The following is a 56,709-nucleotide window of genomic DNA, read 5'->3' on the forward strand; positions in this document are numbered from 1 at the left end:
CGACTTTTGGCACACTGTTGAGTTCTCAAGGATCAAGCGCACACCCAGCAGACGAGCCTCACGACCCCGCCAGGGACAACCTGACAAAACTTACCGGTCCGACCCCACCCAGTCAAACCCGGGTGTCGGGCTCCGACCCCGCCGATCCGGCCCGACCTGGTGGTCAGGAGCTCCGGCCCGGAAGGGCACTGAGGTGACCGCGTCGGATAATCGTGCGGGTGTCGCTCCCGGGGGCCGTCCGCCCGGCCTCTCGGCCTTGCGTCCCGCCGCACTCCCTGGCGACAGAGGAAACACTAGATCGGGCTCCGGGGCCGCTCCAAATCGGCCGTCCGTGGCCCCGGTCACAGCGCGATCTAACGCAGGTCAGGGCGCGCTGGCCCCCGTCGTGCGCACGCCCGCGAGCCGCTTCTTGCCGCGCCGCAGCACGAGCCACGACCCGCCGAGCAGCTCGTGCTCGCCGGGCACCAGGTCGGGGTCGGTCACCCGCTCGTTGTTGAGGTAGGCACCGCCCTCGGCGACCGTGCGCCTCGCCTCGCCCTTGCTGCCGGCGAGGCCGGACGCCACGAGGAGGTCGACGTACGACGTGCCGGGGGCGGCCTCGATCGAGCCCGCCTCCCCCAGCGCCGCCGCCAGCGTCGCGGCGGGCAGCTCGCGCAGGTCACCCCCGCCGAACAGCGCCTGCGCGGCGGCCTTCGCGTGGTCGGTCTCCTCGGCCCCGTGCACCAGGGTGGTGACCTCGTCGGCCAGGCGCCGCTGGCCGGCGCGCTTCCAAGGCTCTTCGGCGGTCTGCCGCTCGAGCTCCTCGATCTCCTCCCGGCCCAGGAAGGTGAACACGCGCAGCAGCTCGCCGACCTTCTCGTCCTCGACGTTGAGCCAGAACTGGTGGAAGCCGTACGGCGAGAGCATGTCGGGGTCGAGCCACAGCGCCCCGCCCTCGGTCTTGCCGTACTTGGTGCCGTCGGACTTGGTGAGCAGCGGCGTCGCGAACGCGTGCACGCGGCCGCCGTCGGCGCGGCGTACCAGCTCTGCGCCGGCGGTGAGGTTGCCCCACTGGTCGGAGCCACCGAACTGCAGCGTCACGCCGTGGTCACGGAAGAGGTTGAGGAAGTCCCACGACTGGAGCAGCACGTAGCTGAACTCGGTGTAGGAGATGCCCGACTCGAGGCGACGGCTGACGACGTCGCGGGCGAGCATCCGGTTGACCGGGAAGTGCTTGCCGACCTCACGCAGGAAGTCGATCGTCGACAGGCTCGCGGTCCAGTCGTAGTTGTTGACCATCGTGGCGCCGGTCGGGCCGTCGAAGTCGAGGAACGGCTCGATCTGCCCGCGCACGCGCTCGACCCACGCCTTGACGGTGTCGAGGCTGTTGAGGCTCCGCTCGCCGGAGTCGCGGGGGTCACCGATCATGCCGGTGGCACCGCCGACCAGGGCGTACGGCACGTGTCCGGCCTCCTGCAGCCGTCGGGCCGTCAGCACCTGGACGAGGTGGCCCATGTGCAGGCTCGGGGCGGTGGGGTCGAACCCGACGTAGAAGCGGACGCCGCCCTCGGCGAGCGCCTCGCGCAGGGCGTCGCGGTCGGTCGAGTGGGCGATGAGGCCGCGCCACTCCAGGTCGTCGAGCAGGTCGGGTCGGTCCGTGGTCACGGCTGCCAGTCTGCCGCAGGCGTCGCGCCGCCCGACCACGTGGCGGTCGGGTCGTCCGGGGGTGAACGCGGAGCGTGGCCGAAGCCACGGTGCACAGCCGCACACCGGTCCTTTACCGTCGGTTAGGCAAGCCTTACCTAATCCAATCCACTCATCTCGGGAGTGCCGACATGTCGCCGTCCACCAGTCCACCGCGCACCGGCCTGCTCGACCAGGCCGGGGCGGCCGACCTCCCGGCCGCGCTCGACCTCGTCCGCGACACCCTCGTCGACACGTTCGCAGGCGTCACCCGCCCGTACGCCGGCACCACCGTCGAGCAGGCGCGACGGATCGTCGACGGGGTCGACCTCGACTCCCCCGTCGGTGACCTGGCCGCGGCGCTGGACGAGCTGCGGACGACGTACCTCGACCACACCGTCTGGGTGCACCACCCCCGCTACCAGGCCCACCTCAACTGCCCGGTCGCGCTGCCCGCGGTCGTGGCCGACGTCGTCGCCTCGGTCGTCAACACCTCGATGGACACCTGGGACCAGAGCGGCGCCGCCACCCTGGTCGAGCAGCGGTTGGTCGGGTGGGTCGGCGAGCGGATCGGCTTCGGGCCGGGGTCCGGCGGCACCTTCACCAGCGGCGGCACGCAGTCGAACCTGCACGGCCTGCTGCTCGCCCGCGAGGCGGCCCGGGCGGCGGGCACGGACCCCCGCCGCTGGTGCGTCGTCGTCCCCGAGCACGCGCACTTCAGCGTGCGCCGCGCGGCCCACCTGCTCGGCATCAGCCCGACCACGGCCGCCGGCGCCACCACCGACGGCGTCGTGCCCGTCGCCTGCGACGAGCAGGGACGGGTCCAGCCCGGCGCGCTCGACCGGGCGCTGCGGGGGGCACGGCTGCGCGGGCTCGTCCCCGTCGCCGTCGTCGCCACGGCCGGCACCACCGACCTCGGCGCGGTCGACCCCCTCGACGCCGTCGCCGACGTCGCGGCCCGCCACGACACGTGGCTGCACGTCGACGCGGCGTACGGCGGCGGGCTGCTGCTCTCCCCCGCCCGGCGCCACCTGCTCGCCGGGATCGAGCGTGCCGACTCCGTGACCGTCGACCTGCACAAGACGTGGTTCCAGCCGGTCGCGTGCAGCATGCTCCTGGTGCGCGACGCCGCCACGCTGGTGCGCCACCACGCCGACTACCTCAACCCGGCTCCCGGCTCCCGGGCCGACGACGAGGACGCAGCACCCGACCTGGTCGACCACAGCCTGCAGACGACCCGTCGCTTCGACGCGCTCAAGCCCTGGCTCACGCTGCGCGTGCTCGGGGCCGACCACCTGGGCCGGCTCCTCGACCGGGTCTGCGACCTGGCCGCGGCCGCGCGGGAGGAGCTCGCGGCCGACCCCGCGCTCGAGGTGGTGACGGGCACCGACCTGTCGACGGTGGTGTTCCGCTTCGTCGCCTGCGCCGACGAGGTCGCCGACGAGGTCAACGACGCCGCCCGTGCCCGGCTGGTCGCAGACGGCGCGGCGAGCGTCGCCCGGACCCGCCGCCACGGCCGCACCTGGCTCAAGCTCACCCTGCTCGACCCCGCCACCACCCTCGACGACGTCCGTGACGTCGTCGGACTGGTCACCGGGCTGGCGCACGAGGAAGCGCGCGCCCGGGTGCTGGAGGTGGCCCGGTGACGGCCCCGACGAGCACCCACGACCTGGTCGGCATCGGCGTGGGCCCCTTCAACCTCGGGCTGGCCTGCCTGGCCGCGCCGCTCGAGCTCGACACCGTCTTCCTCGAACGGCGCGAGGAGATCCGCTGGCACGCCGGGATGATGCTCGACGACGCCGTGCTGCAGGTGCCGTTCCTCGCCGACCTCGTCACGCTGGCCGACCCGACGTCGGCGTACTCGTTCCTCGCCTGGCTCAAGGAGACCGGGCGGCTCTACCCGTTCTACGTGCGCGAGTCGTTCTACCCGCTGCGGCGCGAGTACGACGCCTACTGCCGCTGGGCGGCCGAGCGCGTGGGGAGCGTGCGCCTGGGCCAGGAGGTCGTCGCCGTACGACGCCGCGAGGACGAGGGCGGGGCGACGTACGAGGTGGACGCCGTCGACACCCGCGACGGCACCCCCGTCACGCGGCACGCCCGCCGGCTCGTGCTCGGGGTCGGCAGCACGCCACGGCGGCCAGCGGCGGCGGCCCGCCTGCGCGGCTCGGTGTGGCACAGCAGCGACTACCTGCACGTGCGCGAGCGACTGCTGACGGTCGACGACGTGACCGTGGTCGGCAGCGGCCAGAGCGCGGCGGAGGTCGTGCGCGACCTGCTGCTCGCTCCGGGCAACGAGCGGCGGCGGGTGCGGTGGCTGACCCGCTCGCCGCGCTTCTTCCCGCTGGAGTACACCAAGCTCACCCTCGAGCTGACCTCACCGGAGTACAGCGCGCACTTCCGCTCGCTGCCCGGCGACGACCGCGACGCGCTGCTGCGCTCGCAGGCCGGGCTCTACAAGGGCATCAGCGCCCCGCTGGTCGACGAGCTGCACGACCTGCTCTACCGCCGCGCGCTCGACGACGTGCCGAGACCGCAGCTCGTCGCCGACAGCGAGCTGCTCGACGGGCACAGCACCGAGCGCGCGCACGTGCTCCGGTTCCGCCAGGGCGGCACGGGCGAGGAGTTCGAGGTCACGACCGGAGCGGTGGTGCTGGCGACCGGCTACGACCAGCCGTTCCCGGGCTTCCTCGACGGCGTCCGCGACCACCTGCGCCTCGACGCCCGGGGGCGCCTCGACGCCCGCGGCGACTTCTCGGTCGACCAGCGGGGCGGCGAGGTCTTCGTGCAGAACGCCGAGGCCCACAGCCACGGCTTCGTCGCGCCCGACCTCGGCATGGGCGCCTGGCGCAACGCGGCCATCCTCGAGCGGGTGCTCGGGTGGGCGCCGTACGAGGTCGAGCGACGCACCACCTTCCAGGAGTTCGGCGTGCCGAGCGACGCGCGCCGGGTGGCGCCGCGGATGGGGGCGGTGTCGTGAGCGCGGCCGCCGTCCTGGGACGGCTCGCCCACCGACCGGTCGTGCCCCACGCCGACGCCGCGCTGCTGCACGCCTGGGTGACCCACCCCAAGGGGGCGTTCTGGGAGATGGCCGACGCCGACGTGGCCGCCGTGCGGGCGGCGTACGCCGACATCGACGCCGCACCGCACCACCGCGCCGACCTCGGCACCCACGACGGTGAGCCGGCCTTCCTCTTCGAGCGCTACGACCCCGCCCACGACCCCGTCGGCGAGCACCTCGCGACGGGGCCCGGCGACCTGGGGATGCACCTGCTGACCGCACCGACCGACCGGCCCGTCCCCGGCTTCACCCGCGCCGTCATGCGGCACGTGCTCGCCGCCTGCTTCGCCGACCCCCGGGTCGAGCGGGTCGTCGTGGAGCCCGACGTGCGCAACGCCGCCGTACGCCGCCTCAACGTCGCGGCCGGCTTCACCGAGCTGCGGGCGGTCGACCTCCCCGGCAAGCGGGCGCAGCTGTCGACCTGCACCCGCGCCGACTTCGACAGGAGCGACCGATGACCACGGCCCCACCCGACCTCTCCCCCAGGCTCCTCGACCACCTCACCGCCGAGCGCATGCAGCGGGCCCACCGGACGCAGTGCGCCAAGACGCTGGCCGAGCTCTCGCACGAGCGGCTGCTGCGACCGCGGCTCGCGGCGGGCGACCCGGCGTCGCCCGAGGGGGCCGACTGGGAGCTCGACGCCGACCACCCCCGGGTCGGCTACCGCTTCCGCGCCCGGGTGCTGACCGGCGAGCACTGGATCGTCCGGCCGGCGTCGGTGCGACGTGTGGTCGCCGGCGAGGTCGAGGCACCGGACGCCCTGCAGCTCGTGCTCGACCTGCGCGAGGCCCTCGGGCTCACCGACGCCGTGCTGCCGACGTACCTCGAGGAGGTCGCCAGCACGTTGGCCGGCCGGTGCCGCAAGGACGACCCCGCGGCACCGACCTCGGCCGCACTGGTGCGCGCGTCCTTCCAGGAGGTCGAGGCGGCGATGACCGAGGGGCACCCCTGCTTCGTCGCCAACAACGGCCGGGTCGGCTTCGACGTCGTCGACGTCGCGGCGTACGCCCCGGAGGCGGGGCCGCTGCTGCGGCTGCAGTGGCTGGCCGCCCACCGCGACCACACGCGGCTGACCCACGTGCCGGGCCACGACGAGGCGACGCTGTACGCCGACGAGCTCGACGCCGAGGTGCGCTCCGACTTCGACCGGCAGCTGCGCGACCGGGGGCTCGACCCCGCCGACTACCTGCTGCTCCCGTGCCACCCGTGGCAGTGGCGCCACAAGGTCGCGGTGACCTTCGCCCCCGAGGTGGCGGCGGGCCTGCTCGTGCCGCTCGGCGAGGGGCCCGACACCTACCAGCCGCAGCAGTCGATCCGGACGTACTTCAACCGCAGCCGCCCCGAGCGGCGCTACGTCAAGACCGCGCTGTCGGTGCTCAACATGGGCTTCATGCGCGGGCTGTCCGCGGCCTACATGGAGGCGACGCCGCTGATCAACGAGGTCGTCGACGGCATCGTCTCCGGCGACCCGACGCTGCGTGCCCACGGGTTCGCGGTGCTGCGCGAGGTCGCGGCGGTCGGGTTCCGGCCGCCCTCGCAGACGGCGGCGGGGCCGTCGCCGTACACCAAGATGCTGGCCGCGCTCTGGCGCGAGAGCCCGGTCGACCGGGTCGGCCCCGGAGAGCGGCTGGCGTCGATGACCTCGCTGCTGCACGTCGACCGCGACGGCGTGCCGCTCGCGGCCGAGCTGGTGCGTGCCTCGGGGCTGGACCCCGAGGAGTGGGTGCGGACCTACCTGCGGGCCTACCTCGTGCCGGTCGTCCACGCCCTGGTCGCCCACGGGCTGGTCTTCATGCCGCACGGCGAGAACGTCGTGATGGTGCTGCGCGACCACGTGCCGGTGCGCGTGCTGATGAAGGACATCGGCGAGGAGGTCGCGATCTGCTCCCCCACGACGCCGGTGCCTGCGGGTGCCGAGCGGATGCGCGCCGACGTGCCCGACGAGCAGCTGGTGCTGGCGGTCCACGGCGACGTCGTCGACGGGTTCCTGCGCCACCTCGCCGGCCTGCTCGACGACGCCGGGGTGCTCCCCGCGACCCGCTTCTGGGCGGTCGCGGTCGAGGTGCTGCAGGAGCACCGGGCCGGGCACCCGCACCTCGCGCCCCGGCTCGACGAGCTCGACCTGCACGCTCCCGAGGTGCCGCTGATGTGCCTCAACCGGCTGCAGCTGCGCGACAACCGCCAGATGGTCGACCTCGCCGACCCCGGCAGCGCGGTCGTGCTCGCGGGTGTGCTGGTCAACCCGCTCGCGGGGTGACCCGACTGGACCAGCTGACCGCCTCGTGAGGCACCGCTGCGGTCTGTCGGTGGGCGGGGTTACCGTCGGCCGTCCGCACCACCTCGGGAGTCGCCATGACCCGCACCGCCCGTCCCCGCACCGCCCGTCCCCGCCGCGGCGGCCCCGCCGCCGCGCTCGTGGGGCTGCTCACCGCCGCCCTGCTGCCGTGGGCCGCCCCCGCGGGCGCGGCCCCGGCGGGCTCCGCGGGCGTCGGTGACCCCTACTTCCCGCGGGCCGGCAACGGTGGCATCGACGTGCGGCGCTACGACCTGCGCCTCGACTACGCCCCACCCGCCCCGGGCGCGCGCCTCGTGGGCCGGCTCTCGGGCGACGCCAGGATCTCGCTGCGGGCGACCAAGGCCCTCGGCTCCTTCCACCTCGACCTGCGCCGGCTCCGCGCGTCGTCCGTGCGCGTCGACGGCACGCCGGCGCGCTTCCGCCAGTCGGCCGGCGAGCTGGTCGTGACGCCCGCCCGCGCGCTCGCCGCCGGCAAGCGGGTCGTGGTCCGCGTCCGCTACGCCGGCAGGACGGGTCGGCCCCAGGACAGCACCGGCTCGCTCTACGGCTGGGTGACCACCTCCGACGGCGCCGTCGTGGCCAACGAGCCCGACGGGGCCTCGACCTGGTTCCCGGCCAACGACCACCCGACCGACAAGGCGACGTACCGCTTCTCGGTGCGGGTGCCGCGCGGCACCACCGCCGTGGCCAACGGCCTGCTCGAGTCGCGTCGCAGCACGCGTGCCCACACCACCTGGGTCTGGGACGCGCCCGACCCGATGGCCTCCTACCTCGCCACCGCCACCATCGGCGACTTCGACCTGCGTCGGTCGACCGCCGACGGGGTGCCGGTCATCGACGCCGTCGACCGCGACCTCCCGGCCGGCGCCGACGACGGCCTCGAGCGCACGGGCGACATGCTGACGCTGTTCTCCGACCTGCTGGGTCCCTATCCGTTCGTGGCCTACGGCGGCATCGTCGACGACGACCCGCTCGGCTACGCCCTGGAGACGCAGACCCGCTCGCTGTTCACCGGCGGCGCCGACGAGTCCACCGCCGCCCACGAGCTCGCCCACCAGTGGCTGGGCAACGACGTCGGTCCGGCGCGCTGGTCCGACATCTGGCTCAACGAGGGCTGGGCGACCTACCTCGAGTGGACCTGGTCGGGGCACGTCGGCGAGACCACCCCGCAGGAGTCCTACGAGGCCGTGATGTCGCGCCCCGCCAACGACGACTTCTGGAGGACCGTCGTCGCCGACCCGGGCCGCGACGAGATGTTCTCCGAGCCCGTCTACCTCCGCGGCGGCGCGACGCTGCACGCCCTGCGACGGCGCGTCGGCGACGACACCTTCTGGCGGATCGCCCGCGCCTGGGTCTCGACGTACGCCGGACGTACCGGCTCGACCGCCGACTTCGTACGGCTCGCCTCGCGCGTCTCCGGCGAGGACCTCACCGGCTTCTTCGACACCTGGGTGCGCCGCGGGGTCAAGCCCGCGGGCTGAGTCAGTCGCTCTCGCCCGGGGCCGCCGCGCGCGGCGAGCGGACGTAGCGGCTGACGGTCGGGTCGCCCCCGGCCCACCACCGCCACGGCCGGTCGGCGGCGTACCGGAGTCCGACGCGGGGGCCCTGCTCCACCGTGCTCGGGGCGGCCCCGGGTTGCAGCAGGCCGGCGAGGTCGAGCCCGTCGTGGGGGCGCTGCAGCGCCAGCGCACGGCACAGGCACGCCGGACCACGGGCGAGGTCGCGGTCGCGCACCCCCGGGCGTCTCTCGCGGGCGAGGTCGAACCCGGCGACGACCTCTCCGGCGCGGAGCAGCACCGCACCCGGGACCCCTTCCGGGCCGGTGACGACGTTGGCGCAGAAGTGCATGCCGTAGGTGAAGTAGACGTAGAGCCGCCCGGGCGGGCCGTGCATCGTCGCGTTGCGCGGGGTCGGACCGCGGAAGGAGTGCGACCCGGGGTCGTCGGCGCCGCCGTACGCCTCGACCTCGGTCAGCCGCACGGTCACGCCGGCGTGGGTCAGCAGTGCGCCCAGCAGCCGGGGCGCGACCTCGGCCGGGTGCGGGTCACCCGGGTGCAGGCCTTGCCGGGTGGTGCTCAGCCCAGCCACGCCCGGTGGGCCGCGGCCGCCTCGCGCAGCTCGGCCAGCTGCTCGCGGACTCGTGCGGGGGCGGTGCCGCCGCGGGAGTCGCGCGAGGCCACGGAACCCTCGACGGTGAGCACCTCGCGCACGGCGGGCGTGAGCGCCGGGTCGATCGCGGCCAGGTCGTCGTCGGAGAGCTCGTCGAGCCCGCAGCCGAGCTCCTCGCAGCGGCGTACGCACGCCCCGGCGAGCTCGTGGGCGACCCGGAACGGCACGCTCTGGCGCACCAGCCACTCGGCGACGTCGGTGGCCAGGCTGAAGCCCTGCGGGGCCAGCGCCGCGAGCCGCTCGGTGTCGAAGGTCAGGGTCGCGGCCTGGCCGGTGACCGCAGGCAACAGCACCTCGAGGGTGTCGACCGCGTCGAAGACCGGCTCCTTGTCCTCCTGCAGGTCGCGGTTGTAGGCCAGCGGGAGCGCCTTGAGGGTGGCGAGGAGGCCGGTCAGGTCGCCGATCAGGCGACCCGCCTTGCCGCGGGCGAGCTCGGCGATGTCGGGGTTCTTCTTCTGCGGCATGATGCTCGACCCCGTCGAGAACGAGTCGTGCAACCGCACGAAGCCGAACTCGTGGGTCGCCCAGACGATGACCTCCTCGGCGTGCCGGCTGACGTCGACGCCGACCATCGCCAGCACGAACGCGAGCTCGGCGACGAAGTCGCGAGAGGCGGTGCCGTCGATCGAGTTGGCCACCGAGCCGGTGAAGCCGAGGTCGCGGGCGACCGCCTCGGGGTCGAGGCCGAGGCTCGACCCGGCGAGCGCGCCGGCGCCGTACGGCGACTCGGCGGCGACGCGGTCGTCCCAGTCGCGCAGCCGGTCGACGTCGCGCAGCAGCGGCCACGCGTGCGCCATCAGGTGGTGCGAGAGCAGCACCGGCTGCGCGTGCTGCAGGTGGGTGCGACCCGGCATGACCGCGCCGAGGTGCGCCTCGGCCTGCCCGGCGAGCGCGTCGACCAGGTCGAGCACCATCGCGGCGACGATGCGGGCGTGGTCGCGCAGGAACACCTTGAACAGGGTGGCGATCTGGTCGTTGCGGCTGCGGCCGGCGCGGAGCCGCCCGCCCAGCTCGGGCCCGACCTTCTCGAGCAGCGCCGCCTCGAGGGCGCCGTGGACGTCCTCGTCCTCGGGCCGGGGCCGCAACGTGCCGTCGGCGACCTCGGCGTCGAGCGCGTCGAGCCCGTCAAGCAGGCCCTGCAGGTCGGCCTCGGTCAGCAGGCCCGCGGCGTGCAGCACACGGGCGTGGGCGCGGGACCCGGCGAGGTCGTAGGAGGCGAGCCGCCAGTCGAAGTGGGTGCTCCTCGACAGCGCCTCGAGCTCGGGACTCGGCCCGCTCGCGAACCGCCCGCCCCACAGGCTGCCCTCGTTGGTTCCCCGCTGCTCGCTCACGCGGGCCATCCTCCCAGGGGTGAGCCGTGGTCGTGGGCCCCGCCCCTTCGTGGCTCGCTCCGCTCGCACCTCAGGGACCGGAGCCCGCTCGCTCCGCTCGCACCTCAGGGACCGGAGCCCGACTCGCTCCGCTCGCACCTCAGGGACCGGGTGTCCAGGTGGTCGAGGTGCCCGAGCCCCTGGGCGAGGGCCTCGAGACCCGGTGACACGGCTGCTGTGGTCTCGACAGGCTCGACCGACGACGGAGGTGAGCGGGTAGGTCACCGGGTCTCGCGGCTCGGGCCTGGCGGCCCTCACACCTCGACCAGCCCGGGCAGGGCGAGGGCCTCGAGATCCGGTGACACGCCTGCCGTGGTCTCGACGGGCTCGACCGGCAAGCAGGGGCTAGTTGAGGGCGCGGCCGACAGCGCGGGCGCGGATGTCGGGGGCGGCGAGGCGCTCGGCGTTGGCGGCGAGGTCGTCGGACTCGGTCTGGGACTCCACCTCCGCGGCGACACGGGTGCGGTAGGCCTCGACCTCGTCGTTGATGCGCTGCTCGTCCCAGCCCAGCACCGGCGCGACGATCGCGGCGGCGTCGTCGGCGCACGCGACACCGCGGTCGTCGGCCTCGATCGAGATCCGGGTGCGGCGCGAGAGCAGGTCGTCGAGGTGGAGCGCGCCCTCGTGGCTGGCGGCGTAGCGCAGCTCGACCTTGAGGTACTCCTCGGCGCCCGGCAGCGGCTCGAGCAGCGAGCGGTCCTCGCTCGCGCAGTCGAGCACCTCGCGGATGAGCGAGCCGTAGCGCTCGAGCAGGTGGGTGACGCGCCACGTCGGCAGGTCGAGCTCGCGGGAGAGCCGGTCGACCTGGTTCGTCATCGCCTGGTAGCCCTCGGCGCCGACGAGCGGGATGTGGTCGGTCACCGAGTCGGGCACGCCGCTGGGCAGGTCGACGCGCGCGGCGTCGACGGCGTCCTCGGCCATCACGCGGTACGTCGTGTACTTGCCGCCGGCGATCGAGATCAGTCCCGGCTGCGGGCGGGCGACCGCGTGCTCGCGCGAGAGGTTGGAGGTCGCCTCGCTCTCACCGGCCAGCAGCGGCCGCAGCCCGGCGTAGACGCCCTCGATGTCGTCGTGCGTCAGCGGCGTCACCAGGACCCGGTTGACGTGCTCGAGGATGTAGTCGATGTCGGCGCGGCTCGCGGCAGGGTGGGCGAGGTCGAGCTCCCAGTCGGTGTCGGTGGTGCCGATGATCCAGTGGGTGCCCCACGGGATCACGAAGAGCACCGACTTCTCGGTGCGCAGGATGACCCCGGTCTCGGCGTTGACCCGGTCGCGCGGCACCACGATGTGGACGCCCTTCGAGGCACGCACGTTGAACTGGCCGCGGCCCCCGGCCAGGGTCTGGATCTGGTCGGTCCACACGCCGGTGCAGTTGACGACGACGCGGGCGGACACGTCGGCCTCCTCCCCCGTCTCGACGTCGGTGACGGTGGCGCCGACGATGCGCTCGCCGGCACGGGTCAGGCCGGTGACGCGGGCGCTGGCCAGCACGGTCGCGCCGTACGTCGCCGCGGTGCGGGCGACCGCCATCGTGTGGCGCGCGTCGTCGGCCTGGGCGTCGTAGTAGAGCAGCGCACCGACGAGGGCGTCCTTGCGCATGCCGGGGAAGAGCTTGAGCGCCTTGGTGCGGCTCAGCTGCTTGTGGCCCGGCACCGAGCGGGCGCCGCCCATGGTGTCGTAGAGGGTGAGGCCGGCGGTGACGTAGGGGCGCTCCCAGACGCGGTGCGTCAGCGGGTAGAGGAACGACACCGGGCGCACCAGGTGGGGCGCCAGGCGGGTGAGCATCAGCTCGCGCTCGCGCAGCGCCTCGCGCACCAGCGAGAAGTTGAGCTGCTCGAGGTAGCGCAGCCCGCCGTGGAAGAGCTTGGAGCTGCGCGACGACGTGCCGGAGGCGAGGTCACGCTGCTCGACCAGGGCGACCTTGAGCCCCCGGGTGGCCGCGTCGAGCGCCACACCGGCGCCCGTCACCCCGCCGCCGATGACGAGCACGTCGTAGTCGCTCTCGCTCAGCGAGCGCCAGCCCTCGGCTCGCTCGTCGGGTCCGAGGCGTGCGGGCTTGAGCATGAGGGAGTCCTCTCGAGGGGGTGCGCGCGATGGCCACTCCTTGTTACCCCATCGCGCGTCCCCTCCCAACCCGCTCGACTCCCCGATCCGGGGCAGGCGGCCGGGCGGCCCGGTGTGCGAAGATGCGAGCCGGTGTGGCCCGGGTCACATCGTCGATCGTCGAGACGGAGGTCCGAACCGTGCTGACCGACATCTTCATCCCCGAGGTCCTCGGGACCGCGACCCTGCTCCTGCTCGGGTGCGGCGTCGTGGCCAACGCCCTGCTGCCGAAGACCGGCGGCAACGGCGGCGGCTACCTGATGATCAACTTCGGGTGGGGCCTCGCCGTCTTCGCCGGCGTCTACGTCGCCTACAAGTCCGGCGCGCACATCAACCCGGCCGTGACCATCGGGCTGCTCGCCTCGGGGCAGGAGTTCACCGTCGGGGAGGTGGCCACCTACCTGTCCGCGCAGCTGATCGGCGCCTTCCTCGGCGCCTGCCTCGCGTGGGCGGCGTACAAGAAGCACTTCGACGACCCCGACGCCGACCCGGGCGCCAAGCTCGGGGTGTTCTCGACCGGCCCAGCCATCCCGGCGGCGCCGTGGAACGTCGTGACCGAGGTGATCGGCACGTTCGTCCTCGTCTACGTCATCGTCGCCTTCGGCTCGACGCCGAGCGGTCTCGGCCCGCTGGCCGTCGCCCTGCTGGTCGTCGGCATCGGCGCCAGCCTCGGCGGGCCGACCGGCTACGCCATCAACCCCGCCCGTGACCTCGGCCCTCGCATCGCCCACGCCCTGCTGCCCATCCCGGGCAAGGGATCGAGCAACTGGGCCTACTCCTGGGTGCCGATCGTCGGCCCGCTGGTCGGCGGGGCGCTCGGTGGCTTCGTCGCCGCCCTCGTCGGCTACCCCGCCGCCTGACACCCTCGTCGCACCACCCGCCCCGTCCCGTATCGCCGAACCGGAAGGCTGCACCGAACCCATGGCTGACAAGCGCTACATCCTGTCCATCGACCAGGGCACCACCAGCACCCGCGCGATGCTCTTCGACCGGTCCGGCTCCGTCGTCGCCGTCGACCAGGTCGAGCACGAGCAGATCTTCCCGCGCGCCGGTTGGGTCGAGCACGACGCGCTGGAGATCTGGGAGAACACCCGCAAGGTCATCGGCGGCGCCCTGGCCAAGGCCAACCTCAACAGCAAGAACATCGAGGCCGTCGGCATCACCAACCAGCGCGAGACCGCGGTGGTCTGGGACAAGAACACCGGCCAGCCCGTCTACAACGCCATCGTCTGGCAGGACACCCGCACCCAGAAGATCGTCGACCGGCTCGCCGGCGACGACAACGACGTCGAGGTCTACAAGGACCGTTGCGGCCTGCCGCTGGCGACGTACTTCTCCGGGCCGAAGGTCACCTGGATCCTCGAGAACGTCGACGGCGCGAAGGAGAAGGCCGAGGCCGGCGACCTGCTCTTCGGCAACACCGACACCTGGTTGGTGTGGAACCTCACCGGCGGCGCCGAGAACGGCGGCGTGCACGTCACCGACGTCACCAACGCCAGCCGCACCATGCTGATGAACCTCCACGACCTGACGTGGAACGAGGACATCGCCTCCGACATGGGCATCCCGATGTCGATGCTGCCGGAGATCAAGTCGAGCTCCGAGGTGTACGGCGAGTGCAAGCCCGGCGTCATCAACGGCACCCCCATCGCCGGCATCCTCGGTGACCAGCAGGCCGCGACCTTCGGCCAGGCGTGCCTCGAGAAGGGCACCGCCAAGAACACCTACGGCACCGGCAACTTCATGCTGCTCAACACCGGCACCGAGCAGGTGCCGAGCGAGAACGGCCTGCTGACGACGATCTGCTACAAGATCGGCGACGAGGACACGGTCTACGCCCTCGAGGGCTCGATCGCGGTCACCGGCTCGCTGGTGCAGTGGGTGCGCGACAACCTCGGGCTGATCAACAGCGCCGCGGAGATCGAGGAGCACGCGAAGGCCGTCGAGGACAACGGCGGCGCCTACTTCGTGCCCGCCTTCTCCGGGCTGTTCGCCCCGCACTGGCGCCCCGACGCCCGCGGCGCGCTGGTCGGCCTGACCCGCTACGTCAACAAGGGCCACCTCGCCCGGGCGGTGCTGGAGTCGACGGCGTTCCAGACCCGCGAGGTGCTCGACGCGATGAACGCCGACTCCGGCGTCCCGCTCACCGAGCTGCGCGTCGACGGCGGCATGGTCGTCAACGAGACGCTGATGCAGTTCCAGGCCGACATCCTCGGGGTCGACGTCGTGCGGCCCAAGGTCGCCGAGACCACCGCCCTCGGAGCGGCGTACGCCGCAGGCCTCGCGGTCGGCTACTGGGAGAGCACCGACGAGATCACCGAGAACTGGGGCGAGGACAAGCGCTGGAGCCCGCAGATGGACGAGGGCGAGCGCGAGCGGCTCTACCGCAACTGGAAGAAGGCGGTCACCAAGACCCTCGACTGGGTCGACGACGACGTGGACTGAGAGCCCCAGGACCGAGGGACGAGGTCCTGGACCAGGCTCGAAGATCGAGGTGCGAGGCCTCGGGGCCGAGGGACGAGGCGCCGAGCCCGAGCCTCGAGATCCGGTGCGACGACCGGCGGCCGCGACCCCAGGGAGGGGGTCGCGGCCGTCGTTCTTCTTGCGCGGTCCTTCGAGACGGTCGCTGCGCGACCTCCTCAGGAACCATCCCGAGGCTCGGCGCGGTGGCGCCTCGCACACGACCAGCGAGACCTCAGTCGGTGCCGACCTCCATGGCGGCGTCGTCGAGGGCGCGGCCGGAGTCGTCGGACTCGGCGGCGGGGTTGCGGGCGATGCGGTCGTAGCCGCCGGGCTCGATCTCGCCGTAGAGCGTGCCGTTCTCGACGAGGACGGTGCCCTGGTCGAGGGGGTGGGAGGCGTACTGCTCGAGCTTGTCGCGGGAGTCGGCGATGTCGAGGTTGCGCATCGTCAGCTGGCCGATGCGGTCGACCGGGCCGAAGGCGGCGTTCTCGGTGCGCTCCATCGACAGCTTGTCGGGGTGGTAGGAGAAGTTGTCGCCCCGGGTGTCGAGCACGGTGTAGTCCTCGCCGCGGCGCAGCCGCAGCGTCACCTCGCCGGTGACGAGGGCGGCGATCCAGCGCTGGATCGACTCGCGGATCATCAGCGACTGCGGGTCCAGCCAGCGGCCCTCGTAGAGCAGCCGGCCGAGCTTGCGGCCCTCCTGGTGGTACTGCGCGATGGTGTCCTCGTTGTGCACGGCGTTGAGCAGCCGCTCGTACGTCGCCCACAGCAGCGCCATGCCGGGCGCCTCGTAGATGCCGCGCGACTTGGCCTCGATGATGCGGTTCTCGATCTGGTCGCTCATGCCGAGCCCGTGGCGACCTCCGATGGCGTTGGCCTCCATCACCAGGGCGACCGGGTCGTCGAAGCGGGTGCCGTTGATGGCGACGGGCCGGCCGAGCTCGAAGCGCACGGTGACGTCCTCGGCGTCGATTGCGACGCTGGGGTCCCAGAACTTCACGCCCATGATCGGCTCGACGGTCTCGAGCGAGACGTCGAGGTGCTCGAGCGTCTTGGCCTCGTGCGTGGCGCCCCAGATGTTGGCGTCGGTGGAGTAAGCCTTCTCCTTGCTGTCGCGGTAGGGCAGGTCGCGCTCGACCAGCCACTGGCTCATCTCGGCGCGCCCGCCCAGCTCCTCGACGAAGTCGGCGTCGAGCCACGGCTTGTAGATCCGGAGCTCGGGGTTGGCCATCAGGCCGTAGCGGTAGAACCGCTCGATGTCGTTGCCCTTGTAGGTCGACCCGTCGCCCCAGATGTCGACGCCGTCCTCACGCATCGCGCGCACCAGCATCGTGCCGGTGACGGCCCGCCCGAGCGGGGTGGTGTTGAAGTAGGCGCGGCCGCCGGAGCGGATGTGGAAGGCGCCGCACGCCATCGCGGCCAGGCCCTCCTCGACGAGCTGCGGGCGGCAGTCGACGGCGCGGGCGATCTCGGCGCCGTACTGCATCGCGCGACCGGGCACGCCGGAGATGTCGGGCTCGTCGTACTGGCCGATGTCGGCGGTGTAGGTGCAGGGAACCGCGCCCTTGTCGCGCATCCAGGCGACGGCGACGGAGGTGTCGAGGCCGCCGGAGAAGGCGATGCCGACCTTCTCGCCGACGGGGAGGCTGGTGAGGACCTTGCTCACGGAGTAGTGCTCCTTGGTGTGGTGCGGTGGGTTGGTGCGTTCAGTGGGGGGCTGGGGCCTGGCCGGCCGCGGCCTCGGCCGCGGGGTGCTGCTGGGCCAGGCCCAGCAGTCGTCGGCACACGTCGGCGCCGCCGCGGGCGCCTCGGGCGATGACGAGGACGGTGTCGTCGCCGGCGATGCAGCCGAGCACCTCGGCGAGGTCGGCCTTGTCGATCGCGGAGGCCAGGAAGTTGGCCGCGCCCGGCGGCGTGCGGAGCACGGCGAGGTGCTCGTTGTCCTCGGCGGAGACGAGCAGCTCGGCGCACCAGCGTGCGAGCCGCTGCTCGCTGGCGGCGCTCTCGCGCGGCAGCGAGGGCGCCCGGTCGCCGCCCTCGGCCGGCACGGCGTACACCAGCGTGCCGGAGGCCGCCCGCACCTTGACCGCGTCGAGGTCGACGAGGTCGCGCGAGAGCGTGGCCTGGGTGACCACGACGCCGTTGTCCGCGAGCAGCTCGGCGAGCTCGGTCTGCGAGCGCACCTCGTGGGTCTCGAGCAGGTGCACCACGAGCTGCTGCCGGGCGCTCTTGGTGTGCGGGATCTGCGGGCTCACGGCACCGCCCCGGCGGGGGGCCCGACGGAGGTCGGGTCGAGCAGGAACGCGAGCACCGCCTTCTGCACGTGGCGGCGGTTCTCGGCCTCGTCCCAGATGACGCTGCGCGGGCCGTCGAGCACCTCGGCGGTGATCTCCTTGCCTCGGTGGGCGGGCAGGCAGTGCATCACGATGGCGTCGTCGGCGGCGTGCGCGAGCAGGTCGGCGTCGAGCCGCCACGGCGCGAGCGCCTCGAGCCGCGCCTGCGCCTCGGCCTCGCGGCCCATCGAGACCCAGGTGTCGGCGACCACGACGTCGGCCCCGGTGACGGCCGCGACCGGGTCGTCGACCACGTTCGCCGAGCCACCCGTCTCCCCCGCGATGTCGACCGCGCGCGCCAGCACGGCCGCGTCGGGCCGGTAGCCCTCCGGGCCGCTGACGCGCACGTGCATGCCGGCGGTCGCGCAGGCCAGCAGCAGGCTGTGGCCCATGTTGGAGGCGGTGTCGCCGAGGAACACCAGTGTCTGGCCCGCCAGCGGGCCCCGGTGCTCGCGGATCGTCAGCAGGTCGGCCAGCGTCTGGCAGGGGTGGAACTCGTCGGTCAGCGCGTTGACGACGGGCACGCCGGCGTACGACGCCATCTCCTCGAGCTGGGCCTGCGCGAAGGTGCGCCACACGATGCTGCTGCACTGCCGGCCCAGCACGCGGGCAGTGTCGGCGACCGACTCGCGCACGCCGATGCCGGCGAGCGCCCCGTCGACGACCATCGGGAAGCCGCCGAGCTCGGCCACCCCGGCGGCGAACGACGCCTGGGTGCGCAGCGTCGGCTTGTCGAAGATCAGCGCCACGACCTGCGGGCCGGCGAGCGCCGGGGCGTCGTACGGCGCGGCCTTGAGGTGGGCGGCGAGGTCGAGCACCGCGGCCTGCTCGGCCGGGCTGAGGTCGTCGTCGCGCAGCAGGTGACGCAGGCTCACGACGGACCCTCCTCGGCGGCGTACGCCGCGTCGAGCAGTCCGGGCCACGCCGCGACGAAGGCCTCGACCTGCTCGGTGGTGAGCACCAGCGGCGGCGCGAGGCGGATCCGGTCGGGGGTGGGCGCGTTGACGATCCAACCCGCCTCCTGGGCGTGCGCGACGACGTGGGCCGACACGGCCCGCGACAGCGTGAGACCGATCAGCAGGCCGGTGCCGCGGGTCTCGGTGACGCGCTCGTCGGCACCGAGGCCCTCGCGCAGCCGTCGTCCGACCTCGAGCGCGTGCTCCATCAGGCCGTCGCGCTCGATGGTGTCGATCACGGCGAGAGCGGCGCGGGTGGCCACGGGGTTGCCACCGAAGGTGGTGCCGTGGTTGCCGGGCTGCAGCAGGTCGGCGGCCGCGCCGACGCCGATGGTGGCGCCGATGGGGATGCCGCCGCCGAGGCCCTTGGCCAGGGTCACGACGTCGGGGACGACCCCGCTGCGGGCGTGGGCGAACCAGGCGCCCGCCCGGCCCATGCCGGTCTGCACCTCGTCGAACCACAGCAGCGCACCCTGCGCGGTCGTGATCTCGCGCGCGGCGCGCAGGTAGTCGTCGGTGGCCGGGTTGACCCCGGCCTCGCCCTGCAACGGCTCGAGCACGACCGCTGCGGTCTCCTCGGTGACGGCCTCCCGCAGCGCGTCGACATCGCCGAACGGCACGAAGGTCACCCCGCCGGGCAGCGGCTCGAAGGGCTCCCGGTAGGCCGCCTTGCTGGTCAGCGCGAGGGCGCCCATGGTGCGGCCGTGGAAGCCCTCGGCCATCGCCACCACGTGCGTGCGGCCGGTACGACGCGTCAGCTTCAGCGCCGCCTCGTTGGCCTCGGCGCCCGAGCTGGAGAAGAACACCTTGCCGAAGTCGGCGGGTCGCGTGGTCTCGACAGGCTCGACCGACGCGGGCTCGACCGACGCGGGCTCGACCGACGCGGGCTCGACCGACGAGTGGAGCAGGTCGAGCAGCTTCTCGGCCAGCGCGACCTGGGGCTCGGTGGTGAAGAAGTTGGAGACGTGGCCCAGGGTGCGGAGCTGGTCGGTCACCGCCTCGACGATCGCCGGGTGGTCGTGGCCCAGCGCGTTGACCGCGATGCCGCCGAGCAGGTCGACGTACTGCTTGCCGTCGGCGTCCCAGACGACCGCGCCCTCGCCGCGCACCAGGGCGAGCTTGGGCGGGCCGAAGGTGTTCATCAGGGCGCAGGCGTAGCGCTCGTGCAGCGTGCTCACGGCTGCCCCTCCTCGTCCTCGTCGCCGTCGGTGTAGGCCTTGCGCAGCTTGGTCTCGACGTCGGGGATGACCTGCGTGCCGACGCCCTCGGCGGTGAACAGCTCGACCAGCACGCTGTGCGGCACGCGCCCGTCGACCACGGTGGCGCGCGGCACGCCGCCGACGACGGCCTGGTGGCAGGCCGCCATCTTCGGCACCATGCCGGAGGCCAGCGACGGCATCAGGGCCTCGAGGTCCTCGGGGCTGATCTCCTGGATCACGTCGTCGCTGTCGGGCCAGTCGCGGTAGAGGCCCTCGACGTCGGTGAGCACGAGCAGCTTCTGCGCCTCCAGCGCGACCGCGAGGGCCGCGGCGGCGGTGTCGGCGTTGACGTTGTGCACCACCCCGTCGGCGTCGGGCGCGACCGAGGAGATCACCGGCACCCGGCCGGCCTCGATGAGGTCGAGCACGGCCTCAGGCCGCACCCGCTCGACCTCGCCCACGAGGCCGAGGTCGACCTGCTCGCCGTCGACGACCGTGCCGGTGGCCTTGGCGGTGAAGAGGCCGGCGTCCTCGCCGGAGAGGCCGACGGCGATGTGGCCGTGCTGGTTGATCAGGCCGACGAGCTCGCGCTGTACCTGGCCCACCAGCACCATGCGGACGACGTCCATCGCCTCGGGCGTGGTGACGCGGAGGCCGCCGCGGAACTCCGACTCGATGCCGAGCTTGTCGAGCATGCGCGAGATCTGCGGGCCGCCGCCGTGCACGACGACCGGCTTGAAGCCGGCGTACCGCAGGAAGGCGATGTCCTCGGCGAACGCCGCCTTGAGGGTGTCGTCGGTCATGGCGTTGCCGCCGTACTTCACCACCACGACCTTGTCGTGGTACTCCATCAGCCACGGCAGCGCGCCCGCGAGGATGCGGGCGGGCCGGTGGGAGTAGGGCCGCCTGTTCATGGTCTCGCTCTCGTCGGTCATGAGGAGTACGCGCTGTTCTCGTGGACGTAGGCGTGCGTCAGGTCGTTGGTCCAGATCGTCGCCTCGTGCTCGCCGGACTTGAGGTCGACGACCACGGTCACCTCGCGCGCGGCGAGGTCGACGAGGTCGCGGCTCTCGCCCGGAGCGGAGCCGCGGCAGACCCAGACGTCGTTCATGGCGACGTCGAGGTCGAGGGGGTCGAACGCCGCCTGCGTGGTGCCCAGGCTCGCGAGCACGCGGCCCCAGTTGGGGTCCTTGCCGAAGATCGCGGTCTTGAACAGTGCGCTGCGGGCGATGCTGCGGCCAACCTCGAGGGCGTCGGCCTCGCTGGCCGCGCCACGGACGGTGATGTGGACGTCGTGGTCGGCACCCTCGGCGTCGCCGAGCAGCTGCAAAGCCAGGTCGACGCAGAGCTCGGTCAGTGCCTCGGCCAGGGCCTCGACGCCCGGCTCGACGCAGCTGGCCCCGCTCGCCTGCAGCGTGACCGTGTCGTTGGTCGACATGCAGCCGTCGGAGTCGAGCCGGTCGAAGCTCCTCGCTGTCGCGCGGCGCAGCGCCTCGTCGAGCTCGGCCGCGCTCGCCACCGCGTCGGTGGTGAGGAAGACCAGCATCGTGGCCAGCTGCGGGGCGAGCATTCCGGCGCCCTTGGCCATGCCGCCGACCGACCAGCCGTCGCGCTCGACCACGGCGGTCTTGGGCACCGAGTCGGTCGTCATGATCGCCTCGGCCGCGTCGGCACCACCGTCGGTCGCCAGCGCCGGCACGAGCGCGTCGACGCCGGCGAGCAGGTCGTCCTTGTCGTTGAGCATCCCGATCAGGCCGGTGGAGCACACCAGGACGTCACCGGCGCCGATGCCCAGGCCCGTCGCGACCTGCTCGGCCGTGGCGTGGGTGACCTGGAAGCCCTCGCTGCCGGTGTAGCAGTTGGCGCCCCCGGAGTTGACCACCACGGCGCGCACGGTGCCGTCCTTGACGACCTCCTTGCTCCACAGCACGGGGTTGGCCAGGCAGCGGTTGCTCGTGAAGACCGCGGCGGCGTCGAAGCGCGGGCCCTGGTTGACCACGAGCGCCATGTCCTTGCCGCCCGAGGTCTTGAGGCCGGCGGCGAGGCCGGCCGCGACGAAGCCCGCGGGGTGGGTGACGCTCACTTCTTCGACTCCTTCGGCTCGACCGGCTCGGCGACGACGACCTCGTGGCCGGCGGCGGTCCACGCCTCCGCAGCGGCCTCGGCCTGCTCACGGGGCACCAGCACCCAGTCGGTCGGGAAGGTCGAGAGGGTGAAGACGCTGATGCCGGCGTTGGCCAGCGGCACCAGCAGGGCGGCCAGCACGCCCGTCAAGGCGAAGTCGAGCTCGCCCCGCACCTTGAACGCCGTGAACGGCCCGGCCTGGCGGGCCTTGGTCGGGACCGAGCGCTTGGCGCACACGACGGTCGTCTCGGTGGCCGTGGCGAGCACCGCGAAGATGCTCGACGACTCGGCCCACCCGGGCACCTGCGCGCCGGGCCCGAGCCGCACCACGGCGACCTGCTCGGGGAAGACCTCGAGGGTCCACGCCCTTCGAGACGGTTGCTGCGCAACCTCCTCAGGGACCATGGGGCCGCCGCCGCTCACGGGGCCAGTCCCACGGTCGTGAGGCCGGTGGCCTCGGGCAGCCCGAGCGCCAGGTTCATGCACTGCACGGCGGCGCCGCCCGTGCCCTTCGCGAGGTTGTCGACGACGCCGACGGCGACCAGGCGCCGTACGGACTCGTCGAGGGTGACCTGCACGTGCACGCTGTTGGACCCGACGACGGCCTTGGTGGCCGGCCACTGGCCCTCGGGCAGCAGGTGCACGAAGGGCTCGTCGGCGTAGGTCTTCTGGTACGCCGCCCGCAGGTCGTCGGCGGTGACGCCCTGGTGGACCTTGGCGGTGGCGGTGGCGAGGATGCCGCGCGGCATCGGCACCAGCGTCGGGGTGAAGGAGACCTTGACCTCGTCGTCGGTGAGCAGCGAGAGGTTCTGCACGATCTCGGGGGTGTGGCGGTGCACGCCGCCCACGCCGTAGGCCGAGGCCGACCCCATCACCTCGCTGCCGAGCAGGTGGGGCTTGGCGGCCTTGCCCGCGCCGCTGGTGCCGGACGCCGCGACGACGACGAGGTCGTCGGTCTCGACGAGGCCCGCGGCGACGGCCGGGGCGAGCGCGAGCGTGGAGACCGTCGGGTAGCAGCCGGGCACCGCGACGCGGCGCGCTCCCTGCAGCTGCTCGCGCTGGCCGGGCAGCTCGGGCAGGCCGTAGGGCCACGACCCCGCGTGCTCCGAGCCGTAGAACTGCTCCCACGCGGCCGCGTCGGTGAGTCGGAAGTCGGCGCCGCAGTCGACGACCACGGTGTCGTCGCCGAGCTCGGCGGCGACCGGGCCGGACTGCCCGTGCGGCAGACCCAGGAAGACGACGTCGTGATCGGCGAGGGTCTCGGGCGACGTCTCCTCGAGCACCCGGTCGGCCAGCGGGACCAGGTGGGGCTGCAGCGAGCCCAGCGCCTGGCCGGCGTTGGAGCCGCCGGTCAGGGCGCCGATCTCGACGTGCGGGTGGGCCAGCAGCAGCCGGAGGACCTCACCCCCGGCGTAACCACTGGCGCCCGCGACGGCGACCCTGACCTGCTCCGCGCTCGACATGTGCATGACCATACACAGTCATGCATTCATGCGCGACAGTGGGGCGGTCAGTCGACCTTCATCTCCCCCAGCTCGTCCCAGTGGTCGCCCTCCATGAGGACGTTGCGCACCTTGGGGGTCGCCTGGAGGTACTGCGGGAGCTCGGCCTGCGCCTGCTTGAAGTGGTCGGCCGTGACGTGGGCCTCGGCGGCGTCGTCCTTGAAGGCCTCGATGAGGACGTACTCCTCCGGGTCCTCGACGCTGCGCGACCAGTCGAAGAAGATGTTGCCCTCCTCGGCGCGCGTGGCGTCGGTGAACGACTTCGAGATCGAGGGCCAGTCGTCGGCGTGCTCGGGCTTCACCTTGAACTTGACGCAGATGAAGATCATGGCGCTCCTTCGGGTGGGGTCGCGTGCTGGTCCGGTGGACCCTGCCAGAGCGCCGTACCCGGGGGCCACGCGCGTTCTCACCGGGTGACAAGAGCGGGTGTGCGCCGTTGGTGGCAGTGCCTAGGGTGTGGCCATGGTCACGGCCAGCCCCGAAAAGCCGGGCCCGAGCGAGCACGGCTCCCGACCGGGGTCCGTGCACCGCACGCTCGACATCCTCGAGGTCGTGGCGGCCCGTGGTGGCGCCACCGCCAAGGAGATCGCCGACGCGACCAGCCTCCCCCTGCCGACGGTCTACCGGCTCGCGCGCGAGCTGCTCGACAGCGACTACCTCGTGCACATCCGCGAGGACAAGCGCTTCGAGCTCGGCTACAAGCTGCACCAGCTCGGCGTCTCGCTGCACCAGCAGATCGGGGTCTCGCGCGAGGTGCGGGCCGAGATCACGGCGCTGCACGAGCAGCAGGGACTCGCGGCGTACTTCGCGGTGCACCGCGGCAACCAGATCGCCGTGGTCCACGTCGCCGACTCCCCCGCCTGCCCACGCCTCGACCCCATCGACTTCGGCTTCCACGAGGCGTCGCACGCCACCGCGCTCGGCAAGATCCTGCTCGCCGACCTCGACCCCGACCAGCGCGAGCTGCACCTCGACCCCGAGCCGATGCCGGTCTTCGGTCCGGGCACCATCACCAGCCACGCCGAGCTCGCCGCGCAGCTCGTCACCGTCGCCGAGCGCGGCACCGCCTGGGAGCACGGCGAGTTCGTCGCCGGCGCCACCTGCGTCGCCGCCGCCGTCCGCGGCAGCAGCGGGGTCCTCATCGGCTCGGTCGCCGTGTCCGGCAGCGACGAGCACATGGCACGGGCGCCGCAGGACGTCGAGAACGCCGTCCGCACGACCGCCTCCCGCGTCAGCCGCTTCTACCGCGCCGGCCGCCCCCGCTGACCGGCGCCCTTCGCGACGCCCCGCTCGTCCCTCGCGGGCCTCCTCAGGGATCGTGGCCCGCTCCCTGAGGTGCGAGCGGAGCGAGCCACGAAGGGGGCGACCAGCCCGTGCCACGGTGCCGCGCCCTTCGAGACGCCCCGCTCGTCCCTCGCGGGCCTCCTCAGGGATCGTGGCCCGCTCCCTGAGGTGCGAGCGGAGCGAGCCACGAAGGGCGCCGCCCCTCGCGGACCGACCGGCCGGCAGGGGTTATCACCGAGCGAGAACGACGGTGGTCGGCGGAACGCGGCCGACCTAGCGTGGCGGCCATCACACCGATCCGGTGCCCCCACCGGACGATCTGGAGGACCCATGGCTGAGAGCACCTCTCCCGAGGTCGTCTCCGCGGCGGCGCGCGCCAACCTCGTGCGCCTGCTGCGAGCGGCGTACCCGCACGACGACTTCCCCGACGGCCCCTACGAGCGCACCGCCGACACGATCGTCGAGCAGGTCGGCGAGACCCTGTGGCACCGCCTCGCGCTGGTGCAGGGCCTCGAGACCCTCGACGCGTCGGCGCAGAGCTCCCGCGGCAAGGCCTTCGCGGACCTCGACGACGAGGAGGCGCTGTCGCTGCTGCGCGGCATCGAGGACGCCGAGTTCTTCCGGTTCGTCCGCGGCGTGACCGTGGTGACGCTCTACAACGACCACGAGGTCTGGGAGGTCCTCGGCTACGAGGGCGAGTCCTTCTCCAAGGGCGGTTACGTCGACCGCGGCTTCGACGACCTCGACTGGCTGCCGACGCCGCGCGTCGAGGAGTACGACGGCCCCGACCAGATCGTCGAGGTCGCCCCCGACGACGAGCTGACCACGACCGGGAGCAAGTGAAATGACCGACAAGACCCCCCACCTCGGCAACCCCATCAGCCACGACGACGAGGTTGTCGTCATCGTCGGCTCCGGTGCCGGCGGTGGCACCGTGGCGTACGAGCTGGCGCAGCGCGGCGTGAAGAGCGTGGTGCTGGAGGCCGGTCCGTGGCTGCTGCCCGAGGACTACGAGAACGACGAGTGGGCCGCCTTCAACCAGATGGCCTGGCTCGACAACCGCACCGCCTCCGGCCCCTACCGCGTGGCGACCGACTTCCCCAACCTCCCGGCCTGGATCGTCAAGGCGGTCGGCGGCTCGACGACGCACTGGTCGGGCGCCACGCCGCGGTTCAAGGACTACGAGTTCCGGACCCGCAGCTACTACGGCCGCGTCGAGGGCGCCAACCTGCTCGACTGGCCGATCACGCTGGCCGACCTCGCGCCGTACTACGACGCCGCCGAGAAGGCCATCGGCTCGACGCACCGCCACGGGCGTCCCGCGCTGCCGGGCAACAACAACTACAAGGTGATGGCCAACGGCGCCGAGAAGGTCGGCTACAAGTACTACGCGACCGGCCCCTACGGCACCAACGCCGAGCCGTACGACGGCCGCCCCGCCTCGATCCAGGACGGCTTCAACTTCCAGGGCGACAAGTCCACCGCGAAGTGGAGCACCGCCGTGCGCGAGGTCCCGCGCGCCGTCGCGACCGGTCACTGCGAGGTGCGGCCGTCGAGCCACGCCGTGCAGGTCACCCACGACGCGTCCGGCCGGGCCAACGCCGTGCTCTACCTCGACCAGGACGGCAACCTGCACCGCCAGGCCGCCAAGGTCGTCTGCGTGGCCGGCAACTCGATCGAGTCGCCGCGGCTGCTGCTGATGAGCGCGAGCGCGCTGCACCCCGACGGGCTCGCGAACTCCTCGGGCCAGCTGGGCCGCAACTACATGCGCCACACCACCGGCTCCGTCTACGCGCGCTTCGACCAGCCGGTGCACATGTACCGCGGCGAGACGATGGCCGGCATCGTCGCCGACGAGGCCCGGCTCGACACCTCCCGCGGCTTCGCGGGCGGCTACTACATGGAGACGCTCTCGCTGGGCCCGGCCTTCCTGGCCGCGTTCGCCGAGCCCGGCTCGTGGGGCCCGGAGTTCACCGAGATCCTGGCGGCGTACGAGAACACCGCCGGCATGTGGATCGTCGGGGAGGACCTGCCGCAGGAGACCAACCGCGTCACCCTGCACACCGCAGAGAAGGACCAGTGGGGCCTGCCGGCCCCCGACGTCCACTTCGCCGACCACGCCAACGACGTGGCGATGCGCGAGCACGGGTACAGCAGGGCCGACATGCTCTACGAAGCCGTCGGCGCGACCGGCACCCACCACACCCCGCCCTACCCCGCGACGCACAACCTCGGCACCTGCCGGATGAGCGAGCGTCCCGAGGACGGCGTGGTCGACCGCTGGGGGCAGGCCCACGACGTGCCGGGCCTGTTCGTCAGCGACGGGTCGGTCATGACGACCGGTGCGGCGGCGAACCCGACCCTGACGATCGTCGCCCTGGCGATCCGCCAGGCCGAGCACATCGCCGACGGGCTCGCGAAGGGTGCGCTCTGAGCGCGCTGGCCGAGCAGCTCGTCCGGGCGCTCGGAGACCCCACCTCGCCGGTGCCGGTCTCCGGGCGCCCGCTCGACCTCCGGGCTCGGGCCCACGACGCGTCCCACTACCTGCTCCACCCGCAGGCCCTCGCCACGCCCCGCGACGTCGCCGGCGTCGCCGAGGTGATGCGGGCCTGCACCCGCCTCGGCGTACCCCTGACGTTCCGGTCGGGCGGCACGTCGCTGTCGGGCCAGGCGCTCTCCGACAGCGTGCTGGTCGACACCCGCGCCGGGTTCACCGGCATCGAGGTGCTCGACGGCGGGTCCCGCGTGCGCGTGCAGCCCGGGGCGACCGTGCGTGCCGTCAACGCGCGTCTCGCGCCGTACGCCGCCGCGCTCGGGCCGGACCCCGCCAGCGAGGTGGCCTGCACCCTGGGCGGCGTCATCGCCAACAACTCCTCGGGCATGCAGTGCGGCACCGAGCGCAACACCTACCGCACGCTGGAGTCGATGGTCGTGGTGCTGCCCAGCGGCACCGTGCTCGACACCGCAGCCCCCGACGCCGACGCCGTGCTCCGGGCCGCCGAGCCCGACCTGCACGACGGCCTGCTGGCGCTGCGCGACCGGGTGCGCGGCTCGGCCGAGTCGGTCGCCACCCTCGAGCGCCTCTTCGCGCTGAAGAACACCATGGGCTACGGCCTCAACAGCCTGCTCGACCACGACACCCCGGCCGAGATGCTGGCGCGGCTGATGATCGGCAGCGAGGGCACCCTGGGCTTCGTCGCCTCCGCGGTCTTCCGCACGGTGCCGGTGCGCAAGCACGCCGCCACCGGCCTGCTCGTCATGGACGACCTGCCGACCGCCGCCGCGATGGTGCCCGACCTGCTGGCCACCGGTGTCGTGACCGCCGAGATGCTCGACGCCGCGGCGCTGCGCGTGGCGCAGCAGGACTCCGGCTGCCCGGCCCAGATCGCCGGCCTCGAGGTTCGCGACCACGCGGCGCTGCTCGTCGAGCTGCAGGGGTCGTCGTCGGAGGAGCTGGAGGAGGCGCGTCACGCGGCCGGGCCCGGCCTGGCGGCGCTGCCGCTCGCCCAGGCCGCCGAGCTCACCACCGTCGCGGCCGACCGGGCGGCGATGTGGCGCACCCGCAAGGGGCTCTACTCCGCCGTCGCCGCCGCGCGGCCGCAGGGCACCAACGCCCTGCTGGAGGACGTCGCGGTGCCGATCGCGTCGCTGGCCGACATGTGCCGCGGCCTGACCGACCTCTTCGAGACCCACTCCTACGAGGGCTCCGTCGTCTTCGGCCACGCCCGCGACGGCAACCTGCACTTCCTGCTCAACGAGCGCTTCGACGACGAGCAGGCGCTGCGCCGCTACGAGGACTTCACGACCGACATGGTCGACCTCGTGCTCGGCCTCGGCGGCACGCTCAAGGCCGAGCACGGCACCGGTCGGATCATGGCCCCCTTCGTCGAGCGGCAGTACGGCGCCGAGCTCACCGACGTGATGCGGCAGGTGAAGCGGCTCTTCGACCCGGCCGGCACGCTCAACCCCGGCTCGGTGCTGACCGACGACCCCGGCCTGTGGCTGCGCGACCTCAAGACCGCGCCACCCGTCGAGGAGGAGGTCGACCGCTGCGTCGAGTGCGGCTTCTGCGAGCCGGTCTGCCCGTCCCGCGCGATCACGCTGACCCCGCGCCAGCGGATCGTGCTGCGCCGTGAGCTCGCCGACGCCCGGGCTCGCGGTGACCACGAGCTGGCCGCGTCCCTCGAGGCCGACTACGAGTACGACGGCCTCGAGACCTGCGCCGCCGACGGCATGTGCGCGACCGCCTGCCCCGTACTGATCAACACCGGCGACCTGGTCAAGCGGCTGCGCGCCGACGACCCGCCGGGCGACAAGGCCTGGACCGCCGCCGCGGGCTACTGGGACCGCACCACCCGGGCGGCCTCGGCCGGGCTCACGCTCGCCTCCCGTGCGCCGGGGCTGGCCTCGGCCGCGTCGCGGCTGGGCCGGCGCGTGATCGACACCGACGTGCTCCCGCAGTACGACCGCGACCTCGACCGCGGTGGCTCGCGGCGCGAGGTCGTCGCCGACCCCGACGCCGAGGTGGTGCTCTTCTCCGCCTGCGTCGGCACCATGTTCGGCGCCTCAGGTGGTCTCGGCGCCGACGCCGCCTTCCGGACCCTGTGCGCGCGGGCCGGCATCCGGCTGCGCACCCCCGACGACCTGCCCTCGCTGTGCTGCGGCACGCCCTGGAAGTCCAAGGGCCACCACGACGGCTACGAGCGGATGGGCTCGCTCGTCCGTGACTCCCTCGACCGCGCCACCGACGGCGGCCGGCTGCCGGTCGTGGTCGACGCGAGCTCGTGCGCGGAAGGGGTGCGGGGTCTTTTCGAACGAAAAGCCCCCGACACGCCGGGCGCCAGGGAGCCGATCGGTCGACAAGTGCTCGACGCCGTGACGTTCGTGCGCGAGCACGTGCTCCCGCGGCTCACCGTGAGCCACCGGGTGCCGGCCGTGGTCGTGCACCCGACCTGCTCGTCGACCGCGATGGGCACCACCGACGACCTGGTCGCGCTGGCGGAGGCGGTCGCCGACGACGTCCGGGTGCCGGTCGCGTGGGGGTGCTGTGCCTTCGCGGGTGATCGCGGCCTGCTGCACCCCGAGCTCACGGCCTCGGCCACGGAGCCGGAGTCGATCGAGGTCGCCGCCATGGACCTGCCGGCCGGAGCGGCGTACGTCTCGGGCAACCGGACCTGCGAGATCGGCATGACGCGGGCGACGGGCGAGTCCTACGTGCACGTGCTCGAGGTGCTGGAGCGGGCGACGCGCTGAGGCCTGCTTGGGTGAGCTCATGAGCGACCTCGTCATCAGCCACGTCCGGCCGTGGGGCGGCGAGCCCCGCGACCTCGTCGTCAGCGGCGCGGCCATCACCGACGTGGTCGCCCCCGGGACCGGCGTGGCCGACCGCGTGGTCGACGGCCGTGGCCTGTTGGCGCTGCCCGGCATCGTCAACGCGCACGCCCACGTCGACAAGTCGTGGTGGGGGCTGCCCTGGCAGTCGTGGGAGGGCGAGCGCGGCGTCGCGGGCCGCATCGCGCACGAGCGGGCGCGACGCGACGAGCTCGGCATCCCCGGCGTCGAGATCACCGCGGCCGTGCTGGGCGAGATGGTGCGCCACGGCACGACCGCGGTCCGCACCCACGTCGACGTCGACCTCGGGCTCGGGCTGCGCGGGCTCGAGGTGGTGCAGGAGGCCGCGGCGGCGTACGACGGGGCGCTGACGGTGGAGACGGTGGCCTTCCCCCAGGACGGCGTGCTGCGCCGACCGGGCGTGCTCGAGCTGCTCGACCGGGCGGCCGCCGCGGGCGCCGACCACGTCGGCGGGCTCGACCCCGCCGGCATCGACCGTGACCCCGTCGGCCAGCTCGACGGCGTGCTCGAGATCGCCGCCCGCCACGGCTGCGGCGCCGACCTGCACCTGCACGACCCGGCCGAGCTGGGTGCGTTCACCATCGAGCTGCTGCTGGAGCGGGTCGCCTCCTACGGGCTGCAGGGGCGGGTGACGGTCGCGCACGGCTTCGCGGTCGCCGACCTGGAGCCCGTACGCCGCCGCGACCTGCTGCAGGCGATGGGCGAGCTCGGCGTCTCGATGACCACGGTCGCCCCCGTCGGCCGTCCGCAGCTGCCCGTCGCCGACCTCGACGCGGCCGGGGTGGCGCTGGGGCTCGGCACCGACGGCATCCGCGACCTGTGGAGCCCCTACGGCACCGGTGACACCCTGCACATCGGCTGGCAGCTGGCCCGCGCCGGTGGGCTGGTGCGTGACGAGGAACTGACCCGGGTCGTCGAGCTCGCCACCCGCGACGGAGCGGCGTTCGTGTCGCGCGCGCTGGGCGGCGTACCCCTCGACCTGGTGCCCGGCGGCCGAGCCGACGTCGTGCTGCTCGACGCCGAGAACGTCATGGACGCCCTCGTCCGCCTACCGCCTCGGTCGCTGGTCGTCGGGGGTGGGCGGGTGCTGCACGAGTCGTGTGCCTGAGAGGGCGCTGGGGCGCCCTCTCAGGCACACGACTCAGCGCTGGACGGCCCCGTGACGCTCGGCAGCCAGGGCGACGGCGGCGTCGCGGGCGGCGGCGGTCTCGGCCTCGGTGAGGGTGCGGTCGGGGGCGCGGAAGCGCAGGGCGAACGCGAGCGACTTGCTGCCCTCCCCCACCTGGGCGCCGGTGTAGACGTCGAAGAGGCGCACCTGCTCGCACAGCTCGCCCGCGCCTTCGCGCAGGGTGTCGGCGACCTCGCCGGCCGTCACCGAGGCGTCGACGACGAGGGCGACGTCCTCCTTGGCCACCGGGTACGACGAGAAGTCGGGCGCCCGGGGCGGGACCGCGCGGGTGAGGAGGGCGTCGAGGTCGAGCTCGGCGACAGCGGTGCGCGGCGGCACGCCGGTGGCGCGGCAGACGCGCGGGTGCAGCTCGCCGGCGTGACCGACGACGACGTCGCCCGCCTCGGTGGCGACGAGCAGCTCGGCGCAGCGGCCCGGGTGCCAGGGGGCGTACGACGCCGACCGCGCGGTCAGCGTCAACCCCAGGGCGTCGGCGACGACACGGGCGGTCTCGATGACGTCGCTCCAGCTCGCCGCGCGGCCCGAGCCCCACCAGCCGGCACGGTCGCGGTCGCCGGCGAGGGCGAAGGCGAGGTGCAGCGGCTGGGCGGGCACGGCCTTGACGAGGTCGTCCCACTCGCCGTCGGTGGGACGGCGGTCGACCCCCAGGATGGGCGCGGCGACGCCCTCGTCGGGCAGCGTGACGGTGGCGGCCTCGAAGAGCGCGAGGTCGGAGGTGCCGCGGCTGGTGTTGCGGGCGACGGTGCGCAGCAGCCCGGGCAGCAGCGTGGTCGTCATCAGCGGCTCCTCCGCCGACAGCGGGTTGGCCAGCCGCAGGGTCTGGCGCCGCGGGTCGTCGGCGGGCACGTCGAGCCGGTCGAGGTCGTGGCTGCCGACGAACGGGAAGCTCAGCACCTCGACGTAGCCCTCGCCGGCCATGGTGCGGCCGATGCGCCGGCGCAGCGTCTGCGCAGGGGTCAGGCCGCGGCCCGACGGGGCGGTCGGCAGGACGCTGGGGACGTCCTCGTAGCCGACGACCCGCGCGACCTCCTCGACGAGGTCGAAGGGGTCCTGCACGTCGGGGCGCCAGCTGGGCACGACGACCTCGAGGCGGTCACCGTCGACGGTCACCTCGCAGCCGACGGCCTGGAGGTTGGCCACCGTGGTCTCGTCCGAGATGGGCATGCCGGTGATCCGGGCGGGGAGGTCGGCACCGATCGCGACCCGGGTGCGCTCGGGCGCGGAGCCGACGACGGTGTGGCCGGGCTCGACGGTGCCGCCGCCGAGCTCGGCGAGCAGCGTGGCGACGCGGTCGGCCGCGGCCTCGCAAATGCGGGGGTCGACGCCGCGCTCGTTGCGTCGGCCGGCCTCGGAGGTGAGCTTGTGGCGACGGCCCGTGCGGAACATCGACACGGGGTCCCAGTGGGCCGACTCGACCACGATACGCGTCGTCGTCGACGACATCTCGGTGGCCTCGCCACCCATGACGCCGCCGAGGCCGATGATGCCGGAGTCGTCGACGACGACGAGGTCCTCGGGGTGCAGGGCTCGGTCGGTGCCGTCGAGGGTGGTGAGCCGCTCGCCGGCCTCCGCGCGCCGTACGCCGAGGGCGCCGCTGAGCTTGTCGGCGTCGTAGCCGTGGATCGGCCGGCCGAGCTCGAACATCACGTAGTTGGTGACGTCGACGGCCAGGCTGATCGAGCGCTGGCCGACGTGCAGCAGGCGCCGGACCATCCAGTCGGGCGTCGGCGCGGTCGGGTCGAACCCGGAGACCGTGCGGGTGACGAAGACCGGGCAGCCCGTCGGGTCGTCGATGCGCACCGGCCAGCCCTGGTCGTCGGCCGGGGGCACCTCGCGCGCGGCGGGGTCGCGGAACGGGGCGTCGTACGCCATCGCGGCCTCGCGGGCCACGCCGCGCAGCGACAGCGCGTAGGCGCGGTCGGGGTTGATCTCCATCTCGATGACCTCCTCGCGTAGCGCGAGGAGCTCGATGGCGTCGTCGCCGGGGGCGCCGGCGTCAGGCGGGAGCACGAGGATGCCGCCCCTGGACGCACCGCCGTCGCCCAGGCCGAGCTCGGCCGTCGAGCAGATCATGCCGGCGGAGACGTGGCCGTAGGTCTTGCGCGCCGAGATCTCGAACGGCCCGGGCAGCACGCCGCCGGGCAGCACGCACACGACGAGGTCGCCGACGCCGAAGTTGTGGGCGCCGCACACGATGCCTTGCGGCTCGCCGGTGCCGTTGGCGTCGCCGACGTCGACGGAGCACCAGTTGATGGTCTTGCCGTTCTTCTGCGGCTCGGGCTCCATCGTGAGCACGCGGCCCACGACGAGCGGGCCCCGCAGGTCGTGGCCGGGCCGCTCGAGCGCCTCGAGCTTGAGCCCGAGCGCGGTGAGGCGCGCGGCGAGGTCGTCGGCGCTCACGTCGTCCGGGAGGTCGGTGAGCTCGCGGATCCAGGAGATCGGGGCCTTCACGCGGGGTCCCCGACGCGGCGCGAGCGAAGCGAGTGGCGTGGTGGGGTGCTCATCAGAGATCAGCTCCGAAGGGGGTCGAGAAGCGGACGTCGCCCTCGAACATGTCGCGCATGTCGGAGACGCCGTGACGGAACATCAGGGTGCGGTCGATGCCCATGCCGAACGCGAAGCCGGTGAAGCGATCCGGGTCGACGCCGCAGGCCACCAGCACGCGGGGGTTGACCACGCCGCAGCCGCCCCACTCGATCCAGCCCTCGCCCTTGCAGGTGCGGCAGGACGCGACCGCCGGGCTCGCGCCGCGACAGACGAAGCAGCGCAGGTCGACCTCGGCGGAGGGCTCGGTGAAGGGGAAGTACGACGGCCGGAAGCGCGTCGAGATGCCCTCGCCGAACATCGCGGCGGCGAAGTGGTCGAGGGTGCCCTTGAGGTGCGCCATGGTGATGCCCTCGTCGACGACCAGGCCCTCGACCTGGTGGAACATCGGCGAGTGCGTGGCGTCGTACTCGTCGGTGCGGAACACCCGGCCCGGGCTGACGACGTAGATCGGGGGCGTGCGGGTGAGCATCGCGCGGGCCTGCACCGGGCTGGTCTGGGTGCGGAGCACGAGGTGGTGCTCGGCCGGGTCGGCCCAGAAGGTGTCCTGCATGGTGCGGGCCGGGTGGTCGGGGCCGAGGTTGAGGGCGTCGAAGTTGAGCCACTCGGCCTCGACGAGCGGGCCCTCGGCGACCTCCCAGCCCATGGCGACGAAGACGTCGGCGATCCGCTCGGCGAGCATGGTCAGCGGGTGGCGGGCGCCCCGGGGGCGGCGGTCCCACGGCAGCGTGACGTCGACGGTCTCCTCGACGAGCATGCGGGCCTCGGCCTCGGCCTCGAGGTCGACCTGGCGAGCCGCCACGGCGCGGTTGACCTCGCCCCGAGCCCTGCCGACGCGGGCGCCGGCGTCCTTGCGGGCCGCCGGGGGAAGCGCGCCGATCTCGCGGTTGGCCAGGGCGATCGGGCTCCGGTCGCCGGCGTGCGCCGTGCGGACGGCCCTGAGCTCCTCGAGGTCGGTCGCGCCGTCGATGGCCGCGAGCGCCTCGGCGAGCATCTGCGCGACGTGCTCCTCGTCGAGCGGGGTCACCTGGACCGGGTCGTACTCGGAGTTCGGGCCGGACATGCGTGCCTCTCGCGTCGTGGCTGGCCCTGACCTGGGCCGCCGCACAGTCTAGGAAGCGGGGCGCGGCCCGGGCCAACCGGTTGCCGCGAGCCTCGACTGGGCGCGCTTCTCGGTGACCTGGCGCGTGTTGCAACAGCCGACAAGTCACTGATTACCCGCCTGAGCGGGTAGTCAGCGCCGGTCGCCGGCCGGCCAGCGGACGTCGAGGCGGGCGCCGCCGGTGGGGACGTCGGAGATCTCGATCTCGCCGCCGTGGGCGTGGACGAGGCCGCCGACGATGTACATGCCCAGCCCGGTGCCGCCGCGGGTGCCGCCCTTCCAGAACTTGGTGAACACCCGGGAGCGCATCGCCTCCTCGATGCCCCCGCCCTCGTCGTCGACCCGCAGCAGCACCCCGTCGTACGCCGCTCCGGCCGCCGGCGAGAGCGGCGCGAGCGAGACCGCGACCGTGCCGTCGCCGTGGCGCAGGCCGTTGTCGACGAGGTTGCCGACGACCTGGGTGAGCTTGTCGGGGTCGGCGAAGACGGGGGGCAGGTCGCCCGCGACGTCGAGGGTGATCTCGCGGGTGGTGCCGGTGCGGGCGGCGGACACGACCCGCTCGACGATGACGGCGGCGTCGACCTCACGGGGGTAGAGCGGCAGCCGGCCGGTGTCGATGCGCGCCACGTCGAGAAGCTCGGTGATGAGCCGCGTCAGCCGCTCGGCGTCGACGTGGACGGTGGTGAGCATGAGCTTCTTCTGCTCGTCGTTGAGGCTGTCCCAGCGCCGCAGCAGCGTGCCGACGAAACCCTTGACCCCCGTCAGCGGCGAGCGCAGCTCGTGGGCGACGGTGGCGACGAGGTCGGAGCGGTCGCGGTCGAGCCGCTCGCGGCCGCGCCCCGAGCGCACCACCACGGCGACGCTGCGCACGGGCCCCCCGCGGCTCTCCCGGTCGATGCGGGCCGTGGTGAGCACCTCGGTGCCGTCGGCGGTCAGCCACGACTGCTCGGGCACGCCGGTGCGGCTCGCCAGGCCGGCGTACGGCGTGTTGGTCTCGACCCACTCGCAGCCTTCGGTGTCCTGCAGCGCGAGCGCCTCGCCGAGCGGCCGGCCGGGCGCGGCGTCGGCGCCGAGCAGGCGACGGGCCGAGTCGTTGACGTGGGTGACGACGCCGTCGGCGTCGGCCAGCAGCAGCCCGTCGGGGAAGCGGTCCAGCAGCTCGTCCACGCCCCGACCCTAGGGGGCTACGACGCCCCGGCGCACGCCTCGACGGGCGCCGAGCGCGCCAGGAGCACCTGGTCGGCGCGCAGCCGCCCCAGGTTGGCGGCGAACCACGAGTCCTCGCCCTCCACGGTCTCCCCCCGTGCGCGTGCCCGAGCGGCGTCGGGCAGGGCGCAGGCGAGCTCGGCGTCGGGCAGGGCGACCAGGGCGGGCACGGCGTCGTCGCTGAGGCCGGAGAGGTAGTACGGGTCGAGCCGGCCACCGGCCTCGAACCGGTCGACGTTGACCCGCGCGACCACCCCGTCGGGGTTGGCGACGGCGAGGGCGAGCAGCGTCACGGCCCCGCTGAGCACGGCGGCGCGCGGCACCCAGGCGGCCCGCAGCCGCACGCCGGAGCCGAGCAGGGCCAGCACGACCAGGGCGAGCCAGCCCTCGAAGACCCACACCAGCAGCCGCAGCGAGGTCAGCCCGTAGGCCTCGGTGTAGAGCCACATCCGCGACATCGCCGAGCCCACCACCAGCAGGGTCAGCGCGCACAGCAGCCCGGCGCCGAGCCGCAGCCAGCGACGGTCGGCGGCGTCGTCGCGGTCGGCGCGACGACCCGCGAGCGCCAGCACCACCAGGGTGAGCGCCGTCGCCACGGTCAGCTGGGCGAAGCCCTCCCGCGCGTAGGAGGCGTAGGTGAAGCCGGTGGTGCGCTCGACGTACGCCGCTCCCCCGACGACGGCCGTGACCTGGGCCAGCAGGAACAGCGCGAACACGGCGTCGACGACCAGCAGCGGCACCAGCCACTCGTAGCGCCGGCCGCGGGCGCGAGTCGCGGCGTCGCGACCCTCGACGCGGGGCGGGTTGAGGGCGAGGTACGCCGCCGCGAGCACCACGCCGCCGACGGCCACGGCGACGAAGATGCGCGCCACCACGACGTCGCCGGTGTCGGGCGCGATCGCCCGGAACCACTGCCCGAAGACCGCGTCGGCACTGGCGAAGAGCAGCCCGAAGACGAGCGCGGCGAGGAGCGAGGCGAGCGCCGTACGGGCGACGGCGAGACCCTGGCCGGGCCCGGCGAGGGCGCGGACGCTGCGGCCGAGCCAGGGCATCCCGCGCAGTCCGGCGAGCGGCCACGCCAGCACCGAGGCCACCACCCCGCGGACGGTGCGCCCGTCGGTCAGCGCCGTCGGCACCAGCACCCCGGCGGCGAGCACGCCCAGCACGCCGATCCACTCCGCGTCGCGCAGCGTGGGCACCAGTGCGAGGCCGGCGGCCACGAGCGCGCTGGCGACGACGTACGGCGACCGGCGCCGCGGCGAGACCCACCACACCACCCCACCACCGGCGAGGAGCACGAGCGTGCCCCCGAGGCCGAGCGCGTGGTCGGGCACGGCGACCGCGGCGAGGACGCCGACGGCGAGCGCCGCCAGCACCACGCGCGGACGACCGGGCAGCGACTCCGGCCACCAGGAGCCGAACAGCTCGTCGGTCGTGCCTCCGCCCGGCGGCGTCGCGGTCGGTGCGGGCGTCAGGACGGGGGTGGACGTCATCTCGGGCCTCCTGGGCGCGGGTGGGACGGGCGGGACGGGGGCGAGCGGGCGGTCGGCGCTCGTGGGCAGCTCGAGGCGCACCAGGGCGCCGCGGCCGGAGGGCGGCTCGACGACGGCGACGCGACCGCCGTGCAGCTCGGCGACCCAGCGCACGATCGCCAGGCCGAGACCGGTGCCGCCGGTCCCCGCGGTGACGGGGGTGCCGGCGGTGCCGAACCGCTCGATGACCCGGTCCCGGTCGGCCGGGTCGATGCCGGGGCCGTCGTCGGCGACGTCGAGGCGCACGGCGCCCGGGGTGCGGCGTACGTCGACCCGCACGGTGCCACCGGCGGGGGCGTGCCGCGTGGCGTTGTCGAGCAGGTTGGCCACGGCCTGGTGCAGCCGGTCGGGATCGACCTCGACCACGAGGTCGTCGGGCTCGACCACGACCTCGACGGCGACCTCCCGCGCCGCGGCGACGGGGGCCGCCGCGGCGGCCGCGTCGCGCAGCAGGTCGACCATCGCGACCTCGCGACGGCGCAGGGGCGTCACCCCGGCGTCGACCCGTGAGAGGTCGAGCAGGTCGTCGACCAGCGCGCCGAGCCGCTCGGCCTGCTGCAGCGCCGGGGCGATGGTGGCGGCGTCGGGCCGGGTGACGCCGTCGTGGAGGTTCTCGAGCAGCGCGGTGAGCGCGGTCAACGGCGTGCGGAGCTCGTGCGAGACGCTGCCGACCAGCTCGCGTCGCTGCCGGTCGACGTCGGCGAGGTCGCCCGCCATCGCGCTGAAGGCACGCGCCAGCTCGCCGACCTCGTCGCGCGACGAGGTCGTGACCCTGGCGTCGTAGTCGCCCGCCGCCATCCGCCGGGCGGCGTCGATCATCTGCCGCAGCGGCGCGGTCATGCCCCGCGCGAGCAGCTGCGTCACCGCGAGGGCGAGCGCGACGGTCACGGGGATCGACAGCCACGCCGGCACCGCCGCGGCGCCCAGGGTGGCCAGCACCGTGGCGACCAGCACGCTGACGGAGACCAGCAGGCCCAGCTTGAGCTTGAGCGAGCGCACCCCGCGCAGCGGCTGCGGCGGGTCGACCAGCGCCTCCCCCACCGTCTGGCTCACGGCCGGGCCTCCAGCGCGTAGCCGACGCCGTGGGCGGTGCGGACCCGGTCGGCGCCGATCTTGGCGCGCAGCGAGCGCACGTGGCTGTCGACCGTGCGGGTCGCGCCCTCGCCGCCCTCCCAGCCCCACACCTCGGCCAGCAGCCGCTCGCGCCGCAGCACCTCGCCGGGACGCCTCGCGAGCGCCAGCGCCAGGTCGAGCTCGGTCGGCGTCAGGTGCACCTCGACGTCGGCGACCCACGCCCGCCGCGCCGCAGGGTCGAGCCGCAGGGCGCCCACCGTCGTCACCGGGGTGGGCGCTGCCGCGAGCTCACGGGCCCGCTCCACCCGGCGCAGCAGCGCCGAGACCCGCGCCACCAGCTCGCGCATCCGGAACGGCTTGGTCAGGTAGTCGTCCGCCCCGACCCCGAGCCCCACCAGCACGTCGGACTCGTCGTCGCGTGCGGTCAGCATCAGCACCGGCGTCGGCCGCACCGCCTGGATCCGCCGGCACACCTCGAGCCCGTCGAACCCCGGCAGCATCACGTCCAGCAGCACCAGGTCGGGCTCGTGCTCGGCGTGCACCGCGACCGCGGCCGGCCCGTCGTACGCCGACACCACCCGGTGCCCCTCCGCCCGCAGCCGGTCGGCCACCGCCTCGTGGATCACCGGCTCGTCCTCCACGACGAGGATCAGCGCTGTGCTCATGCAGGGAGGCTATGAGCGCGAGCCGTCAGGACGCGTGAGTCTGCTGTGAAGGTTCCGTGCAGGTACGCCGCCCCTCCCCCGGTGGCTCGCCGATCCCTGCTCGCTGAGGAGCCCGCGAGGCTGAGCCCCGCTCCCTGGGAGCCCGCGGGGAACGAGCGGGCGTCACGAAGGGCCGCCGCTCTTCACGGCTCGCTCCGCTCGCACCCCAGGGAGCGACAGCAGCTACCGCTCCCCGAGCCCCGCTCCCTGAGGAGCCCGCGAGGTACGAGCGGGCGTCACGAAGGGCGCGACCACCGCCTCGACAGGCTCGACCAGCCGGTTGCACGCCCCTTCGTGGCTCGCTCCGCTCGCACCTCAGGGAGCAACAGCAGCTGCCGCTCCCTGAGGAGCCCGCGAGGGACGAGCGGGCGTCACGAAGGGCCGCCCTTCGTGGCTCGCTCCGCTCGCACCTCAGGGACCGGCACCACCCGCTGGTCGAGCCTGTCGAGACCAGCGCGCCCCCGGTCCCTGAGGAGCCCGCGAGGGACGAGCGGGCGTCACGAAGCGCCGCCCCTCGTGGCTCGCTCCGCTCGCACCTCAGGGAGCAACAGCAGCTACCGCACCCTGAGGAGCCCGCGAGGGACGAGCGGGCGTCACGAAGGGCGCGGCCGTGGCCTCGGCACGCTCGATCAGCGAGAAGACGTACGGACCGACTCAGCGGCGGCGGGCGGTGGCGTAGAGGCAGACGGCGGCGGCGGTGGCGAGGTTGAGGGACTCGGCACGGCCGCGGATGGGGATGGCGACGCGGTGGTCGGCGAGGGCGGCGAGCTCGTCGGGCAGGCCCCAGGCCTCGTTGCCGAGCAGCCAGGCGACGGGGCGGTCGAGCAGGCCGTCGGCCTCGGCGGCGAACAGGTCGACCTCGCCCGCGCCGTCGGCGGCGAGGACGAGCCGGCCGGAGCGGCGTACGGCCTCGACCACGGCGGCGGCGTCGGTCTCGAGCGCGACCGGGAGGTGCCACAGGCTGCCGACCGTCGCCCGGACCGTCTTGTCGTTGTAGGGATCGACGCTGTGCCCGGCGAGCACGAGGCCGGTGGCGCCCGAGGCGTCGGCGGTGCGGATCACGGTGCCGGCGTTGCCGGGGTCGCGCACGTCGGCGCAGACCACGAGGTCGCCGGAGGTGGCGAGCACGTCGACGAGCGGTACGTCGAGCGCGCGGCAGACGGCGACGAGTCCCTGGGGGGTGACGGCCCCGGCGAGCGAGGCGACGGCATCAGGATCGGTCACGTGCCAGGGCACGTCGGGGTCGGCGGCGCGGAGGTCGCCGTGGGCGGCGTACGCCTCGGGGGTCGCGAAGACCTCGACGAGGTTGCCGGCCACCGTCAGCGCCTCGCGGACCGCCTTGGCGCCCTCGGCGAGGAACAGCCCGGTCTCGGTGCGGGAACGACGACGGGCGAGCCTCCGCGCCTGCTTCAGGCGCCCGGAGCGGGTCGTGAGGACCGGCTCGGGTGGGAGGCTCGCCACGTCGTGGTCGTGCTGTGCTGCGAGGGGGAGGTCAGGCCGCGTCGACGGGGGCGTTGACGTCCTCGGGCAGCGCGGCCTTGGCGGTCGCGACCAGGGCCGAGAAGGCGGCCGGGTCGGTGACGGCCAGGTCGGCCAGGACCTTGCGGTCGACCTCGACGCCCGCGGCCTTGAGGCCCTGGACGAAGCGGTTGTAGGTGATGCCCTCGGCGCGCGCCGCGGCGTTGATCCGCTGGATCCAGAGGCGACGGAAGTCGCCCTTCTTCTTGCGGCGGTCGTTGTAGCTGTAGACCAGGGAGTGGGTGACCTGCTCCTTGGCCTTGCGGTAGAGCCGCGAGCGCTGGCCGCGGTAGCCCGAGGCGCGCTCGAGGGTGACGCGGCGCTTCTTCTGGGCGTTGACCGCCCGCTTCACGCGTGCCATGTGGGTGACTCCTTGTCAGTCGGTGGCGCCGTCAGGCGGCGCCGGCCGTGCCCGTGGTCGGGTGCCGGCCGTTGGTTCGGGTGGGACGACGGCTCAGCGGCCGAGCAGCTTCTTGACCTTGGGCACGTCGGCCTTGGCGACCTCGGTGGTGCCGGACAGGCGACGGGTGACGTTGGACGCCTTCTTCTCGAGGTTGTGGCGCATGCCCGCCTTCTGGCGACGGATCTTGCCCGAACCGGTGACGCGGAAGCGCTTCGAGGCACCGGAGTGCGTCTTGTTCTTCGGCATTGACTTCCTTCTCTCGTGCGGCCCGGCGCGCAGCGGCGTACCGGGGGTGTCGTGGGGGCCGGAGCCGCCGCTCAGGCCTCGATCTCGGGGTCGAGGTTCTCGGAGCGGCCGCGCGCCTTCTTGGGGCCGGGGGCGGCGCGGTTGGCGGCACGCTCGGCGTGCTCCTCCTCGCGCTCGGCCTTGAGGGCCGCGGCGCGGACCTCCTTGGCGGCCTTGACCTCGGCCTGGGCCTCGGCCTTCTTCTTCAGGGGGCCGATGACCATGGTCATGTTGCGGCCGTCCTGCTTGGGGTTGCTCTCGACGAAGCCCAGCTCGTTGACGTCCTCGGCGAGCTTCTGCAGCAGCCGGTAGCCCAGCTCGGGGCGGTGCTGCTCGCGGCCGCGGAACATGATCGTGATCTTGACCTTGTCGCCCTGGCGCAGGAAGCGCACGACGTGACCCTTCTTGGTCTCGTAGTCGTGCGAGTCGATCTTGGGCCGGAGCTTCATCTCCTTGATCACGGTGTTGCTCTGGTTGCGACGGGACTCGCGGGCCTTCTGGGCGTTCTCGTACTTGAACTTGCCGTAGTCCATGAGCTTGCAGACCGGGGGCTTGCCCATCGGGGCGATCTCGACGAGGTCGAGGTCGGCCTCCTGGGCGAGACGCAGCGCGTCCCCGGTCGAGACGATGCCGACGGTCTCGCCGTTGGGTCCGACGAGCCGGACCTCGGGAACGCGGATCCGGTCGTTGATGCGGAGCTCGGTGCTGATGGGTCCTCCTGGATGGGTGTGCGTGGGACCCCAGGAGAACGCTCGCCGGCCGGCTTTTCTGCCCGGGACGACGAAGGCCCCCGTGCGACGCACGGGAGCCTCGGGGAACGGGTCACGCCCGCACGCCTGCGCGTGCGGTCTCACCCGGACCGGAAACCCGACGACCTGGTGGTGCTGCGGCCGGTGCGGGTGGGAGGAGGCCTCCGCTTGTCGGACCACGCCCAGGGGGCGCGGTCGGTCCACAGGACAGGTTACCGGCAGGGGGCCGGTGATGCACATCGGCGGTACGCCGCCCCTGCGTGACACCCCGCTCGTCCGTCGCGGGGCTCCTCAGGGAGCGATGGTGCGAGGTGCGGCCGCGCCAGGCCCTCGGGGGCAGTCGACTGGTCGGCCTGTTTCGTCACTTGTCGGCCGAGATCACGGTGCACGAGTGACGAGTTCCCCGGCTGACCGGGGATTTCGCACCCCCTCAGGGCAGTGCCCACCCCCACCCGCCGTCGGGGAGGCGGAGCAGGCGGTGGCCGTCGGCGAGGGGGCGGAGGAGGTCGGCGTCGAGCGGGAACAGGACCGGGCCGGCGACGTCAAGGACGAGGGCGTCGGCCTGCTGCTGCACCGCGGAGCGGGCGGCGTCGGCGAGCGACACCGGCACGGGGCGCGCGGTCGGGTCCCAGCGCTGCAGCCGGTCGAGCCCGGAGAACGCGAGCAGCGCCTGGCGTCCCCCGCGCCCGGTCATCAGCACCGCCGCCATGTCGGTGGTCTTCTCGCGGGTCAGCCCCTGCTCGTCGACCTCGGTCTCCCCCGCCACCGCGACCACCGGCACCAGCACGCGCGACTCCTGCAGGGCCGCGACGACCGCCAGGCCCCGCGCGCGGTCGGTGGGCGAGGCGTCGTACGCCGTCAGGGCGGCCGCCACGGCCGGGTCGACGCGGCCCTCGTCGCCGGCGAACCCGGGGTCGGGGATGCTCTTCACGCCGGCCATCCTCCCAGCCCCGGCCCGTACCCTGGCGGCATGGACGGCAGCAGCCTCGACCAGACCACCTGGACCGCCCTCGCCCTGACGCTGACCGTCCTGGGCGGTGCGCTGTCGTGGGTGGCCTACCGCCGTCGGGGGCTGGCCGCGGGTCTCAAGGGCGTCGCGCTGAGCCTGCTGCCCCTCGCCGCGCTGCTCACGGGCACGCTGCGCCTGCTCGTCGCGGTCTGCGGGGAGGTCTCGTCGTGGGCCACCCGGCTCGTGCTCTCCCCCGTCGTCTGGTCGGGGGTCGCGCTCGCCGGCGTCGCGGTCGTGCTGTGGGTGCTCGCCGGCATGCTCGCCGCCCGTGGCATCGGGGTGAGCGGCAAGGCGGCCGAGAAGGCCGTGCGCAAGGGCGAGCGCGCCCGCCGACAGGTCGGCGCCGCTCCTGCCGCGGAAGCCCCCGCACCTGCCCGCCCCGCCGCCGGCGGCGCGAAGCAGGGCCCCCGCGACGACGACATGGACGAGATCGAGGCGATCCTCAAGAAGCACGGCATCTGAGCCGTGACGGCCGCCGAGCGTCGCGTGCTGGCGCAGCGCCTCGACCGGGCCGTCGACCGCCTCGACGACCCGCGCCACCCGCTGGTGGTGGTCGACCTCGACGCGCTCGAGGCCAACGCCGTCGACCTGGAACGTCGCGCCGACGGCACGCCGCTGCGCCTGGCCTCCAAGAGCATCCGCGTGCCCGCCCTGCTGCGCCACGTGCTCGACCGACCCCGGTGGCACGGCGTGCTCGGCTACACGCTGCGCGAGGCGCTGTGGCTCGTGGGCGAGGGCGCCGTCGACGACGTGCTGCTCGGCTACCCCACGGTCGACCGCGGTGCCCTCGCGAGGTTGCTGGCCGACGACCACGCCCGCTCCCGGGTCACGCTGATGGTCGACGACGTCGCCCACCTCGACCTCGCGCGCGCCGCGGGCGACCACCGCGGCGTGCGGGTCGCGATCGACGTCGACGCGGGGTGGCGGCGCGGGCCGCTCGCGGTCGGGCCCCGGCGCTCGCCGCTGCGCAGCGACACCGCGTTCGTCGCGCTGGCCCGGCGCGCCGTCGACCTCGGGTTCGTCGTGCGCGGGTTGATGACCTACGAGGGCCAGGTCGCCGGCGTGCCCGACGCCGTGCCCGGGTCCCGGCTGCGCTCGGTCGTCGTACGACGGGTCAAGGCGGCGTCGCTCGCACAGCTCGCCGAGCGGCGTACCGTCCTCGCGCAGGCGCTCGCCGACTCGGTCGGACCCCTCGAGCTGTGGAACGCCGGCGGGTCCGGCGACGTCGCCGAGGCCGCCGCCGACCCGCACGTCACCGAGGTCGCCGCCGGCTCGGGGCTGCTCGTGCCGGGGCTGTTCGACCACTACCGCAGCTTCGCCCCGCGCCCGGCGGCGTACTTCGCCCTCCCCGTCGTACGACGCCCCGGCCGCCGGGTCGCGACGCTGGCCGGCGGCGGGTTCGTCGCCAGCGGCGCCGCCGGCCGCGACCGGCTGCCGCTGCCGTGGGCGCCGCCCGGTCTCTCGCTCACCTCGCTCGAGGGCGCCGGCGAGGTGCAGACGCCGGTCACGGGTCGCGCCGCCGGCCGCCTGGCGGTCGGCGACCGCGTGTGGTTCCGCCACGCCAAGGCCGGCGAGCTGATGGAGCACGCCGACGTCGTGCACCTCGTCCGCGGCGGCGCCGTGGTCGACACCGTCCCGACGTACCGCGGCCTCGGGCTGGCCTGGTGAGCGAGGCCGTCAGAGCCGTGCTGGCGGCACTGGAAGCTCGGGGGTCTCGTGACGGCCGCGCGACCACCGGGTCCGTCGCGCCGGTGCTCTGCGTCGACGGCCCGGCGGGGTCGGGCAAGACCACGCTCGCGGCGGCCGTGGCGCAGGCGGTGAGCGGCGCGAGGATCGTGCACATGGACGACCTTTTCGAGGGCTGGTCGGGCCTGGCGCACGTCGACCGGCAGCTCGACGGGCTGCTCGGACCGCTGGTCGACGGGCGGCCCGGGCGCTACCGGCGCTGGGACTGGCACGCCGACGGCTGGGCCAAGGAGCACGTGGTCGAGCCCGGACCGCTCGTGGTCGTCGAGGGCGTCGGCTCCGGCTGCTGGCGCTCCGCCGACCTGCTGGTGTGGGTGGAGGCGCCGCGCGAGCTGCGGCTGCGGCGCGGGCTCGAGCGCGACGGCGAGGCCTTCGCGCCGTACTGGGAGCAGTGGGCCGCCGACGAGCAGCGGCTCTTCGCCCGCGAGCGCACCCGCGAGCGCGCCCACCTGCTCGTCGACGGCCGCGACGGGTCGCTGCTGGCCGAGTGACGTGTCAGCGCCCGGAGCGCCCGCCGAGCGACAGCACCACGCAGGCGAGTCCCCACAGCACGGAGAGCGCGGTCAGGCTCTTGACCCACGCGGGCACGTCGACGAAGAACGCGGGCACCATCGTCAGCAGGATCAGCACGACGCAGCCCGCGAGCACGCTCAGCGCCGCCCGTCGGCCGGTGCGCCACGCCGCCAGGACCGCGACCAGCCCCACCGCGGCGAGCAGGGTGTCGGCCAGCAGGATCTCGAAGGGCGGGCCGACCTCGCCGTCGGGCGACCCCGGCACGAAGGCGCTGGGCAGGTTGGTCAGGAAGAAGAGGCCGGCGAGAGCGAGGCCCACGCGCTGGCGCCGGCGGGGAGCGAGGGTGGGGCTCGGGTCGGTCTGGGTGGTGGTGCTCATGGGGACCTCCTGGGTCGATCGGGTCCGCCCAGGCTCCGATCGCTGCGGGTCCCGGCGACAGGGCCGACCTTCCCCGGATCCTCCCCCGGCGTCCCGACCGCAGGGAAGGACTTCCCGGGTGCGCCGGACCCCGAACGCCACGATGATGTGCGGATGAGCGTGCGCCTGCTCGTGGTCGACGACCACCCCGTCGTGCGCACCGGCCTGCGCGCGCTCGTCGACACGGTGCCCGACATGGAGGTGGTGGGCGAGGCGGTCGACGGTGCGTCGGCCGTGCGCGAGACCTTGCTGCTGCGGCCCGACGTCGTGCTGATGGACGTCCGCATGCCGGGCGTGGACGGCGTCGAGGCCACGCGCCGCCTCCGTGTCGCGGCCCCAGACGTCGCTGTGCTGGTGATGACGATGTACGACGACGACGCGACCGTCTTCACCGCCATGCAGGCCGGTGCCCGGGGCTACCTGCTCAAGGGCGCCTCCCAGGAGGAGATCCGCAGCGCCGTGATCGCGGTCGCGGCTGGGCAGGCCGTGTTCGGACCCTCCGTGGCAGCACGCGTGCTGGGCCTGCTCGGCGGGCCGACGCCGACCGCGCCCGACCATCCCTTCCCCACCCTCACCGCCCGCGAGCGCGACATCCTCGACCACCTCGCGCGGGGCCGCCGTACGTCGGCGATCGCCGAGGCGCTGCACCTGTCGCCCAAGACGGTGAGCAACCACCTCACCGCGGTCTTCGCCAAGCTCGAGGTGGCCGACCGGGCGACCGCCATCGTCCGTGCCCGCGACGAGGGCCTCGGTCGGTGACGGCCCTGCTCGCGGCGACCGTCGCCGGGTCGCTGGTGGTCCCGGCAGTCCTGCTGCTCGTGCGGGGGTGCGCCCGTGTCGCTGCCGCGAGCATGCTCATCGCCGGGGCCGCCCTCGTGGTGGCGAGCAGGGGCGGCCCGGTCGGCGAGGTGGCGGGCACCCTCGTGTCGCTGCTGCTCGCCCCGCTCGTGGTGCTGACCTACCCGCGCGCTCGGGTGCGCGAGCCGCTCGATGCACTCGTCCTCCTCACCGTGGTCGGGGCCAGCACGCTCGCGCTGCTCTGGCCGGAGGCGACCGACGCCATGCTGCTCACGGTCCTGCTCGTGGTCGTCGCGCACGTCGGCTGGTCGCTGGTGCGCAGCACCGGCGCCGAGCGCCGGTCGGTGACCTGGCTGGCCCTCGCCCTGGGCTCCGGCCTGCTCGCGAGCCTCGTCGTGGCCTTCGCGCTCAGCGGGGCCGACACGGCCTCTCCCTGGGCGCTCCTGCCACTCGGGGTCGTCGGCCCCGCCCTCGTCGTGGGCGTCAGGCTGCCCGAGGTGGCCGACGCCCGCACCCTGGTCGTCGACGGCGTCGCCCACGCTGCGGCCGCGCTGACGGTGCTGGCCCTGGTCGTCGGGGTCGGCGCGCCAGCCCTCGAGGCGCTGCCACAGTGGCAGGCGTTGTCGCTGCTCGGGCTCACCGCCGCCGCGCTCGGTGCGGCGTACGCCCCGGGTCAGCGGCTGCTGCGCGCCACCGTCGGCGAGCTGGTCGGCGTGCGGTCCGAGCCGCTGGCGGCGGTCGGGCTGGTGACCCGCTCGCTGGGTGAGGACCCGTCCGAGTCGTTGGACGCCGTGCGCCGCGCGCTCGCCGTGCCGTGGGCAGCAGTGCTGGGAGAGCCTCCCCTGACCTCGGGCCGACGCCCCGGCGAGACGGTGCGGGTGTGGCTCGGCGAGGACCTGCCCGAGCTCGAGGTGGGTCTGCGCGACGGCGACACCCGCCTGGGTCGCGCCGACGAGCGGTTGCTGTCGCTGGCGGGCCCGCTGCTCGGGCAGGCACTGCGGCTGCACGCGCTGAGCGAGCAGGTGAGCCGGTCGCGGGCCGACACGGTCCTGGCGCTGCAGGACGAGCGTCGCCGGTTGCGCCGCGACCTGCACGACGGACTGGGGCCTCTGTTGTCGGGCCTCGCACTGACGACCGACGCCGCACGCAACCTGCTGCGCCACGACCCCGACGCCGCCGGTGCCCTGCTCGCCACCGTGCGCGAGCAGGCCGACAGCGCCCTCGACGACGTGCGCCGGCTGGTCTACGGCCTGCGGCCGCCCGCCCTCGACGAGCTCGGGCTGCTCGGGGCGCTGCGCCAGGCGCTGGGCCAGCTGGCGGTCCCGGCGCTGGTGACGGGCGAGGCGCTCGACCTGCCCGCGGCGGTCGAGGTGGCGGCGTACCGGATCGTGGTCGAGGCGGCCACCAACGCCGCCCGGCACGCCCCCGGGTCGGCGGTCCGGGTGACGCTGACGGCGCGAGGCGATGGGCTCGAGGTGGAGGTGGTCGACGACGGTGGCTGCTGCGCCGCCTGGACCCCCGGCGTGGGCCTGGAGTCGATGCGCGAGCGTGCCGCCGAGGTCGGCGGCACGCTCGAGGCCGGCCCGACGCCCACCGGGGGCGCGGTACGGGCGTGCCTGCCGCCCACGCCTCGAGCAGGAAGTTCGTCCACGTCCGGGTGACGCGGAACCCGACCGACTCGTAGAGCGCGTTGGCCCCGGACGGGTTGACCGAGTCGACGTCGAGCGACGTCGCGGCGTACCCCGCCTGCGCGTGGCGCCACATCGCGTGGCGCAGCACCAGCGCGGCGAGGCCGCGCCGTCGGTACGCCGGGACCGTGCCGACCTTGCCGATGAACGTCTCGCGCCGCCCGGTCACCGCCTCGACGGCCTCGTACTCCAGGCTGTGGACGTACGCCGCCACCGTGCCGCCGGCGGTCTCGTCGCGCAGCACGATGCTCAGGGCGGGCCGGTCGTTGCGGGACCCGGTCACCCACTGCTGCCACATCTGCTCGCTCCACGGGGTCGAGCCCGGGTGGTCGACGAACGCGGCGTTGTGGGCGGCGAGCAGCTCGGCAGGGTCGGCGTCCTCCCACGTCTCGAGCCGGAAGCCGGCGGGCGGCTCGGGCGGCGCGACGAGGCCGTCGAGGTCGGCTTCCATGACGAAGGTCCACCGGTCGGGCACCAGCCCGTGCGCGCGGTGCAGCGCCTCGGCGTCCGGCATGTCGGAGGGAGCGGTGGCGGACAGCACGGCCCGGGCGCCGTGCTCGGCGGCGTGCTCCCGACCGCGCGCGACGGCCCGGCCGAGCAGGTCGTCGCCGATGCCGCGGCCGCGGTGCTCGGGGTGCGTGGTGCCCTCGACGTAGAGCTTCTGCACCCCGAGCACCGGAGCCCGAGGCACCAGGTGGCACTGCCCCACCAGCACGCCGTCCTGCTCGGCGACCAGCCAGTCGCGGCTCAGGTCGACCTGCGGGTCGTCGAGCATCTCGAGCACGTCGTCGAGGTCGTGGTGCTCGTCGGTGCTGTCGGCCGCCTCGGCCGCGGCCATCAGGGCCGTCACCGCCTCCGCGTCGCCCCGGGTGGCGGCCCGCACCGTCCAGGTCGTGCTCGTGTCGTCCACGCCCCGGACCCTACGGACGCCACCTCCCCTCACGCACCCCGATTTCCCCGCCGAGGAGTCACTCCCTGGCACCCGAGGAGTCACTCGCTGGCACCCGAAGAGTCACTCGCTGGCACGCGAGGGGTCACTCGCTGGCACGCGAGGAGCTCGCGAGTGACTTCTCGGCCGTCAGGGAGTGACCCCTCGGCCGTCAGGGAGTGACCCCTCGGCCGTCAGGGAGTGACTTCTCGGCCGTCAGGGAGTGACCCCTCGGCGAGGGTGGGGGTCGGTCAGGTGGGGGTGTGGGCGGCGACGGCGGCCCGCAGCTCGCGGATGGCCCGGCGGGCGCGGTCGCCGTCGCTGTTCTGGATGCCGATCATCGACACGGTGGTGCCGTCGGAGAGGTCGAGGGTGCCCCAGGGGGCGCCCCGGCCGAGCGAGACCCGCACGATCTGGGGGTACTCGAAGCGGCGCGTGCGGTAGCCGTTGACCACGGTCACGCCGGCGTCGGTCGCGACGACCCGCGAGCGCACCAGCGCGTGGTAGCAGGCGAAGAACATGATCATCAGCACGACCAGGGTGATGCGCTGGAAGACCGTGAACTGCGCCCGGTCGGAGGGGTCGAGGGCGTACCAGACGAAACCGCACAGCACGACCAGCGCCGTGCCGAAGACCAGCACCGCGACCAGGGCGCCGAGCGGGCGCCAGGTGCGCGGCAGCTCGGGCGGCGGGGTGGGCGCGTGCCGCTGGTCGCTCACAGCCGGCAGGCGTGGATGTCGGTGAGCAGGATCGCGCGGGCGCCGAGCGCGTAGAGCTCGTCCATCAGCTTCTGCGCGCCGTCGCGCGGCACCATGGCGCGTACGGCGACCCAGCCCTCGCGGTGGAGCGGGGAGATGGTCGGCCCCTCGAGACCGGGGGTGAGCGCGACGGCGGCGTCGAGGTGGGCCTCGTCGATGTCGTAGTCCATCATCAGGTAGCTGCGGGCGACGAGCACGCCGTCGATGCGCCGGGTGAAGACCTCCATGCCGTCGGGCTCGGTGCCGGCGCGCGCGACCATCACGGCCTCGGACTCGAGGATGACGTCGCCGGAGATCTCCAGGCCCGCGGCCTTGAGGGTGCTGCCGGTCTCGACGACGTCGGCCACGACGTCGGCCACGCCGAGCTGGATGCTGCTCTCGACCGCACCGTCGAGACGCACCACCTCGGCCTGGAGCCCGTTGTCCTCCAGGTAGCGACGCACCACCCCGACGTAGGAGGTGGCGATCCGCTTGCCCGAGAGGTCGTCGAGCGAGCCGAGCACGCCCGGGCGGGCGGCGAAGCGGAAGCGCGAGCGGCCGAAGCCGAGGCGGCGTACCTCCTCGGCCTTGGCGCCGGAGTCGAGCAGCAGGTCGCGCCCGGTGATGCCGACGTCGAGCGTGCCCTCGCCGACGTACAGCGCGATGTCGCGCGGGCGCAGGTAGAAGAACTCGACGTCGTTGTCGGTGTCCATCACCGTCAGCTGCTTGCTGTCGGTGCGTTGGCGGTAGCCGGCCTCGCGGAGCATGCCGGAGGCGGCCTCGCTCAGCGCCCCCTTGTTGGGGACGGCGACGCGCAGGGGTGCGGTCATGGGGTCCTCCTCAGAGGTGGGCGTAGACGTCGTCGAGGGTGAGGCCGCTCGCGAGCATCAGCACCTGCGCGTGGTAGAGCAGCTGGCTGATCTCCTCGGCAGCGCGCTCGGGCCCCTCGTGCTCGGCCGCCATCCAGGACTCCGCAGCCTCCTCGACCAGCTTCTTGCCGATCTGGTGGACGCCCGCGTCGAGGGCGGCGACGGTGCCGGAGCCCTCGGGACGGGTGCGTGCCTTCTCGCCGAGCTCGCTCCAGAGCTCCTCGAACGTCTTCATCGCTGCCTGTCGTCTGACCCGGGGGACGCCGTCGTACGACGCCCCGGCGCACCGGAGGTGGCCGGGGCAAGCCTACGAGGGTGCCGTGCGGGGCAGCAGGGCCGGTCGCCCCACCGCGGCGTCAGAGGTCGCGCAGGGTGCGGGCCGTGCCGAGAGCCGCCGCGGTCGCCTCGTAGCCCTTGTCCTCGGTGCTGCCCTCGAGGCCGGCGCGGTCGAGGGCCTGCTGCTCGGTGTCGCAGGTGAGCAGCCCGAAGCCCACGGGCACGCCCGCGTCGAGCGAGACCCGCACCAGGCCGTCGGTGGCGGCCGCGCAGACGTAGTCGAAGTGCGGCGTGCCGCCCCGGATGACCACGCCCAGAGCCACGACGACGTCGTGCTCGCGGGCCAGCGACTGGGCGGCGACCGGCAGCTCGAAGGAGCCGGGCACGCGCACGACCCGGCTGCGGGTGACGCCGTACGCCGCCAGCGCGCGCTCGGCGCCCGCCACCAGTCCGTCCATGACCTGGGCGTGCCAGCTGCTGGCGACGACGGCGACGCGCAGGTCGCTGCAGTCGACCGGGGTGTCGCTGGGGGCTCCGTGGCCGCTCATGCGGGGTCTCCTGTCCTCGGCAGCCCGTCGAGGGGCTCGTGCCGGTCGCTCGGGCTGGGGGTGGTGAGCTCGTCGAGCCGGTGACCCATGCGGTCGCGCTTGGTCATCAGGTAGGCGAGGTTGTGGTCGTTGGGGTGGGGGGTGAGCGGCGCGCGCTCGGTGACGGTGACGCCGTACGCCTCCAGCCCCTCGACCTTGGCGGGGTTGTTGGTCAGCAGCCGCACCGAGGTGACGCCGAGGTCGCGCAGCACCTGCGTCGCCGCACCGTAGTGGCGGGCGTCGGCGGGCAGACCGAGGTCGAGGTTGGCGTCGACGGTGTCGCGGCCGCCGTCTTGCAGCTGGTAGGCCTGCAGCTTCGCGAGCAGCCCGATGCCGCGGCCCTCGTGACCGCGCAGGTAGACCACGACGCCGCGACCCTCCTCGACGATGCGCTCCATCGCCTCGTGCAGCTGGGGTCCGCAGTCGCAGCGCTGGGAGCCGAAGACGTCACCGGTGAGGCACTCGCTGTGCACCCGGGTCAGCACCGGCTCGCCGTCGCGCAGCGCGTCGAGCCCGCCGTGGACGAGCGCCACGTGCTCGCTGCCGTCGACGGTGATGCGGTAGCCGACGGCGGTGAACTCGCCCGCCGACGTCGGCAGCCGCGTCTCCGCGACGCGCACGACGTGCGACTCGGTGCGGCGACGGTGGTGCACCAGCTGGTCGATCGAGATCAGCCGCAGCCCGTGCTCGTCGGCGAAGTCGCGCAGCTCCTGGCCCCGCTTCATGGTGCCGTCGTCGTTGACCACCTCGACGAGCACGCCCGCGGGCGTCAGGCCCGCGAGCTTCGCGAGGTCGACGGCTGCCTCGGTGTGCCCACGACGTACCAGCACGCCGCCCTCGCGGTAGCGCAGCGGGAAGACGTGGCCGGGCCGGGTGATCTCCCACGGCTCGGTCGCCGAGTCGGCCAGGACGCGCGCCGTGTGGGCTCGGTCGGCGGCCGAGATCCCGGTGCTGACGCCGTCGCGCGCGTCGACCGAGATGGTGTACGCCGTCCGCATCTTGTCGCGGTTGTGCGGCGTCATCAGCGGGATCTCGAGCCGGTCGAGCATGGCGGCCGGCATCGGCACGCAGATCACGCCGCTGGAGTGGCGGATGGTGAACGCCATCAGCTCGGGCGTGGCCCTCGCTGCGGCGAAGATGATGTCGCCCTCGTTCTCGCGGTCGGCGTCGTCGACCACGACGACGGCCTTGCCGGCGGCGATGTCGGCGACGGCGTCCTCGACGCGGTCGAGGCGGATCTGGTCGTCGCTCATCGGCTCACCATCTTCTCGACGTACTTGGCGATCACGTCCACCTCGAGGTTGACGGTCTCCCCGGCGCCGCGCTCGCCGAGCACGGTGCGGGCGAGCGTCTCGGGGATCAGGCTGACGCTGAAGGACTCCTCGGTGACGTCGACGACGGTGAGGCTGACCCCGTCGACGGTGATGGAGCCCTGGGGCACGAGGTAGCGGGCGAGGTGCGTGGGCAGCGAGACCTCGACGACGTCCCAGTGCTTGCTCGGCGTACGACGCAGCACCTCGCCGGTGCCGTCGACGTGCCCCTGCACCAGGTGGCCCCCCAGGCGGGTCGTCGGGAGGACCGCGCGCTCGAGGTTGACCGGGGAGCGCTGCCGGAGCGAGCCGAGCGAGGTCAGCTCGAGGGTCTGGCGCATGACGTCGGCGGTGAACGTGTCGCCGCGCTGCTCGGCCACCGTGAGGCAGCAGCCGTTGACGGCGATCGAGTCGCCGAGCGCGGCGTCGGCCGTGACGAGCGGGGCCTGGACGGTGAGCCGGACCGCGTCTCCCTGGTCCTCCAGGGAGACGACGTGCCCGAGCTCCTCGACGATGCCGGTGAACATCAGGGGTGCTCCTCGGTGTGGTGGGTGAGCGGGGTCATGACGAGCCGGACGTTGGTGTCGGCACCCTCGCCGAGCACCCGCACGTCGGTGACGTCGAGGTGCAACGCGTCGGCCATCGTGGTGATGCCGAGGTCGCCGACGGCCGTGGGGCCGGCGCCGAGCAGCCGGGGGGCGACGTACGCCACGACCTCGTCGACGAGGCCGGCGCGCAGGAAGGCCCCCGCCAGCGTCGGACCGCCCTCGAGGAAGACGTGGCGCCGGCCCAGGTCGAACAGCGTCGCGAGCGCCGCGTGGGGGTCGCGGGTGCGCAGCAGCACGGTCTCGGCCTCGTCGTCGAGCACGCGCCGGTCGGGGGCGAGCTCGCGGGTGCCGACGATCGCGCGGAGCGGCTGGTGGGCGAGCGGATGGCCCTGCGCGTCGCGCACGGTGAGGCGCGGGTCGTCGGTCGCGACGGTGCCGGTGCCGACCATCATCACGTCGCTCCGAGCACGCAGCCGGTGCGTGTCGAGGCGCGACTCGGGGCCCGAGACCCATCGGCTGGAGCCGTCGGCCGCGGCGCTGCGCCCGTCGAGCGTCGCCGCGAACTTCCAGGTCACGAGCGGGCGGGCGCGCACGAGACCGAAGGCCCAGCCCCGGTTGAGCGCCTCGGCCTGCTCCGCCAGCAGGCCGTGCTCGACCGCGACGCCCGCACCAGCGAGTCGCTCCAGGCCACCGGCCGCCACGGGGTTGGGGTCGCGCTGCGCGACCACCACGCGGGCGACGCCCGCCGCGAGCAGCGCGTCGACGCAGGGCCCGGTGCGTCCGGTGTGGTTGCAGGGCTCCAGCGTCACCACCGCCGTCGCACCGCGAACGTCCTGCTTCGCGACCCGGGCGGCGGTCAGCGCCGCGACCTCGGCGTGGGGCGTGCCCGCCCCCTGGTGGAAGCCCTCCCCCAGCACCGCGCCGTCGGCGGCCAGCAGCACGCACCCGACGCGGGGGTTGGGCCCGAACGGCACCCCCGGCGTGGCCGCCAGCCCCAGCGCACGCTGCATCGCGGCGCGCTCGGTGAGCGGCGCGGTCGGCGGCGCGGCGGTCACGGGACTCCTCGGGTCACGGCGGGTCAGGGCGCCCACGTGACCAGGGGGTCCGGCGCGCACCACCGACGGCGGCCCGCGCCGCGTGCGTCTTCTCATCCGGACTTTGACCGTCGGTCCAGGAGTTCCACCTGGTCAACCGGCCGCTGGCAGCGGCCGGGTCGCGGACTTTCACCGCCGGTGCGGAGTTCCACCGCCCCCAGAGCACGCGAGCATTGCTCACGTCCAGCCTGCCACAGCGGGTCCGCGCCGGCGCCGTGAGGTCCGCCACGCGACGCCGCCGGTCGAGGTCGGGATCGGTGATCCCGATGCGTCCGACGGCTGCCCTCGCTCCAGCCGTGACACGGGGTCACGGACCTCTAGGGTCGGGCCATGACTGTGCGCGTGGGCGTCGTGATCCTGCCGGACCTCCGCTGGGCGGAGGCGGAGCCGCGGTGGCGGGCCGTGGAGGAGATGGGGTTCGACCACGCGTGGACCTACGACCACCTGGTGTGGGGCGGGTTGCCCGACTCGGACTGGTTCGGCACCACCCCGACGCTGACCGCCGCGGCGCTCGTGACCGAGCGGATCCGGCTCGGGACGTTCGTGTCCTCACCCAACTTCCGCCACCCGGTGACGCTGTGGCGCGACGTGCAGTCCCTCGACGACCTCTCCGCGGGCCGGTTCCTGCTCGGCGTGGGCACGGGCGGTGACCTCGACTCGCGGATCCTGGCCGGCGACGACCTCAGCGTCGGCGAGCGCGTCGAGCGGTTCCAGGAGTTCGCCGACCTGCTCGTCCGGCTGCGCGCCGAGGACCACGTCGACGCCGACGGCCGGTGGTTCTCCGCCCGCGACGCCCGGACCCTGCCGCGGGTGCGCGAGGTGCCGCTGCTCGTGGCGGCCAACGGGCCGCGGTCGGTGCGGTACGCCGCTCGCACCGGCGACGGCTGGATCACCACGGGCCGCCCGGCCGACACCCTGGAGCAGTGGTGGGGCGGTCTGGCTGACGCTCGCGAGACCTTCGACCAGGCAGTCGAGAAGGCCGGCCGTGAGCCGGCCGACGTACCGCGCTACCTCAACCTCGACTCCTCACCCGTCTTCTCGCTCGACAGCGTCGTGCGCTTCACCGACATGGTCGGCCGCGCCGAGGAGCTCGGCTTCACCGACGTGGTCGTGCACTGGCCGCGCGCCGGGTCGCCGTACCAGGGCGACCCGAGAGTGCTCGAGCAGGTCGCCGCCGCCCGCGCCTGACCGCACTGACGCCAGGACGCGCCAGGGCCCGGCACCACTCCCAAGAACAGTGCCGGGCCCGGTCGGAGCGCCCGCGGGTCAGCCGCGCAGGGCCTCCACGGCGGCGACGACGTCGACGAGACCGGTGCCCTTGTCGTAGCTCGTGCCGCTCACGTACGGCGCACCGTCGGTGAACTGGTACGCGGTCGAGGTCAGGGCGAGCTCGATCTGCGCGGGGGTGGCGTCGGGCACGGCCTGGAACAGCTGCGCCACGATCCCGGCGACGTGAGGGGCCGCCATGGACGTGCCGCTGATGGTGTTGAAGGTGCCGACGTCGAGCGGGCCGGGGCCGTTCTTGAAGTCGAGCCCGGTCGAGCAGATCGGCAGGTAGGGGCGGCACGACGAGGTGATGTCCTCGCCCGGGGCCGACAGGTCGGGCCAGGTCGACGGGTCGCTGGCGAGGCCGCGCGAGGAGTACTCGGAGACCTTGCCGTCGCGGGTGCCGGTGTTCTCGTCGAAGTACGACGCGACCGAGATGATGCCCGGGGTCGGGTCCTGGCCGGGCGGGTTGGTGAGCGACGTCGAGCCGTCGCCACCGTCGTTGCCGGCCGCCCAGACGGTCAGGACGCCCTCGGCGGCCAGCGCGCGCTGCAGCTTGACCGTGGCCGACTCGGGGTCGAACTCGCCGCCGCCGGAGGGGCCGTAGGAGTTGTTGGTGACCTTGATCGGCGGGCACTGGGCCGCGGAGACGCCGGCGCCGCACGGGGCCTCGTGGTTCTCCAGCACCCAGTTGAGCGCGGAGTCGGCGCCCAGGATGACGAGCGCGGCGCCGGTGGAGACGGAGA

50 protein-coding genes, 1 pseudogene and 1 riboswitch (1 of these 52 only partly in view) are annotated in these 56,709 nt (G+C 74.0%); of the genes and pseudogenes, 18 read left to right on the forward strand and 33 right to left on the reverse strand.

The genetic code is table 11. The annotated features are described in order from the left end of the window. Positions 1-363: 363 nt before the first annotated feature. Complete coding sequence (gene tyrS / locus ACYU8I_RS15555) at positions 364-1,644, reverse strand: tyrosine--tRNA ligase (RefSeq protein WP_460842521.1); 1,281 nt, start codon at positions 1,642-1,644, stop codon at positions 364-366. Positions 1,645-1,814: 170 nt separating this feature from the next. On the opposite strand from tyrS, the gene ACYU8I_RS15560 reads away from it, so the two are divergent. The 5 genes from ACYU8I_RS15560 (at position 1,815) to ACYU8I_RS15580 (ending at position 8,497) form a co-directional block, all read left to right on the forward strand. Next, positions 1,815-3,308 carry a pyridoxal phosphate-dependent decarboxylase family protein gene (locus ACYU8I_RS15560; protein WP_460842523.1) on the forward strand — a complete coding sequence of 498 codons (1,494 nt, stop codon included), beginning with the start codon at positions 1,815-1,817 and terminating at the stop codon, positions 3,306-3,308. Further along, positions 3,305-4,639, forward strand: a complete 1,335-nt coding sequence (locus ACYU8I_RS15565) for a lysine N(6)-hydroxylase/L-ornithine N(5)-oxygenase family protein (protein WP_460842525.1) — start codon at positions 3,305-3,307, stop codon at positions 4,637-4,639. Before ACYU8I_RS15560 ends, ACYU8I_RS15565 begins: the two co-directional genes overlap by 4 nt. Further along, positions 4,636-5,178 carry a GNAT family N-acetyltransferase gene (locus ACYU8I_RS15570; RefSeq protein WP_460842527.1) on the forward strand — a complete coding sequence of 181 codons (543 nt, stop codon included), beginning with the start codon at positions 4,636-4,638 and terminating at the stop codon, positions 5,176-5,178. The genes ACYU8I_RS15565 and ACYU8I_RS15570 overlap by 4 nt, the downstream gene beginning before the upstream one ends. Then, positions 5,175-6,977, forward strand: coding sequence for an IucA/IucC family protein (locus ACYU8I_RS15575; RefSeq protein WP_460842529.1), 1,803 nt, complete (start codon positions 5,175-5,177; stop codon positions 6,975-6,977). Before ACYU8I_RS15570 ends, ACYU8I_RS15575 begins: the two co-directional genes overlap by 4 nt. 95 nt (positions 6,978-7,072) lie before the next feature. Beyond that, positions 7,073-8,497 carry a M1 family metallopeptidase gene (locus tag ACYU8I_RS15580; RefSeq protein ID WP_460842531.1) on the forward strand — a complete coding sequence of 475 codons (1,425 nt, stop codon included), beginning with the start codon at positions 7,073-7,075 and terminating at the stop codon, positions 8,495-8,497. A gap of 1 nt (position 8,498) precedes the next feature. Here the strand turns inward: ACYU8I_RS15580 and ACYU8I_RS15585 are convergent, their stop codons facing one another. From ACYU8I_RS15585 to glpD, 3 genes are all read right to left on the reverse strand, one after another. Next, positions 8,499-9,104: a DNA-3-methyladenine glycosylase gene (locus ACYU8I_RS15585; RefSeq protein ID WP_460842533.1), complete on the reverse strand. Its 606-nt coding sequence runs from the start codon at positions 9,102-9,104 to the stop codon at positions 8,499-8,501. Next, a complete protein-coding gene (gene argH, locus ACYU8I_RS15590) occupies positions 9,092-10,516 on the reverse strand; it encodes an argininosuccinate lyase (RefSeq protein WP_460842535.1) in 1,425 nt (474 codons plus the stop codon). The genes ACYU8I_RS15585 and argH overlap by 13 nt, the downstream gene beginning before the upstream one ends. Positions 10,517-10,900: 384 nt before the next feature. Continuing rightward, positions 10,901-12,619: a glycerol-3-phosphate dehydrogenase gene (glpD, locus tag ACYU8I_RS15595; protein ID WP_460842537.1), complete on the reverse strand. Its 1,719-nt coding sequence runs from the start codon at positions 12,617-12,619 to the stop codon at positions 10,901-10,903. A gap of 179 nt (positions 12,620-12,798) precedes the next feature. Here glpD and ACYU8I_RS15600 point away from each other — a divergent pair, with 179 nt between their 5' ends. Beyond that, the gene (locus tag ACYU8I_RS15600) at positions 12,799-13,518 is read left to right on the forward strand and encodes an MIP/aquaporin family protein (protein WP_460842539.1); all 720 of its coding nucleotides are present in this window, start codon (positions 12,799-12,801) and stop codon (positions 13,516-13,518) included. Positions 13,519-13,579: 61 nt separating this feature from the next. Further along, positions 13,580-15,103, forward strand: coding sequence for a glycerol kinase GlpK (glpK, locus tag ACYU8I_RS15605; RefSeq protein ID WP_460842541.1), 1,524 nt, complete (start codon positions 13,580-13,582; stop codon positions 15,101-15,103). A gap of 250 nt (positions 15,104-15,353) precedes the next feature. On the opposite strand, the gene argG is transcribed toward glpK, so the two are convergent. The 9 genes from argG to ACYU8I_RS15650 are packed head-to-tail and all read right to left on the reverse strand — an operon-like array spanning position 15,354 to position 23,564. Beyond that, positions 15,354-16,787, reverse strand: coding sequence for an argininosuccinate synthase (gene argG, locus ACYU8I_RS15610; RefSeq protein WP_460842544.1), 1,434 nt, complete (start codon positions 16,785-16,787; stop codon positions 15,354-15,356). 40 nt (positions 16,788-16,827) lie between these two features. After that, positions 16,828-17,376, reverse strand: a complete 549-nt coding sequence (locus tag ACYU8I_RS15615; RefSeq protein ID WP_460842546.1) for an arginine repressor — start codon at positions 17,374-17,376, stop codon at positions 16,828-16,830. Further along, positions 17,373-18,323 carry an ornithine carbamoyltransferase gene (gene argF / locus ACYU8I_RS15620; RefSeq protein ID WP_460842623.1) on the reverse strand — a complete coding sequence of 317 codons (951 nt, stop codon included), beginning with the start codon at positions 18,321-18,323 and terminating at the stop codon, positions 17,373-17,375. Before argF ends, ACYU8I_RS15615 begins: the two co-directional genes overlap by 4 nt. Positions 18,324-18,325: 2 nt before the next feature. Continuing rightward, positions 18,326-19,552 (reverse strand): acetylornithine transaminase, encoded by a 1,227-nt coding sequence (locus ACYU8I_RS15625; protein WP_460842626.1) that lies wholly within the window; start codon positions 19,550-19,552, stop codon positions 18,326-18,328. A 32-nt stretch (positions 19,553-19,584) separates the two neighbouring features. Then, positions 19,585-20,544 carry an acetylglutamate kinase gene (gene argB / locus ACYU8I_RS15630; RefSeq protein WP_460842548.1) on the reverse strand — a complete coding sequence of 320 codons (960 nt, stop codon included), beginning with the start codon at positions 20,542-20,544 and terminating at the stop codon, positions 19,585-19,587. Beyond that, the gene (gene argJ / locus ACYU8I_RS15635) at positions 20,541-21,692 is read right to left on the reverse strand and encodes a bifunctional glutamate N-acetyltransferase/amino-acid acetyltransferase ArgJ (RefSeq protein WP_460842549.1); all 1,152 of its coding nucleotides are present in this window, start codon (positions 21,690-21,692) and stop codon (positions 20,541-20,543) included. The genes argB and argJ overlap by 4 nt, the downstream gene beginning before the upstream one ends. Beyond that, positions 21,689-22,138, reverse strand: coding sequence for an ACT domain-containing protein (locus tag ACYU8I_RS15640; RefSeq protein ID WP_460842551.1), 450 nt, complete (start codon positions 22,136-22,138; stop codon positions 21,689-21,691). Before ACYU8I_RS15640 ends, argJ begins: the two co-directional genes overlap by 4 nt. 14 nt (positions 22,139-22,152) lie before the next feature. Continuing rightward, on the reverse strand, positions 22,153-23,202 hold the full coding sequence (gene argC / locus ACYU8I_RS15645) for an N-acetyl-gamma-glutamyl-phosphate reductase (RefSeq protein WP_460842554.1): 1,050 nt from the start codon (positions 23,200-23,202) through the stop codon (positions 22,153-22,155). Between the two features lie 41 nt (positions 23,203-23,243). Continuing rightward, positions 23,244-23,564 (reverse strand): putative quinol monooxygenase, encoded by a 321-nt coding sequence (locus ACYU8I_RS15650; RefSeq protein ID WP_460842556.1) that lies wholly within the window; start codon positions 23,562-23,564, stop codon positions 23,244-23,246. A 133-nt stretch (positions 23,565-23,697) separates the two neighbouring features. Between ACYU8I_RS15650 and ACYU8I_RS15655 the strand changes: the two genes are divergently transcribed. From ACYU8I_RS15655 to ACYU8I_RS15675, 5 genes are all read left to right on the forward strand, one after another. Next, on the forward strand, positions 23,698-24,501 hold the full coding sequence (locus tag ACYU8I_RS15655; RefSeq protein ID WP_460842558.1) for an IclR family transcriptional regulator: 804 nt from the start codon (positions 23,698-23,700) through the stop codon (positions 24,499-24,501). Positions 24,502-24,849: 348 nt separating this feature from the next. Beyond that, positions 24,850-25,362: a gluconate 2-dehydrogenase subunit 3 family protein gene (locus ACYU8I_RS15660; protein ID WP_460842559.1), complete on the forward strand. Its 513-nt coding sequence runs from the start codon at positions 24,850-24,852 to the stop codon at positions 25,360-25,362. Between the two features lies 1 nt (position 25,363). After that, on the forward strand, positions 25,364-26,953 hold the full coding sequence (locus tag ACYU8I_RS15665; protein WP_460842561.1) for a GMC family oxidoreductase: 1,590 nt from the start codon (positions 25,364-25,366) through the stop codon (positions 26,951-26,953). A gap of 50 nt (positions 26,954-27,003) precedes the next feature. After that, positions 27,004-29,772, forward strand: coding sequence for an FAD-binding and (Fe-S)-binding domain-containing protein (locus ACYU8I_RS15670; protein WP_460842564.1), 2,769 nt, complete (start codon positions 27,004-27,006; stop codon positions 29,770-29,772). A gap of 19 nt (positions 29,773-29,791) precedes the next feature. Beyond that, positions 29,792-30,979, forward strand: a complete 1,188-nt coding sequence (locus tag ACYU8I_RS15675) for an amidohydrolase family protein (RefSeq protein WP_460842566.1) — start codon at positions 29,792-29,794, stop codon at positions 30,977-30,979. Between the two features lie 33 nt (positions 30,980-31,012). On the opposite strand, the gene pheT is transcribed toward ACYU8I_RS15675, so the two are convergent. From pheT to ACYU8I_RS15725, 10 genes are all read right to left on the reverse strand, one after another. Then, on the reverse strand, positions 31,013-33,511 hold the full coding sequence (gene pheT / locus ACYU8I_RS15680; protein ID WP_460842568.1) for a phenylalanine--tRNA ligase subunit beta: 2,499 nt from the start codon (positions 33,509-33,511) through the stop codon (positions 31,013-31,015). Between the two features lie 52 nt (positions 33,512-33,563). Then, the gene (gene pheS, locus ACYU8I_RS15685) at positions 33,564-34,667 is read right to left on the reverse strand and encodes a phenylalanine--tRNA ligase subunit alpha (RefSeq protein ID WP_460842570.1); all 1,104 of its coding nucleotides are present in this window, start codon (positions 34,665-34,667) and stop codon (positions 33,564-33,566) included. Between the two features lie 171 nt (positions 34,668-34,838). Continuing rightward, positions 34,839-35,873 (reverse strand): sensor histidine kinase, encoded by a 1,035-nt coding sequence (locus ACYU8I_RS15690; protein ID WP_460842572.1) that lies wholly within the window; start codon positions 35,871-35,873, stop codon positions 34,839-34,841. A 17-nt stretch (positions 35,874-35,890) separates the two neighbouring features. Continuing rightward, on the reverse strand, positions 35,891-38,497 hold the full coding sequence (locus ACYU8I_RS15695) for a DUF4153 domain-containing protein (RefSeq protein ID WP_460842573.1): 2,607 nt from the start codon (positions 38,495-38,497) through the stop codon (positions 35,891-35,893). Beyond that, complete coding sequence (locus tag ACYU8I_RS15700; RefSeq protein ID WP_460842575.1) at positions 38,494-39,183, reverse strand: response regulator transcription factor; 690 nt, start codon at positions 39,181-39,183, stop codon at positions 38,494-38,496. The genes ACYU8I_RS15695 and ACYU8I_RS15700 overlap by 4 nt, the downstream gene beginning before the upstream one ends. Before the next feature lie 693 nt (positions 39,184-39,876). Further along, positions 39,877-40,683 carry a TrmH family RNA methyltransferase gene (locus tag ACYU8I_RS15705; RefSeq protein WP_460842577.1) on the reverse strand — a complete coding sequence of 269 codons (807 nt, stop codon included), beginning with the start codon at positions 40,681-40,683 and terminating at the stop codon, positions 39,877-39,879. A gap of 31 nt (positions 40,684-40,714) precedes the next feature. Further along, on the reverse strand, positions 40,715-41,101 hold the full coding sequence (gene rplT / locus ACYU8I_RS15710; protein WP_460842579.1) for a 50S ribosomal protein L20: 387 nt from the start codon (positions 41,099-41,101) through the stop codon (positions 40,715-40,717). Between the two features lie 93 nt (positions 41,102-41,194). Beyond that, positions 41,195-41,389 carry a 50S ribosomal protein L35 gene (rpmI, locus tag ACYU8I_RS15715; protein WP_460842582.1) on the reverse strand — a complete coding sequence of 65 codons (195 nt, stop codon included), beginning with the start codon at positions 41,387-41,389 and terminating at the stop codon, positions 41,195-41,197. 71 nt (positions 41,390-41,460) lie between these two features. Then, the gene (gene infC, locus ACYU8I_RS15720; RefSeq protein ID WP_460842584.1) at positions 41,461-42,231 is read right to left on the reverse strand and encodes a translation initiation factor IF-3; all 771 of its coding nucleotides are present in this window, start codon (positions 42,229-42,231) and stop codon (positions 41,461-41,463) included. A gap of 376 nt (positions 42,232-42,607) precedes the next feature. Next, positions 42,608-43,108 (reverse strand): SseB family protein, encoded by a 501-nt coding sequence (locus ACYU8I_RS15725; RefSeq protein WP_460842586.1) that lies wholly within the window; start codon positions 43,106-43,108, stop codon positions 42,608-42,610. 39 nt (positions 43,109-43,147) lie between these two features. On the opposite strand from ACYU8I_RS15725, the gene ACYU8I_RS15730 reads away from it, so the two are divergent. The 3 genes from ACYU8I_RS15730 to ACYU8I_RS15740 are packed head-to-tail and all read left to right on the forward strand — an operon-like array spanning position 43,148 to position 45,423. Then, positions 43,148-43,648, forward strand: a complete 501-nt coding sequence (locus ACYU8I_RS15730; protein ID WP_460842588.1) for a hypothetical protein — start codon at positions 43,148-43,150, stop codon at positions 43,646-43,648. Positions 43,649-43,651: 3 nt separating this feature from the next. Continuing rightward, positions 43,652-44,854, forward strand: a complete 1,203-nt coding sequence (locus ACYU8I_RS15735; RefSeq protein ID WP_460842589.1) for an alanine racemase — start codon at positions 43,652-43,654, stop codon at positions 44,852-44,854. Beyond that, entirely contained in the window at positions 44,851-45,423 is a 573-nt protein-coding gene (locus ACYU8I_RS15740) for a nucleoside/nucleotide kinase family protein (RefSeq protein WP_460842591.1), read from the forward strand. Before ACYU8I_RS15735 ends, ACYU8I_RS15740 begins: the two co-directional genes overlap by 4 nt. Before the next feature lie 4 nt (positions 45,424-45,427). On the opposite strand, the gene ACYU8I_RS15745 is transcribed toward ACYU8I_RS15740, so the two are convergent. Continuing rightward, on the reverse strand, positions 45,428-45,823 hold the full coding sequence (locus ACYU8I_RS15745) for a hypothetical protein (protein WP_460842594.1): 396 nt from the start codon (positions 45,821-45,823) through the stop codon (positions 45,428-45,430). Positions 45,824-45,976: 153 nt separating this feature from the next. Between ACYU8I_RS15745 and ACYU8I_RS15750 the strand changes: the two genes are divergently transcribed. Both ACYU8I_RS15750 and ACYU8I_RS15755 read left to right on the forward strand, forming a co-directional pair. After that, entirely contained in the window at positions 45,977-46,621 is a 645-nt protein-coding gene (locus ACYU8I_RS15750; RefSeq protein ID WP_460842596.1) for a response regulator, read from the forward strand. Continuing rightward, on the forward strand, positions 46,618-48,321 hold the full coding sequence (locus ACYU8I_RS15755) for a sensor histidine kinase (RefSeq protein WP_460842598.1): 1,704 nt from the start codon (positions 46,618-46,620) through the stop codon (positions 48,319-48,321). Before ACYU8I_RS15750 ends, ACYU8I_RS15755 begins: the two co-directional genes overlap by 4 nt. A gap of 16 nt (positions 48,322-48,337) precedes the next feature. Here the strand turns inward: ACYU8I_RS15755 and ACYU8I_RS15760 are convergent. The 8 genes and pseudogenes from ACYU8I_RS15760 to ribD form a co-directional block, all read right to left on the reverse strand. Then, positions 48,338-49,186: pseudogene (locus tag ACYU8I_RS15760) on the reverse strand (GNAT family N-acetyltransferase); the annotation flags it as partial. Positions 49,187-49,527: 341 nt separating this feature from the next. After that, positions 49,528-49,995, reverse strand: coding sequence for a PH domain-containing protein (locus ACYU8I_RS15765; RefSeq protein ID WP_460842600.1), 468 nt, complete (start codon positions 49,993-49,995; stop codon positions 49,528-49,530). Further along, a complete protein-coding gene (gene hisG / locus ACYU8I_RS15770; RefSeq protein ID WP_460842602.1) occupies positions 49,992-50,843 on the reverse strand; it encodes an ATP phosphoribosyltransferase in 852 nt (283 codons plus the stop codon). Before hisG ends, ACYU8I_RS15765 begins: the two co-directional genes overlap by 4 nt. A 10-nt stretch (positions 50,844-50,853) precedes the next feature. Then, positions 50,854-51,117, reverse strand: coding sequence for a phosphoribosyl-ATP diphosphatase (locus ACYU8I_RS15775; RefSeq protein WP_460842604.1), 264 nt, complete (start codon positions 51,115-51,117; stop codon positions 50,854-50,856). A gap of 121 nt (positions 51,118-51,238) precedes the next feature. Next, a complete protein-coding gene (gene ribH / locus ACYU8I_RS15780; RefSeq protein ID WP_460842606.1) occupies positions 51,239-51,706 on the reverse strand; it encodes a 6,7-dimethyl-8-ribityllumazine synthase in 468 nt (155 codons plus the stop codon). Beyond that, complete coding sequence (locus tag ACYU8I_RS15785) at positions 51,703-52,998, reverse strand: bifunctional 3,4-dihydroxy-2-butanone-4-phosphate synthase/GTP cyclohydrolase II (RefSeq protein WP_460842609.1); 1,296 nt, start codon at positions 52,996-52,998, stop codon at positions 51,703-51,705. The genes ribH and ACYU8I_RS15785 overlap by 4 nt, the downstream gene beginning before the upstream one ends. Further along, positions 52,995-53,582, reverse strand: a complete 588-nt coding sequence (locus ACYU8I_RS15790; RefSeq protein ID WP_460842611.1) for a riboflavin synthase — start codon at positions 53,580-53,582, stop codon at positions 52,995-52,997. The genes ACYU8I_RS15785 and ACYU8I_RS15790 overlap by 4 nt, the downstream gene beginning before the upstream one ends. After that, on the reverse strand, positions 53,582-54,613 hold the full coding sequence (gene ribD, locus ACYU8I_RS15795; protein ID WP_460842627.1) for a bifunctional diaminohydroxyphosphoribosylaminopyrimidine deaminase/5-amino-6-(5-phosphoribosylamino)uracil reductase RibD: 1,032 nt from the start codon (positions 54,611-54,613) through the stop codon (positions 53,582-53,584). The genes ACYU8I_RS15790 and ribD overlap by 1 nt, the downstream gene beginning before the upstream one ends. Positions 54,614-54,736: 123 nt before the next feature. Further along, positions 54,737-54,867: riboswitch (FMN riboswitch) on the reverse strand. A gap of 160 nt (positions 54,868-55,027) precedes the next feature. Between ribD and ACYU8I_RS15800 the strand changes: the two genes are divergently transcribed. After that, positions 55,028-55,885 (forward strand): LLM class flavin-dependent oxidoreductase, encoded by an 858-nt coding sequence (locus ACYU8I_RS15800; RefSeq protein WP_460842613.1) that lies wholly within the window; start codon positions 55,028-55,030, stop codon positions 55,883-55,885. A gap of 78 nt (positions 55,886-55,963) precedes the next feature. Here the strand turns inward: ACYU8I_RS15800 and ACYU8I_RS15805 are convergent, their stop codons facing one another. Next, positions 55,964-56,709, reverse strand: partial view of a S8 family serine peptidase gene (locus tag ACYU8I_RS15805; protein WP_460842615.1) — the 3' portion only. The gene runs 736 nt beyond the window's last position; the window shows 746 of its 1,482 coding nt (coding positions 737-1,482); its start codon lies beyond the right edge, outside the window; it ends in the stop codon at positions 55,964-55,966.

This window comes from Nocardioides marmoraquaticus, from assembly GCF_054777915.1.

Bases quoted from the DNA above. Each gene is read 5' to 3' on its own strand.
- glpK (WP_460842541.1), top strand. From the start codon at position 13,580: ATGGCTGACAAGCGCTACATCCTGTCCATCGACCAGGGCACCACCAGC.
- ACYU8I_RS15750 (WP_460842596.1), top strand. From the start codon at position 45,977: ATGAGCGTGCGCCTGCTCGTGGTCGACGACCACCCCGTCGTGCGCACC.
- ACYU8I_RS15700 (WP_460842575.1), bottom strand. From the start codon at position 39,183: ATGAGCACAGCGCTGATCCTCGTCGTGGAGGACGAGCCGGTGATCCAC.
- ribH (WP_460842606.1), bottom strand. From the start codon at position 51,706: ATGAGCGGCCACGGAGCCCCCAGCGACACCCCGGTCGACTGCAGCGAC.
- ACYU8I_RS15665 (WP_460842561.1), top strand. From the start codon at position 25,364: ATGACCGACAAGACCCCCCACCTCGGCAACCCCATCAGCCACGACGAC.
- ACYU8I_RS15650 (WP_460842556.1), bottom strand. From the start codon at position 23,564: ATGATCTTCATCTGCGTCAAGTTCAAGGTGAAGCCCGAGCACGCCGAC.
- ACYU8I_RS15660 (WP_460842559.1), top strand. From the start codon at position 24,850: ATGGCTGAGAGCACCTCTCCCGAGGTCGTCTCCGCGGCGGCGCGCGCC.
- ACYU8I_RS15655 (WP_460842558.1), top strand. From the start codon at position 23,698: ATGGTCACGGCCAGCCCCGAAAAGCCGGGCCCGAGCGAGCACGGCTCC.
- ACYU8I_RS15675 (WP_460842566.1), top strand. From the start codon at position 29,792: ATGAGCGACCTCGTCATCAGCCACGTCCGGCCGTGGGGCGGCGAGCCC.
- ACYU8I_RS15625 (WP_460842626.1), bottom strand. From the start codon at position 19,552: ATGAACACCTTCGGCCCGCCCAAGCTCGCCCTGGTGCGCGGCGAGGGC.
- ACYU8I_RS15745 (WP_460842594.1), bottom strand. From the start codon at position 45,823: ATGAGCACCACCACCCAGACCGACCCGAGCCCCACCCTCGCTCCCCGC.
- argB (WP_460842548.1), bottom strand. From the start codon at position 20,544: ATGACCGACGAGAGCGAGACCATGAACAGGCGGCCCTACTCCCACCGG.
- ACYU8I_RS15580 (WP_460842531.1), top strand. From the start codon at position 7,073: ATGACCCGCACCGCCCGTCCCCGCACCGCCCGTCCCCGCCGCGGCGGC.
- ACYU8I_RS15730 (WP_460842588.1), top strand. From the start codon at position 43,148: ATGGACGGCAGCAGCCTCGACCAGACCACCTGGACCGCCCTCGCCCTG.
- ACYU8I_RS15790 (WP_460842611.1), bottom strand. From the start codon at position 53,582: ATGTTCACCGGCATCGTCGAGGAGCTCGGGCACGTCGTCTCCCTGGAG.
- rplT (WP_460842579.1), bottom strand. From the start codon at position 41,101: ATGGCACGCGTGAAGCGGGCGGTCAACGCCCAGAAGAAGCGCCGCGTC.
- ribD (WP_460842627.1), bottom strand. From the start codon at position 54,613: ATGCAGCGTGCGCTGGGGCTGGCGGCCACGCCGGGGGTGCCGTTCGGG.
- glpD (WP_460842537.1), bottom strand. From the start codon at position 12,619: ATGCTCAAGCCCGCACGCCTCGGACCCGACGAGCGAGCCGAGGGCTGG.
- pheS (WP_460842570.1), bottom strand. From the start codon at position 34,667: ATGTCCGGCCCGAACTCCGAGTACGACCCGGTCCAGGTGACCCCGCTC.
- rpmI (WP_460842582.1), bottom strand. From the start codon at position 41,389: ATGCCGAAGAACAAGACGCACTCCGGTGCCTCGAAGCGCTTCCGCGTC.
- hisG (WP_460842602.1), bottom strand. From the start codon at position 50,843: ATGACCGCACCCCTGCGCGTCGCCGTCCCCAACAAGGGGGCGCTGAGC.
- ACYU8I_RS15575 (WP_460842529.1), top strand. From the start codon at position 5,175: ATGACCACGGCCCCACCCGACCTCTCCCCCAGGCTCCTCGACCACCTC.
- ACYU8I_RS15560 (WP_460842523.1), top strand. From the start codon at position 1,815: ATGTCGCCGTCCACCAGTCCACCGCGCACCGGCCTGCTCGACCAGGCC.
- ACYU8I_RS15785 (WP_460842609.1), bottom strand. From the start codon at position 52,998: ATGAGCGACGACCAGATCCGCCTCGACCGCGTCGAGGACGCCGTCGCC.
- argC (WP_460842554.1), bottom strand. From the start codon at position 23,202: ATGCACATGTCGAGCGCGGAGCAGGTCAGGGTCGCCGTCGCGGGCGCC.
- ACYU8I_RS15800 (WP_460842613.1), top strand. From the start codon at position 55,028: ATGACTGTGCGCGTGGGCGTCGTGATCCTGCCGGACCTCCGCTGGGCG.
- ACYU8I_RS15775 (WP_460842604.1), bottom strand. From the start codon at position 51,117: ATGAAGACGTTCGAGGAGCTCTGGAGCGAGCTCGGCGAGAAGGCACGC.
- ACYU8I_RS15640 (WP_460842551.1), bottom strand. From the start codon at position 22,138: ATGGTCCCTGAGGAGGTTGCGCAGCAACCGTCTCGAAGGGCGTGGACC.